Here is a 57,671-nt window from a genome sequence, read left to right as displayed (position 1 = left end):
CAACCAGGCTCTTCAACGGCAGGCCGGCGGCGCGTGCGGCCTCGGGAAACTCGCCGACGGCATAAAGCCTGAGGCCAAGCGGGGTGAATTGCACGATCGCCGTCGCGACGATGGTAAAGCCGATCAGCACATAGGCGAGGATCGGAATGCCAAACCCGTCCGACGATGAAAGTGCGGTGAGAAGGTCTGTCGAGGCCGGAAGCACGGTATTCTGGGTCAGGACCAGCTCCAGCCCGGCGACCACATTCATCACGGCAAGCGTCGCGAGCAACGGCACAATGCCCGCAAAAACGATCGCCAGCGCGTTGACGATGCCGATCGCCAGCCCGGTGGCCAGTGCAGCCGCCCCGGCGACCACATCGCTGAAACCGAGCTGGATGAGGGTTGCGTAAACTGCGGCGCTGAGCCCCATATTGGCGGCAAGCGAGAGATCGATGCCGCCGGTGACGACATTGGAGCCGCCGGCGATCAGGACGATCGTGAGGCCGATGGCGAGAACACCCGAAATGGCCGATTGTCCGAGCACGTTGCCGATATTGCCGACCGTCAGAAAATAGGGCGCCGTCGCAGCGAAAATCACCAGAATGGCTGCGAAGGCAAGCAATGAACCGAACCGCAAGGCGGCGGCAGCGGCAAGCTTGCCGCTGGCCGACGACGCCTTTGTCGTCGAAGTTTCGGGTAGGGAGGCAAATTGAACGTCAGCCGACATGGCGCAATCCTTCCAAGGCACCGGTCGATGCCGACAGAACTTCGTCCGTTGTCGTCTCGGAGGAGATGAGTTCGCGCGTTACGCGACCGCGAAACAGCACAAGGATCCTGTCGGTGATGCCGACAAGCTCCTGGAGATCCGAAGACAGCACGATTACGCCGGCACCGCGGGCGGCAAGCTCACCGATCAATGTGTAGATTTCGACCTTCGAGCCGATATCGACGCCAACGGTCGGCTCGTCGAGCAGGTAGATTTCCGAATGGCGGCTCAGCCATTTGGCAATCGCCACCTTCTGCTGGTTGCCGCCTGAGAGTGTCCGCACCAGTACCTCGCGCCCAGCCGTCTTGATTTGCAGCCGCTTGATCAGCTCGTCGGCGTCGGCGCTTTCTCGCTTGCGGTTGAGAAAGCCGAAACGGGTATAGCGGCTCAGGCTCGACAGTGTGATGTTTTCACGGACGCTGAGCTCCAGGCCTACGCCGTGGCCGCGCCTATCCTCCGGCACCAAGGCGATCTGATGATCGACGGCTTCGACCGGGGTGCGCAGCTTCAGGCCACGCGCATCGACATCGATCGTCCCACCTGTTGCCGCCTGCAACCCGAAGAGGGTGCGAACCAGATCCTTTGCCCCCGAGCCGAGCAAGCCCGTAATGCCGAGGATCTCGCCGCGACGCAGTGAGAGGCTGACATCGTGAAAGCGGTCTGTTGCCGAGAGATTCCTGACTCTGAGTATCTCATTCCCTAGTTCGACTTGCCGCTTGGGAAACATGTCGGCGATATCGCGTTCGACCATCAGGTTGGCAATCTTGCCTGCCGAGATTTCGCTTGCCCTCAGAGACGCGACATCGACACCATTGCGCAGAACCGTAACATCGTCGCACAAGGCCTCGATTTCATTGAGATAATGCGAGACGTAGATAATGGTCACGCCTTCGCTGCGCAGGCGGCGGATGAGGCGGAACAGGATCTCAGCTTCCTGGCGCACCAGCGCTGCGGTCGGCTCATCGAAAACGAGAATCTTCGGCTTGTGCAGCAGCGCGCGGGTGATCTGGACGATCTGCCGTTCCGCTGTCGACAGTTCGCTGATCAGCGCGTTCTTTGGCAAATCGACGCCGAAATAATTGGCAAGGAGTTCTGCGGCCCGCCGTTGCATGGCGCTGCGGTCGAGGAACGGTGTCTTGCCGAAGCGGGTCTCTCGCCCGAGAAAAAGCGATTCTCCGACAGTGAAGGTTGGGACCAGCAGCCGATCCTGATGGATAAAATGAATGCCGAGCTCTTCGCACAGATGCGGCGCCAGGCGCTCATAGACCTGCCCCTCGATCTCGATCCGTCCCTCATCCGGGATGTGCAGACCTGCCAGCAGCTTGATCAAGGTGGATTTGCCCGCTCCGTTCTGGCCGACAAGCCCATGGACGGTGCCGCGCCTGATGGCAAGCGACGCTCCGGCCAGCGCCTGCGCGCCGCCGAAACGTTTAACGATGTCGTCGAAGCGCAGGATGTGCGACGTGTTGTCTGCTTTGGTCACATGCTCGGCTGCGGTCATGAAAGAGGCCCTTCGCCTTTCGAGAGGCGATGCGGGAAAATCCGCATCGCCGGTTTGCACGTCAGCCGATGCCGAGCGTCTTGATCACGTCGGCGACATTGCTTTTGTTTGCCAAGAGGGCAGGAACATAGGTTTCGCGTGGCAGCGTTTGCCCCGAAAGCAGCTTGGCGACGTTGCGGATGGCCGTGCGACCGATTTCCGCTGGCTGCTGGGCTGCATCGGCCCCGGCTGGCGAATTGGGATCCGCAACGAGCTGCAGCACTTCCGGGCTGCCGTCGACGCCGTAGGTGCGGATCTCGGTACGACCAGCGGCCGCGAGCGCCTGTGTGGCGCCGAGCTGGGGAATGTCCCAGGCCGACCAGATCGCCTTGATTGAGCCCTTCTCCGGATATTTGTTCAGGATGGCGGTGATCTGCGTGAAGGCGTCCTGAACCGTATTCGGAATGACATCCCGAAGTTCTGGTTGAATGATCTTCACCTTCGGGAAGTATTTGACCACATTGACGAGCTGGTCGTAGCGGATTGCGCAGGGCGTTACGCCATAAAAGCCGTTGAAGATGATGACATTGCCTTCGCCGCCGATGTCGGAGACGAGCTGCAACGCCAGGTCTTTGCCGATACCCCAATTGTCCGACGTGGTGTTGTTTATCGAATTGGTCGAGCCGACATCGACGGTCAAAACGGGAATGCCGGCGTCGCGGGCCTTCTTCAGCCAGGGGTCGATGACGCTCAGCGTGCCGAGGATCTGGACTATGGCGTCCGGCTTCTGCGCAATCAGCGTCTGCAGCTGCGAGACAAGCTTGCCGTCGTTGCGGCCGGCATCGACGGCAATCGGCGTGCCGCCCAGCCGTTTCACCTCGTCAATCTGCGCATTGTAGGCCTGCAGGTCGAAATAGTGGTCGGTTCCCGTCGCGCTGATAGCGATCCGCTTGCCTTTCAACGACAACGCGTCGTCGGCAGCAGCGGCCGTCTTCGACAGAATGCCCGATGCCGCGAGCGCCGTTCCGGCAACCGCTGTCAGTTTAAGAATATCCCGGCGTCCTAGGCCGGTCGTCTGTCCCTTGGTCATGAAAGCATCCTCTCCAGCAATTCATAAATGCCAATAGAATATAAAATAGGTAGATTTAAGTGATTTAAGGGAGGAACATTTTTCCAAAACTGGAGCGGCAGGGGAAATTTCCGTCATCTGCCTTTCTAATGTACAGTTCGGGTTTCCACAGCCCGCGTAATGATCGTTAGCTTTATGGTCACTTTTTCGGATGCCGGTCTATCGCCCCTCAGCCATAGACCGGCGTGGACTGCCCGCGAGATTGCGCGATCTTTTAGGCAAGCCCTTGCCGCCAAGCCTTCCCATCGCGAACAAAGAATCTCCGAAGGCGGGTAAAATCAGATGATTTAATCTACTAAAAACATAGAGTTTATATCTAAATAATTGCATGCGTCGCAGGGTCATCATTCCGTCAGACGACGCTTCCGATTGATCGTGAGGATCGCGACAATGAAATTTCTCACACGGCTTGCCCTAACGGCCGTTGCTCCTCTTCTTCTTACGCAGGCTGCGCTGGCTGGCGGTGTGAGTGGCGCTCCCGCCCCCTTTGATAAGGGCGGCGTGAAGATCGCCTTGATCAGCTACATATCGGCCGGCGACTTCTTCCAGGCTTATCAGGCCGGCGCGGAAGCTCAGGCAAAGGCGCTCGACATCGATCTGCGCGTCTTCCCCGGCCGCCAGGATGCGGCTGCGCAGCGCGAACAGATCCTCCAGGCGATCAATCTTGGTGTCTCCGCCATCGTTATCGATCACGGCCTGCCGGAATCTCTCGGCGATGTCGTTCAGCAGGCGCTCGACAAGGGCATCAAGGTCGTTGCCTTCGATGTCAACCTCAACAATCCCAAGATCCCCCAGGTCGAGCAGAGCGATCATGAGCTTGCCGATCTTGCCCTGAAGCAGGCCGTCAAGGACAACGGCAGCAGCTTCAAGGCAGGTTATGTCTATGTAGCGGGTTTTGCGCCGCTCGATCGCCGCAACGAGGTTTGGGACGCTTTCAAGAAGCAGAATGCAGGGGTTGTTGAAAAGGCTCGCTTTGGCAATGTCAGCGATACGACGGCGACCTCGACTGCGGACCAGGCAAAGGCGGCACTGACGGCCAATCCCGACATATCAGTCGTTTTCGCACCCTATGACGAGTTCGCGCGCGGCGTGAAGCTCGCCGCGACGGATCTCGGCATCACGGGCAGGCTGAAGATCTATTCCGCTGACGTATCGACGGCCGATATTCAGGAAATAACCGAACCGGGTAGCCCGTGGGTTGCGACGGTGGCGACCAATCCAGTCGTCGTCGGTGCGGTTTCCATCCGAGCCGCCGCTTTGCAGGTGGCGGGCCAAGAGGTTCCGCATCAGATCACCGTCAAGCCGACGCTGCTGACGCAGGAGGGACTTCGCGCCGCCAATGTCCGGACGATCGAGGAACTAGCCAAGAAAGTTCCTGCTTTCAACACGAGCGACGCGGTAACCGCCAGCTGGATACCGGAGAAGCTTTTCTAAGCAGCTGTCCACGATCCAGGCGAGAATTTCTTAATCTCGCCGGACTACGTCCATGAACCGGAGTTCATATAATGAGTCAGTCCAACGTCGTCTTTGCGGGCAGTCGAAACGCCACGCGGGAAGACCTTTTTGCCCGAGCGGAAGAGATTGCCGCCGATCTTTCCAAGCGCGCTCCAGAACTTGATCGCGAAGGTCGTCCACCGCTCGGCGAAATCGTCAAGCTGAAGAATGCGGGCTTGCTGAACGCCTTGCATGCTGCGCAGGTTGGCGGCGGCGGCCTCGATTGGGTGGATGGCTTGCGGTTGGTGCGCATCCTTGCGCGCGGCGAAAGCTCCATTGGCCAGCTTCTCGGCTATCACTACGTCAACAGCCAATATGTCTATTGGGCCTTCGAGGAGGCGCGTGCGCAGGAGCTCGGCAACAAGACGGTGGCAAACAGCCTCTACTGGGGTGCTGCCGTCAATCCGCGCGATCCGGGCCTCGTATTGACGCGCCGCGGCAATGGCTATGTCCTGAACGGCCGCAAATCCTTCTCCACCGCCGCCCACGTGTCGGATTACATCAACGCCAATGCCGCTCTTGATGATGGGATCGTCGGTTTTGCCGTTCCGACCAATCGGGCGGGTTACAAGGCTAATGACGATTGGGACAATTTCGGCCAGAGACTGTCGGACAGCGGCAGCGTCGAATTCCACGATTTTCCCGTCTACGAAGAGGATCTGGATAGGGCGGCAACCGTCGGCGGCGAAGCGCCGGTGCTCGCAACCTTCAACACACCCCTCATTCAGCTCGTTTTCGTGAACTTCTATCTCGGCACGGCTGAAGGCGCTTTGCGAGAGGCGGTCGACTATGTCCGCAGCACGACTCGACCGTGGGTCACATCCGGCGTCGAACGTGCATCGGACGATCCCTATATTCTCGAGCGTGTCGGCGAGTTCACTGCGGCCTTGAAGGCTTCCGCTGCGCTGGCCGACAGCGCTGCGGCAACGGTGCAGGAGGCGCTTGCGGGAGGAAGCAGGGCAACGGCACGCGAGCGCGGCGAGGCAGCAGCCGAAGCCTATGCGGCGAAGGTGCATGCGACCCATGTTTCACTCGATATCACCTCGCGCGTCTTCGAACTCACCGGAGCGCGCTCGACCGCGGAGAAATATCGTTTCGACCGCTTCTGGCGCAATGTACGGACGCACACGCTGCACGATCCGGTCTTCTACAAGGCCAAGGAAGTTGGCGAATTCGTTTTGAACGACCGGATTCCTGAAGTCAGTCTCTACAGCTGACACGAGGGCGAGGACGTGGCGCAGTCTAAAAAGGGCATAGGCTCATAATCTGCGCTGCGCGGGTGCTGACTCCACCTGTACTCAAGATCGGTTAGCGTCATTTATATCTGGTGTGGTGTGGGCCAGGGTTGGAGCACACCACAGCTTCAAGCAGGCTTGCCGATTGTGGCCTTCACGCAGCTGGATGATTGATGTTTCAATATCCGGCTTACAAATCCTGTGCTCAACTCATTATTCTGTGGAGGGTTGCCGGCGCATGCCGCAATCCGCACACGTTCCTCATTAGGATCTCTTCGCTCACGAATCGTTTTCAACCTCCAGAAGGGCAGGCGATCTCGATTGAGAATGAAATCGATCCAATGGAGTCCTTCATGGCTGACACGCGCGCACCACTTTCCGGGGTGATACCGAAGATTTCTGTCGTCGGTGTCGGCGGTGGCGGCGGCAACGCGATCAACAATATGATCGCGCAACAACTTCAGGGCGTTGAATTCATCGCGGCAAACACGGATGCGCAGGCGCTTGCGACGTCCAAAGCGACCAGGCGCATTCAACTTGGCGCACAGGTGACGGAGGGCCTCGGTGCAGGCTCCCTGCCGGAAATCGGACGAGCCGCCGCCGAGGAATCCATCGATGAGATCATGGATCATCTCCAGGGCACGCATATGTGCTTCGTGACGGCCGGAATGGGCGGCGGCACCGGTACGGGCGCCGCGCCGATCATCGCTCAGGTCGCGCGGCAGGCGGGCATCCTCACGGTCGGTGTCGTCACCAAGCCCTTCACGTTCGAGGGCAACCGGCGCATGCGCACGGCTGACGAGGGCATCGAGCGACTGCGCGAAAGTGCGGACACCGTTATCGTCATTCCCAATCAGAACCTGTTTCGCATTGCGGACGCCACGACCACCTTCGCAAACGCCTTTGTGACTGCGGACCGCGTCCTTTATGCGGGCGTCAGCTGCATCACGGACCTGATCATCAAGGAAGGTCTCATCAATCTCGACTTCGCCGATGTCAAATCCGTGATGCGGGGAATGGGACGTGCGATGATGGGAACGGGCGAAGCTTCAGGACCGGGCCGCGCATTGAAAGCGGCAGATGCCGCAGTCTCCAATCCGCTTCTGGACGACATGAGCATGAAGGGCGCGCGCGGCGTGCTGATCTCCATTTCCGGCGGAACGGACATGACGCTGTTCGAGGTCGATGAGGCCGCCAGCCGCATCCGCGACGAAGTCTTTGCGGATGCCGATATCGTCGTCGGTGCCATCTTCGACAAGACTCTCGACGGGGTATTCAGGGTATCGGTCGTTGCAACCGGTCTGGAAAGTCTCGCGATGTCAGCCGGTCAGCCCATGGAAACCAATATGGATCGGCACTAATTGGCTTCAGCGTGGCGCTGTGGATCTGTGCTTTTGATTATGTGAAAGCCTCGTCGCCGGCGACGGGGCTTTCGTCTATCCGTTAAAGCGCGCCGTTTTTCGGCGGGATGACGTCGTTGAGGTGATAATTGCCGACGACGTGATATTTCCAGCGAACCGGATCGTGGAGCGTATGCGTGCGGGCATTGCGCCAGTGGCGATCGAGATTGAGATCGAGCTTGACCGAGGCCGTGCCGGCGAGCTCAAACAAGGTGTTGCTCGCTTCGATGGCAATTTCCGTTGTCAGCACCTTTGCGGCCGCCACCGCGAGCGTCGCCTCGACCACCCTCTTTTCTGTTGTCTCGACCTGGGCGGCATCGACCTTGCGGCCGGCGCGCTCGACGGTCGCGGTAGCAGCTTCCAGCCGGACGGCGATCTGCCCGACCTTGGCGATTGTCAGCGGATCGTCGCTCGCCCGCTCTACACCGCTATCCATCCAGGGGCGCGATCGGGTCTTCACGAAATCAAGCGTTTCGGCAAAGGCTGCCCGAGCGATGCCGAGATCGACGCCGGCATGAATGATCTGGCCGACGGAGCCAATCGTCGTCGGCCGTTCGAAGCCTTTGTGGTGAAGAACGACATGGTCGGCATTCACATAGACATTGTTGAGGACCGTGGTGCCGCTGCCGGTCGTGCGCTGCCCGAAGCCATCCCAATCGTCAATGATTTCGATGCCTTCCGTTCCCTTCGGGACGAAGGCCATGACCAGCTTGTCGGCTTCGTCGAGCGCAAAGACAGTGACCCAATCGGCGAAGAGGACGCCCGTCGAATAGAACTTGCGGCCATTGATGCGATAGCCCGGACCATCGCGGGTGATACGCGTATCATAGTGCCCGACTGTCTTCGTGCCGCGCTCGGAAAGAGCGTTGCCGAAGCGATCGCCGGCCAATGCGCGCCCGAAGAAATAGCGCTTCTGATCTTCCGAACCATCGACGCGCAAGGCTTCAAGAATGTAGAAGTGGTTCTGCGGAATCTGTCCGATCGAACCGTCGGCCTGGGCGAGTGTCGCCGTGATCTCCGCCAAGGTGGCATTGGAGACATCCAGGCCGCCATACTCCTCGGGAACCGTAATTGCCAAGAGCCCGGATTGTGCCAGCGCATCCATCTCGGCAAAGGGAAGCAGCCTCTCGCTATCGCGCTCCGAGGCGGTGGCGGCAAAACGCTGGGCCAGCTCCTGCGCGACGGCCAGCGCCTGCTGTTCGGTCTCCAGCAAGGTGGCCTCAGGATGCGTGGCGTTGATATGGTGCAGTTGCGCGTTCATGGGCGGGCTCCGATTTCATTTGGCGCCACGATGCCGCATTAAAAGCTGGTCTTCGAGAAAAGGCATTTCATTTTTGAAGAGGTCGTCGCTTCTTCATTCCTTTCTCTATAGAATTGATAGTCAATTGCTGCCTGAAGATATATCCACATTGGTAAGCATCGACAGTCTCGCCAATCTTACCCAGCTGTCACGCCCGGTTCGCCGGTCTTCAAAGCATTCGGCGGACGCCAACCACTCGTCGCGTCGGAACAAAACCGGTCGCGGACGAGATGGGGCTGCGTCCTGCCTGCCGGCGTTGCCGATTGGATCGGTACTCGAAGCTGTGTGGGGTTTTGTGTTCTGCCGACGAGGCAGATAAAGGACGTACCGGCCATCATGGCCGGTACGCAGTTCATTTTAGGAAGCCATACGACGCAGAGGCCGTGCAGAAATAGGCTTGGCGGGAACTCTTAAAGGGAGCTTCGTGGCGACGGGGGGCTTCCGTGCCGTGCTGGTTTTCGGCGCCCCAAGCCAGCGAAGAATCGCATCGAAGCCGGGCTGGGCGGCCCGTTTGAACTCGGGGCTCATTTCCTCGTCCATGCCGCAGAGAGAGGCTATTTCCTGGAAATCCACACGTCCTGCCCGGAGAGGAGGGCGCGATTGGAAAACGATAAGGCCGATCATGAAGCCTTTGATATTCTCGAAGCTACGCGGCTGAAGCAGCGGCTTGAGCCGCAGATCGCAAAAATCTGAAATCTTGCGCTGGAAAACGTCAGAGGCGGAGCTTTTTTTTATGGGCATTATTCATTCCTTGCAGGCGACATCATCCAATGGTCGGGGTGTGGCCCGCTAAAGCACGGAAGTTAAGGAAGCGCAAACAACCGACCGATTGGCCGCTTTCAATTCTACGATGAGCCGGGATTTGGCAAGTGGCAGATTGATCACGCTTCGGTAAACTCCGCTTCGGGTGGAACGCGATACCGGCAAGATCAGAGCTTCTTCGGTCGCGCCGCTAAGATCATGAAAAAACTGTAACTTGCCTCCCGCGCCATTGAGAGCGACATTTTCCTTGCGCCGGATATATGAGGTGAAAGACATGTCAGTCTTAGAAATATTGGTCAGACGCCGGATGCAGGAAGAATATGCAAAGGGTACACCACCAGAGCGCATTACCCGCCTTCTGCAGGAATTCTTCAACGGAACGGAAGCCTCCCAAGCTGATGTTGCCGCGCGACGGTCTTCCGGCAATCGATAAATGACGGTGGCCGGCCTCGATATTTCGCAAGGCCGGCCGTTTGTTGAAGCAATTAAATCCTCATAGCAGCTCTTTACTGGACCGCATTGGATCCCTGCATGTCCTCGACGGCTGTCAGGATTTTGTAGGCTGCCGCGACGCGCGCGGGGATCGGAAAATTCCTGTTTGCAAGCAAAGCGATGCCGACCTGTCTGGCCGGTATGAAGGCCGCGTATGCGCCAAAACCGTTCGTTGAGCCCGTCTTGTTGAGCAGGATATCCTTGCGCGGCTGCTGAGGCGGGTCGAGCCGGCTGATTTTATGGGGCTCAAATGCCATGTCTGACGAATTGCCGGCAAGCAGCCGGGCAAGCGTCGTTGGATAGGCATAGATCTCCCAACCGAGCGCCTGCGTCGTGTTGTCGACACGGTAATAGCCGACATGCGTCGCGTCGATTGCCTGCTGAAGCTTATCGTCGAGCTTTGCTTCGCCCATATTCGCTTCAAGAAAGGCAAGCATATCGGAGCTGGTAGTCTTGATGCCATAGGCCTGCGTATCGAAAACGCCGCCGTTGACGCGGATCGGCTTGCCCTGCTTGGAATAGCCATAGGCATAATTGGCCATCTCAGCCGGTGGAACGCGGACATAGGTGTGACGGAGGCCAAGACCAGGAAGAATTTTTTCCTGCATCAGCGTATCGAACGGCTCTCCGACGGCCTGCGCTGCCAGGTAACCGAATAGGCCGATGCTGGGATTGGAATATTGCCGATACGTACCGGGCGCAAAGGTGGGATGCCATTTGCGATAATAGGCAACCATCTTGTCCTGATCCGTCACGTCGCTGGGAAACTGCAGTGGCAGACCGCCTGCCGAGTATGTGGCGAGATCGAGCAGGCTGATCCTGTCGAAGCTGCTGCCCGCAAGTTCCGGCATATATTTCGTCGCCTTGTCGGAAAAGGACAGTTTTCCACGGACTTGAGCGTAGGAGCCGAGCGCTGCCGTAAAGGTCTTGCTGATAGAGCCGAGCTCGAAGATCGTGTCGCTCGTCACCTTCTGGCCGCTCTCCTTCGAGGCGACGCCATAGTTGAAGACATAACGCTTGCCTTTGACGGTCAGCGCGATCGCCATGCCCGGCACATCGTTTTCCTTCATCAGCGGGCGGACGATCTCGTTGACGGCCCGCTCCAGCCGATCTTGGTCATTGCCGTCGGCAGCCTGTGCGCCGACGCCATAGAAAAGGCAGCTGGCGACGAAGCCGATCTTCTGCAAAGAATTGGTACGTATATTCAAAATGATATCCTCATTGTGATGATCGACCGTGCAGGATCGTACGGTCGAAAAAGAGGTGATGATTGGTGGCGGTTGTTATCCGGGGCGTATGTTCTCAGATCGCCGCGGCAATGCGGCCGATTTCGGCAATGATGGCGTTGCGTTCGTCAGCTGCGATGGCGGGGATCTCGCAATAGGCCGTCACGATGATGGGCGCGCGCTTCGTTGGCCATAGCACCGCGATGTCGTTGGCATTGCCGTGTTTGTTGCCATTTGTTCCGGTCTTGTCGCCCACCAGCCAATCCTTCGGAAGCCCGGCGCGCAGGCGGGCGTCGCCCGTCTTGTTGGTGATCAGCCAGGCCGCGAGCTGCGATCGCGAGGCGGGCGTCAGCACATCGGTGAACAGAAGCCGCTGCAGGTTTTCCAGCATCGCCGAAGCTGTCGTCGTGTCGCGCTCATCGTTCGGTGTGTCGTGATAGTTCAGCGTGGGCTCGGTGCGGTCGAGGCGGGTGATCTCGTCGCCTATGCTGCGGCAGAAGGTCGTAATTGCCTCCGGGCCGCCAAAGCTCGCGAGCAGCAGATTGGCCGCGGTATTGTCGCTGAGCGTCACGGCCGCTGCGCAAAGTTCGCCAACGGTCATGCCATTTTCTCCGGCATTGGGTTTGGTGGTCGGAGAATAGTCGATGAGATCGCTCTTCTTGTAATGAATGCGTCGGTCGAGCTTCTCTTCTCCCTTGTCGACGCGAGCAAGCACGAGAGCTGCCGCCAGCGCCTTGAACGTGCTGCACATGAGAATGCGCTCGCCGGCGCGGTGCTCGATGCGCCTGCCGCTTGCCATGTCCAGAATGCTGACACAGATGCGGCCTGGATGCTTGCTTTCGAGCGCGGCAAGCTGCGCCTCGCCTGTATTATCGTCTGCAGTACGTCCAACCGAGCTCAGCCCTGCCAGTACAGGCAGCGCAAGCAAGCTGCCGGCAAGGCTTTGCCGGCGCGACAATAAGATCGTCATCTTGTTTCCACTTCGATTTTGCGTTGGGCAACGGAGCGCCTATCAGCCCGTGGACGTCATTGGGGTCTGGCAAATCACCGTGCGAGGCAGACTATGGCTCTGGTTTCTGCCCTAGACAAACGATCAATTCTGGGCTTAGACATGAGAAAAACTTGGCCTTAGGACACAAATGGACATTTCCCAACTGCCGCTGAACGCGCTGCGGGTTTTCGAGGCCTCGGCGCGGCATGGCAGTTTTACGCGGGCTGGCCTGGAGCTTCGGGTCACGCAGACGGCGATCAGCCATCAGGTCAAGGCGTTGGAAGACGTGCTGGGCGTGACCCTCTTCAAGCGCCTGCCACGCGGCCTCGCGCTGACCGACGAGGGGCATGCGTTGCTTCCGGTGCTGACGGACGCCTTCCGCCGCATGAGCGCCACGCTCAGCCAGTTGGAGGAGGGGAATTTCGCCGAGATCCTGACGGTCGGCGTCGTCGGGACTTTCGCGATCGGCTGGCTCCTGCCGCGCCTCGGCAGTTTCAAGGCGCAGCATCCCCATGTCGATCTGCGCCTGAAGACCAACAACAACCGAGCCGACATGGTGCTCGACGGACTGGATTTCTTCCTGCGCTTCGGTGACGGTGCATGGCATGGAACCGAGGCGATCCATCTTATGGATGCGCCACTCTCCCCAGTTTGCACGCCGGATATCGGCGCGCGATTGCGTACGCCTGCCGATCTCGTCGATGTCGAACTGTTGCGATCCTATCGGGTCGATGAATGGTCGCTCTGGTTCAGGGCGGCGGGCCTGCCGCCACCGCATCTTCGTGGCTGGATGTTCGATTCGTCGCTGACGCTGGTGGAGGCTGCAGCACGCGGCGTCGGTGTCGCGTTGGTGCCGGTCGCCATGTTTTCCCATGATATCGAAGCCGGCAGGATCATGCAGCCGTTCCGGATTACCGCGATGACCGGCAGCTACTGGCTGACGCGCTTGAAATCGCGAGCGGAGACGGCGTCCATGAAGGTGTTTCGCCAATGGCTGTTGGCTGAAATCGAGGAGATGCCGTGAGGCTGTATAGTTGAAGACAGCCCCGGGTTCATATCCGGAGCCGTTTGGAATAAGTGGCAATTGGAATGCGGATGATTGCGGTGTGCGGCAACTGTTTCAGCTTGCGAGTTTCAGCCTGACGGCCCCGGTCCGCGTTCCCGAACGCACGGTCTTGAATCGTCCGACCAGACCGGCGAGCTCGTTGCTGATATCGGCGAGGTGTCGCGTCGAGGCATTCGTCTCTTCCATTAGCGCAACATTCTGCTGGGTCATCTGATCCATGTTGCGAACGGCGGAATTGATCTCGCTGATGCCGACGGCCTGTTCCTGCGCCGAACGGGCGATTGCACCGACATTCCGGTCGATGGAAGCGACCTGATTACCGATGAGCGCCAGCGCCTCTCCGGTCCGGTTGACGAGCTCCACGCCGCGACGCACATCGTTGGATGATCTGTCGATGAGATCCTTGATTTCCTTTGCGGCGGTCGCCGAACGCTGCGCCAATTCGCGGACTTCCTGGGCGACGACGGCGAAGCCCTTGCCCTGTTCGCCCGCTCTCGCCGCCTCGACGCCGGCGTTCAAAGCCAGAAGGTTGGTCTGGAAGGCGATGTCATCGATGACGGAGATAATATCTGTCATCTTGCGCGACGAGGTTTCGATATCGCCCATGGCGGAGACGGCCTGCTGCACGACCTCGCGCGAGCGTTCCGCCTCCGAGGCGGATTCCTTGACGATTGCCTGAACCTCGCGCGTCCGCTCAGCGGTCTGTTCGGAAATCGTGGTGATCTGGTCGATCGCAGCGGCACTTTCTTCAAGGGCAGAGGCTTGCTGTTCCGTGCGCCTTGCCATGTTGTCAGCGGCGGACGAGATCGAACCGGCTTCGTCGCGAACGCGTGTCACTGAATCTTCGATGCGCTGCATTGCAGTGCCGAGGGATGCGAGCGACTCGTTATAGTTGCTCTTCAAGACCTCGAATTCGGCCGAAAGGGCTTCTGTGATATCAGCCGTGAGGTCGCCGTTTGCAAGACCGTTCAGCGCTATGCCGAGTGCGTTAAGCGCGCGTTCCTGCTCGCGCTGGGCAGCAGCCCGCTCGGATTCCGCGCGGTCGCGCTCATCGGCGAGCACCTGCAGGTAAACCGAAATGCCGTAATCCATGTCGACGAGGGCGGCCTTGACGATCGCCGACAGCCGCCGTGAGAGGACTTGTTCATGCTTGCGCTGCATGAAACCATTGAGCTGCTGTGCGACGATCGATCGCACCATCCCTTCGAGGATCAAGGCGTAGCCGCCAATATACCAGCGCGGCTCGAGGCCGAGGCGGGCATGGGTCCTGCCCACCGCCGAGACCGCTTCGACATAATCAGGTCCGTATTTGCCTGACGCGATCGTCTTCCAATGGTCCTGCTGCTTGGATTTGGCGTGGTGTACATGCTGTTGCGACGAAAAGAATTTCGACATCGCCGGATGTTTGGTGATCTTCTCGTAAAAGGTGTCGAGAGAGCCTTTGACGGCGGATTCGATAGTCGGCTGCAGCTCTGCCAGAGCCTGCCTGGCATCCTGTCCCAGTCCAACAAAGTCGAGCCTATCGTTCAACTCGTCCATTTTCGATGCGCGCACCATAATCTGCTCCAGGAAAGAAATTACAAGTAGTTAGGGCACGATCATGGTTAAAAAATCATTAGATTTTCACCTCATTTTCGATGCGCGGCCGACAGCATTGAATGTGGTGGCTGCGACCATGCCCGTCGCAACATATTGCTCGGTTCGATGTCATCTGCTAAACGCTGTGGCCATCACGTATCTCGCCACGAGGCCATCGGCATGGGGAATTCCAAGTCAGCAGATAAATAAGCCGCAACAGCTTTTTCTTGTTGCGGCGTGCTGTCGAACTCATTCCCGTTGATACCAGTGGCAGGCGCCGCCCGAACTCTCTTTCGAGCGGAATTTCTCATGTCTGATATACGCCCGTCATGGGCCTACTCGCTGCCGGCGGCACTGCTGCTGATGGCGCCTTTTGATATCCTCGCCTCGCTGGCCATGGATATCTACCTCCCTGTCGTGCCGTCGATGCCCGGCATTCTCGACACCACGCCTGCTATGATCCAGCTGACACTGAGCCTCTATATGATCATGCTGGGTCTCGGGCAGCTGGTGTTCGGCCCGCTTTCGGATCGTATCGGCCGCCGCCCAGTCCTGCTTTCCGGCGCGCTTCTGTTCGCCGTCGCCTCTCTCGGAGCGGCCCTGTCATGGAGCGCTCCCATCTTCGTTCTATGCCGCCTGCTGCAGGCCATGGGCGCGTCGGCAGCCTTGGTCGCGACCTTCGCGACCGTGCGGGATGTCTACGGCAATCGTCCGGAGCAGGCCATTATCTATGCCACATTCGGATCGATACTCTCCTTCGTGCCCGCACTCGGCCCCATAGCCGGCGCCATGATTGCCGATCAGTTCGGCTGGCGTGCTATTTTCATATTGCTTGCGCTTTTGGCGCTGGCTGCGACTTTTCAAGCCATGGCGAAGTGGCATGAAACGAGGCCTCAAGGCTCTATCGGCCCGCGCCGTTCCATATGGCCGATCTTCAAAAGCCGGTCGTTCTGGACTTATACTCTCGCCTTCAGCGCGGGCATGGGCACATTCTTCGTGTTCTTCTCGACCGCACCGCGCGTGCTGATCGGCAGGGCCGGCTACTCCCAGCTCGGTTTCAGCATTGCCTTTGCAACGGTTGCCGTCGTGATGATTGCGGCGGCACGCTTCGCCGGATGGTTTGTCGAAAGATGGGGTGTCGCAGGCTGTGTTGCGCGGGGCATGGGACTGCTTCTTATCGGTGCGGCAGCTCTTGCGCTTGGCCAACTCTACGGAGTGCCGTCCTTCGCAAGCTTCGTGCTGCCGATGTGGATCATGGCGGTCGGCATCGTCTTTGCGGGATCGGTTACGGCGAACGGCGCTCTGGCGGAGTTCGGCGATATCGCCGGATCGGCGGTGGCGTTCTATTTCTGTATTCAGAGCCTGATTGTGAGTCTCGTCGGGACGCTGGCGATCACCGCACTGGATGGCGATAGCGCATGGCCGCTTGTGGCTTTCTCCGCTGTCATGGCGCTGCTGGTATTGGCAGCACTTCATAGGCTGCGGCGTCACTACGCTTTGGCTTGATCCGCCAAGCATGCGCCCTTCACGTGGTAAAATCTGAAACGACCGCCCGCGAAGGTGAGCTTCGCGGGCGGTCAGTTTTGTCTCGTCCTGTTTCAGAACCCTCCTAGCGCCACCCCAATGCCGGTGCGACATGCGTCAGGATGCTCTCGATGACATGGGCGTTGTAGTCGACCCCAAGCTGGTTCGGCACCGTCAACAGCAGGGTGTCGGCCGCGGCGATGGCTTCGTCCTTTGCCAACTCCTCGATCAGCACATCCGGTTCTGCGGCATAGCTGCGGCCGAAAATGGCCCGTGTCTTTTCATCGATGAAGCCGATCTTGTCAGCATCCTTGCCGCTCTGGCCGAAATAGGCGCGGTCGAGATCGTTCACCAGCGCGAAGATGCTGCGGCTAACCGAAACTCGCGGCTCGCGTTTGTGCCCGGCTTCTTTCCAGGCCTCGCGATAGAGCCTGATCTGATCGGCCTGCTGGACGTGGAAGGGTAGGCCGCTTTCATCATCCTTCAGCGTCGAGCTCTGCAGGTTCATGCCGAGCTTCGCGGCCCATACGGCCGTGGCATTGGAGCCGGCACCCCACCAGATCCGCTCGCGCAGGCCCTCGGAATAGGGTTCCAAGCGCAACAGGCCTGGCGGGTTGGGGAACATTGGCCGAGGGTTGGGCTGTGCGAAGCCTTCGCCGCGCAGCAGATCGAGCAGCACTTCCGTATGCCTGCGGCCCATATCGGCATCGCTTTCGCCTTCCATTGGGGCATAGCCGAAATGGCGCCACCCGTCGATTACCTGTTCGGGCGAGCCGCGGCTAATGCCGAGTTGCAGCCGGCCGCCGGCGATAAGATCGGCAGCGCCGGCATCCTCGGCCATGTAGAAAGGATTTTCATAGCGCATGTCGATGACGGCAGTGCCGGTTTCGATGCGGCTGGTCTTGGCGCCGACAGCTGCCAGCAGTGGGAAGGGTGAGGCAAGCTGACGTGCGAAATGATGCACTCGGAAATAGGCGCCGTCCGCACCCAGCTGTTCGGCCGCCACGGCGAGGTCGATCGATTGCAGCAGCGTATCGGCAGCTGAACGGGTTTGCGACTGGGGCGAGGGCGTCCAGTGGCCGAATGAAAGGAAACCGATCTTCTTCATGGTGCAGTCCTATTACTATATCCGGTTAGCACGGCCTGATTTTGCATCACGCATGTCCATGCAGAAACCGGCACGTCAAAGCTGCCGCTCGCTTGCGTCTTCATGGCATGGCTTGCAAAAGCCGTAGGTTCAGGCGGCTATATGTGCATGGATGCAGCGGATGGAACAGCGCAATCTGTGAACTGATCGTCAATGCCGACGGGGTTGTGTTCTTCCCGTATATGGTTTCCTGCGCGTTTCCTAACATGAACAAATTTTAACGAAGACATTAACAATCAGATAACGCACCGCACCGAAACTGCCGTGCGTGTGAGTGCATCTCTCGCTTTCAATGTCCTTGAAACAAGAAATGGCAGGAAACCATGTTTGCAAGAAATTTCGCCCCCGCTCTGGTCTTCGTCGCATTCAGCGCCGGTATCGCGCATGCGGAAGTGCCCGTCCGTATCGATCAATTCGATCATTGGGGCGCATATTCTTATAAGTCCGGCGACAATGTGAATTGCTATGTTCTATCGAGGCCGGTTGCGCAGCAGCCCGCCAGTGTCGACCATGGCGACAATTTCTTCATCGTCTCGCGTCTGTCTCCCGGCGATAAATTGGTTCCGGAGGCCGCGATGGGCTATGACCTGAAAGACGGTGCTCAGATGACGGCGACGGTCGGCGACAAGACATTCCCGATGTTTACGAAAGACCGGCACGGCTGGGTAAAAAACGAATCGCAGGAGCCGACCATGGTCAACGCCATGAAAGGCGGTGCTCAGTTGCAACTGCAGGCAACCTCTAAGCGAGGCACCGAGACGAGTTATTCCTACTCGCTGTCAGGCATTACCGCTGCCTTGAAGCGGATAGAGACATGCCGGTAAAACTGGAGGCTGAGCGGCGATCTAGGATTCCGTCCCGCCAAGTTGTATAGCCCGCGAGCTGGCTGGCGTCTTCTCATTGCGTGGAGAAGGCGCTAGGCCGGAGCATCTCGAGTAATATCTCTTGTGAAATCAAAAATCCTGATATAAATGAAATCTATTGATGGGGAATTCAGGATTTTATGCAGCGCGGCTTTCTGACAATTTATGCGGGTGAGAACGCTGCGGTTTTCCGGGCGTTATCGGCGCCGGCACGTGTCGATATGTTGAAGCTGCTCTGCGCAAGGGGCTCGCTGAATGTCAACGAGATCGCCCGGGAGCTTGATCTGCCGCAATCGACCGTCGCGACTGGTATCATGATCCTGGAGGAGGCCGGTCTTGTCGAGACCAAGGCTGCAAAGGCGCGCAAGGGTTACCAGAAGATCTGTACCGCGCTTTACGATGAGATCCTGCTGAGCTTCGAGGATCAGGCCTTCAAGCATGATGAGGACGTGATCGAAGTCGCCATGCCGATCGGTCTCTACACGAGCTGCGAGACGCATGCGCCTTGTGGCCTGTGCTCGACCGAGGGCGTCATTGGCCTGCTTGATGTTCCCGACTATTTCCTTGATCCGCAGCGCATGCAGGCAGGTCTTCTCTGGTTCGGGCGTGGCCATGTCGAGTATAAATTCCCGAACAATGCCAAGATCTTGAACAGGAACGTCAATGCCATCGAATTCTCGATGGAGCTCTCGTCCGAAGTGCCTGGCACCAATCCGGACTGGCCGTCCGACATCACTGTGTGGATCAACGGCGTCGCCGTTGGCACATGGACGTCTCCGGGCGATTATGGCGATAAGCGCGGGGCTTTTACGCCAAGCTGGTGGAAGCTCGAAGGCTCTCAATACGGCAAGCTCAAGACCTGGCGAATCTCCAAGAAGGGCACCTTCATCGACGGCGTTGCCTCTTCCGATGTGACGATCGATGATCTTGCCATCAGTCAGCATTCGTCGATCCGCCTGCGGATCGGGATTGCCGACGATGCGCGCAACACCGGTGGCATCAATATTTTCGGCCGCGGTTTCGGCAACTATGGCCGCGATATCCTTATGCGCATCGATTTGGCTCAATAGTATCGTAATTTATGATACATAATATCGTATCGGAGCCAAATGCCGACAAGTCATATTTTTCATAAGTCACTGAATTTAAAACTTATTTTGTTATCTCGTGAGTGTCGCTACCATAGCTTTAGCGATATTTTCCGTCTTGAATGCGTTGACGACCTTCCAAAAGTGTATCAAGATCAAGGTATAAGAACGAAATATCTGATATATATGGGAGGAAGGCCGTGAAGGCGCATGTGATCGTCCACCGTGATTTCCGAATTGCCGACATCGATGATCGGCTTTACAGCTCTTTTCTGGAGCATCTGGGGCGGGCGATTTATGGCGGCATCTACGAGCCGGGCCATCCAGCCGCCGATGAGAACGGATTTCGCAAGGATGTGATTGAGCTTGTGCGCGAGCTCAACTCGCCCTACTGCCGCTATCCCGGTGGCAATTTCGTTTCAGCCTATAATTGGGAAGATGGCGTCGGGCCGCGGTCCGAGCGGCCGGTGCGTCTCGATCTTGCCTGGCGGACGCGGGAGAGCAACCAGATCGGCGTCAATGAATTCGTCGATTGGTGCAAGAAGGCCAATACCAAACCGATGCTTGCCGTCAACCTCGGCTCGCGCGGGCTGGATGCGGCGAGAAACTTCCTTGAATATTGCAATCATCCAGGCGGCACATACTGGTCGGATCTGCGGCGCAAGCACGGCTGGGCCGATCCGCATGGGGTGAAGCTCTGGTGCCTGGGCAATGAAATGGACGGTCCCTGGCAGGTGGGTCACAAGTCCGCCTATGAATATGGACGCCTGGCCGATGAGACTGCCAAGGCCATGCGCGGCTTTGATAAATCGCTCGAACTCGTCGTCTGCGGCTCGTCCAATTCCGATATGAAGACCTATCCCGATTGGGAAGCGCAGGTTCTGGATCAGTGCTACGACAGCGCCGACCATATCTCGCTACATATGTATTTCGCCAACCGCGAGAAGAACACGCTGAACTATCTCGCAAAGGCCGAGAAGCTGGATCGCTATATCGTCACCATCGGCGGTGTCATTGACTATATCAAGGCGAAGAAGCGCTCGAAGAAGACGATCGGCATTTCCTTCGACGAGTGGAACGTCTGGTATCACTCAAACCAGCAGGATAAGGAGATTCTCGCCCGTGACGAATGGCCGGATGCGCCGCATCTGCTGGAGGATGTCTATAATTTCGAGGACGTGCTGCAGGTCGGCGGCATTCTCAACACCTTCATTCGCCGCTCCGATCGCGTTCGCATTGCCTGCATCGCCCAGCTTGTCAATGTGATCGCACCGATCATGACGGAGGATGGCGGCCCGGCATGGCGGCAGACGATCTACTACCCGCTCTATTTCGCCTCGAAATATGGCCGCGGTTATGCGTTGCGCCTCGTCACGGATGGTCCGACCTATGACAGCGACGAGGCCGATGACGTGCCTTATCTCGATGTGTCGGCCGTTCACGACGAAATGGGAAAGATGGTTACGCTGTTTGTCGTCAACCGTCATCCCGACAGCGCGCTCGATCTAGATACACGTCTCGAAGGCTTTGCCGGAGCCCGTGTCGTCGAACAGCATGAAATCGTCAACAACGATTTGCAGGCAACCAACACTGCAGCGCATCCGAACGCGGTCGTCCCGACCAATACGGGCGATGCCAAGATCGAGGATGGCCGGCTTCGTGCCACGCTGAAGCCGCTGTCCTACACGGTGATCCGGCTGGCGGTCTGACGCCGTGTCGCCGGGGGGCGATACGCCCGGCACTAAAAGCGGTCGAACAGTCGCGAGGAGGCGGCTGACGACCCGTTGCAGGCCCGGACCGCCGCGCGCTGTTTTGAGCGGCCGGCCGGGAAAAAGGGGTGAAAATCGCGGCCTGCTCATCATCACTTGAGTGTACCGCGCAGTCGATAAAAATGGGAGGAGATCATGAAGCAGTGGAAGAAGCTTGCCTTCGGCGTCGCGCTGGCCACGTTCGGCCTCATCGCGGCGGCCCAGGCTCAGGACTATACCTCTTTGCCCCGCAAGGAGACCTTGATCGTCGAAAACCCTGAGGGAACGATCAAGAATCCGGGCTGGTTCAACATCTGGGTCAATGGTGGCGGCGGCGTTTCGACCGGCCTCCAGCAGCTGACCATGGACACGCTCTGGTACATCGATCCGGAGAAAGGTCTGGGCGGCTCGGCCTGGGACAACTCACTTGCTTCCGACAAGCCGCAATATAACGACGATTTCACCCAGATGACGGTGAAACTGCGCAAGGGCCTTTATTGGAGTGACGGCGTCGAATTCACGGCCGATGACGTCGTCTACACCGTCAAGACCCAGATGGATCATCCGGGTATGAACTGGAGCGCGGCCTTCTCGGTTCAGGTCGCAAGCGTCGAGGCGCCGGATCCCTATACGGTCGTCTTCAAGTTGAAGAAGCCGAACTCGCGTTTCCACGCCATCTTCACCGTTCGCTGGAACGGCGCCTGGATCATGCCCAAGCATGTCTTCGAAAAGGTCGCTGATCCCGTACGCTATGACAATGCCAATCCCGTTTCGCTCGGCGCCTATAAGCTGAAGGCGTTCGATCCGCAGGGCAAATGGTACACCTGGGAGAAGCGTGACGACTGGCAGCGCACCTCGCTTGGCCGTTTCGGAGAACCGGCCCCGAAATATGTCACCTATGTCGATCCCGGTCCGCCGGATAAGCGCACCATCGCGCAGCTCGAGCACAATCTCGATATCATTCACGACAACACGCCGGAAGGCATGTTCACGCTGAAGGAAAAGTCGAAGACCGTCGACAGCTGGTTCCCCGGCTTCCCGTTCGCCCATCCGGATCCGACGCTGCCGGCTGTGATCTTCAACAATCAGGATCCGCTGTTCCAGAATGCCGATGTGCGCTGGGCCTTGGCACTGCTCATTGATATCAAAGCTGTCGATATGGCGAGCTATCGTGGCGCGGCCACGCTTTCCGCGCTCGGCGTTCCGCCGACGGCAATCGCCATGACGGATTATCAGGCGCCGATGCAGGATTGGCTGAAGAATTTCGAAGTTGACACCGGCAAGCGCAAGATAAAGCCCTACGATCCCACGATCGGCCAGCAAATCGCCGATATCCTGCGCAAGCAGCCGAAATACAAGGATCAGATCCCGACCGATCCGGCCGCCATCAGTGCTGCCTTCGGTTACGGCTGGTGGAAGCCCGATCCACAGGCCGCCGCTGAGCTGCTGGAAAAGGCCGGCTTCAAGAAGGTGGGCGGCAAATGGATGACGCCTGACGGGCAGCCGTTCAAGATCCGTTTGACGGTCGAAGGCGATACTCGCTCCGTCTTTACCCGTGCGGGCACTCTGATCGCCCAGCAATGGGCAGCCTTCGGGATCGATTCCAAAGCTGCTCCATCCACCAGCGTCTGGCAGGCGGGATTGCAGCCCGGCAACTACCAGGTTGCGATTGCATGGAGCGTCGAGACCTGGGGCGGCGATCCCGATCTGTCCTTCTTCCTTGACAGCTGGCATTCGGAGTTCGTCGCCAAGAAGGGTGAGAACCAGGCACCGCGCAACTGGCAGCGTTGGTCCAATCCGGATCTCGACAAGATCATCGAAAATATTCGCCGCGTCAGCGCCGATGATCCGAAGGGCATCGAACTTGGCAAGGACTATCTGAAGCTGGTCGCGCAGCAGATGCCGACCATTCCGCTGATGTCCTATAACGTCTTCACCTCGATGGATACGACCTACTGGAAAGGCTATCCGACCATTGCCGACCCCTATACGGACCCCGTTCCCAATTGGGCGAACTCCCGATTGATGATGGTCAAGCTGAAGCCGGCACAGCCCTGATTTCTCCCGACCCTGATGCGGCAACCGCCGCGTCAGGCACCTTTCGCCGGACACTAGGCAGGTCCGGCGAATCTTTTGAATTGATGATGAAGCGCAAGCAGCGAGGAAGACGGCGGCATGACGTCCTATCCAGTTTTCGTATTGAGACGATTTGGCCAATTCCTGCTCGTTGTCTTCCTCGGCATTTCCGCAACATTCTTCATCACTCACATGACGCCGATCGATCCCGTCGAGGAAAGCATCGGGACCATCCAGCAGATGGGCCAATCCGATCCCCGCGCCGTCGACCTGATGCGTCAGTCGTTGCGTGAGCTTTATGGTCTCGAGGGCTCCATCTGGCAGCAATACCTGCATTTCTGGGGGCGCCTTGCGACCGGCGATCTCGGGCCGTCGCTTTCGGCCTTTCCCACGCCTGTTTCCGCCATCATCGCGAGGGCGCTGCCTTGGACGATCGGTCTGATGACTGTTTCTGTCATCCTGACCTTCATTCTCGGCAACATGATCGGCGCGCTCGCCGGCTATTATCGCAAGAGCGCGGTGCTGAAGGCCGTCAGCCTGGTTTTCATCGCCATGCAGCCGATCCCCTATTACATCCTCGCCTTCTTCTCATTATTCTCTTCGGCTATGTCTGGCCGATCCTGCCGATCAATGGCGGCTATGAGATGAACACTAACCTCAATCTCTCGGTTACGCTGGTGCTCGATATTCTCCGCCACTCCATCCTGCCGGCGCTGTCGCTGATCCTTGTTGGGACGGGCGGCTGGCTCATCGGCATGCGGGCGCTCGTCTCCAATATCATAACCGAGGATTATGTTGTTTTCGCCGAGCTCGGCGGCGTGCCGAAGCGCAAGATCCTGCGCTCCTACATTGCCCGCAATGCCATGGTGCCGCAGTTTACCGGCCTTGCCATGTCGCTTGGCGCGGTCTTCAACGGCACGGTCATTACCGAAATCGTCTTCGGCTATCCCGGTATCGGCAATCTTCTGATTTCGGCTGTGCATGCCGGCGACTACAGCCTCGTCCTGGGGCTCAGCGCGCTATCGATCGTCGGTGTCGCGGCGGCCGTATTCATCATCGACATATTGGGTCCGCTGATCGACCCGCGCATCAAGGTGGAGTAGGCCATGCTGACGATCGTTCGCGACCTTGCTCGCCAGAATATGGAATTCCTTTTCGGTCTTCTGTTGCTCGCCATCATCGTCGGGCTGGTGATCCTGTCTTATTTCTCGCCCTATGGCCCGGCCGATCTTTATCTGCTGCCGCCCGACATGCCGCCGGATGGGCAATACTGGCTGGGCACGACGTCGCGCGGCCAGGATGTTTTCTGGCAGCTCACGACAGCGCTCCGCAACACGCTCTATTTCGGCATCGGCGTTGCCATTCTCTCGCGCATTATCTCGCTGGTCGTGGGGCTGGTGGCTGGCTATGCCGGCGGTGCTGTCGATCGCGTACTGATGGCGATCAACGACAGTATCATGGTCATTCCGCAGTTTCCGTTGCTGATCCTGTTCTACTTCGTGCTCAAGGATGAAATGACCTGGACGGTGCTCATCATCGTTATGGCCTCGCTCGGCTGGTCCTACGACGCGCGCCTGATCCGCTCGGTGGCGATCAGCCTGAAGACGCGGCCTTTCACCACGCAGAGCGTCTATTCCGGCATGAGCATGCGCAAGATCCTCGTCGAGGAACATCTGCCCTATGTGCTGCCGATCGTCTTCGCCACGACGATGAACAACATGATCTGGTCGATCGGTATGGAGATCACGCTCGCGGTGCTCGGTTTCACCGATATCGAAACGCCGACCATGGGCATGATGATCTATTGGGCCAATGCGCATTCGGCGCTTATCGCCGGTACATGGTGGTGGGTTGCAGCGCCGGTCGCTGCCATCGTGGTGCTGTTCATGGCGCTCTTCCTGCTGTCGATGTCGATGAATGAATATAACGACCCCCGCAGTCGTTTGAACCGGATGGGAGGCTGAGGCATGGAGGCTGTCGTCGAGGTCAACAACCTCAAGGCTTATTACCGGGCCTTCCTTTATGGCGTCGATCGCGAGGTGCGGGCGGTTGACGATATCAGCCTGTCGATCGCCCGTGGCGAGATCTATGGCGTTGCCGGTGAATCGAGCAGCGGCAAGACGACGCTGATCAAGACGATCGCCGGCGCCATCCGCCCGCCGCTGCGCGTCGTCTCCGGCGCCGTCAAATTCCATTTCAACAATGGAACTCAGGATATTTACGCCATGACGGCGGAGCAGCGGTCATCGCTTCGCTGGCGGCATCTTTCCTATATCATGCAGGGATCGATGAATGTGCTCAATCCCGTCCGCCGTATCCGGCACTCGTTCACCGATTTCGCCTTCCGCCACATGAAGGCCGATCGCGCCACCTTCTTCGATCGCGTTGGCACCCATCTCCAGCGGCTGAAATTGGATGCGAATCTTCTCGATGCCTATCCGCATGAATTGTCCGGCGGCATGCGGCAGCGCATGACGATCGCGCTCGCCACCATCCTGACGCCCGAATTCATCATCGCCGATGAGCCGACGACGGCGCTCGATGTCATCGTCCAGCGCGACGTGCTGCAAATGATCCGCGAGATACAGCGCGATATGGGGTCGTCCTTCCTATTCGTGACCCACGACATGGGCGTGCACGCCGCCGTTTCCGATCGCATCGGCATCGTCTATGCCGGGCGACTGGTCGAGGAGGCGCCGACGCGCAAACTCTTTCACATGCCGCTCCATCCCTATACGCAGCATCTGGTTGCAAGCCTGCCGCGGATCGGGGATGCCTCCACGCGCCCCTCGCTTGAGGGCAGGCCGCCCAATCTCGCCACGCCGCCGGAAGGATGCCGCTTTCATCCGCGCTGTCCGAAGCGCATGGATATTTGCAGCCGCGAAGTGCCGCCTATGGTGACCATCGAGCCGGACCGGCGTGTCGCCTGCTTCGCAGTGACGGGAGGAGCGCGATGAGCGATCTTCTTTCACTCTCGCATGTTAGCAAGATCTATCGCCAAGGGGGCATGCTCAGCCGCCGTCATATCACGGCGGTTCGCGATGTCAGTCTGAGCCTGGGAGAGGAGCCGGAAATCCTCTCCATCGTCGGTGAGTCGGGCTCAGGCAAATCGACCATTGCGGCGATGATCCTCGGCCAGACGGCGCCGACATCGGGCAGCCTGAATTTTCGCGGCAGACCAGTGGCCATTCATGGCCGATCCGAGCGGCGCGCCTTCATGCGGGAGGTCCAGCCGGTTCTTCAGAATCCGTTCGAAGCGTTCAACCCCCTCAAGAGGGTTGATCGATATCTTTTTGAAACGGCAAGGAATTTCGCGCCGATGGGTCCAAGGCCAAGCCGAGCCGATGTCGAGCGTATTGCAGACGAGGCGCTTGCCCATATCGGCTTAACCCTTGCCGAGGTGAAGGGGCGGTTTCCGCATGAGCTTTCGGGCGGTCAGCTGCAGCGCACCGCCATTGCCCGCGCGCTGATACCGCAGCCCCGTTTGCTGGTAGCCGACGAGCCGGTTTCGATGGTCGATGCTTCGCTTAGAATGGCGATCGTCAATCTCTTCGGTCAGCTGAAGAAAGAGCTCGGGCTGTCGATCATCTACATCACGCATGATCTGGCAACCGCTTATTATATCAGCGATCGCATCATCATCATGAAGAAAGGTGAGATCGTCGAGCAAGGCGGCGCGCGAGCCGTCCTCGACAATCCGCAGCATCCCTATTCGGGGGCTTTGAAGGAGGCTGTCCTCTCCACCACGCCCGAGATGGAAACGGCAACGACCCTATGATCGTCTATTTTCAACGCGAGATTCGGGTCGAAAGGATGATGGATGACAGGGTGCGCTCGACGCCGTCGATCGTGCCGATACCATCGATCAGCTGATCCAGCTCGGAGATCGAGGGTGCTGCGATGATGGCGATCAGATCGAAGGTGCCGCTGACGGAATGAAGCGTCGTTACCTCGGGGATAGCATTCAGCGATGCCGTCACGGCTGACAGCGCCTTCGGCGCGATCGTAATCAGCACATGCGCCCGAATGAGACCAGAAAGATAGGTCTCGGACAGCCGCACGCCATAGCCTGAGATCACACCTTCCCGCTCCAGCCGTTCAAGCCTCGCCTGGACGGTGGTGCGCGACAGCGACAGCTTTTTAGCGAGAGTCGCGACAGGCATGCGGGCATTCTGGCCGAGCAAGGCGATCAGTTCGCGGTCCTTATCGGTGACCTGCATGGCGACTCCTGCATTGTGCAAATTCTATTCGTCAGTTTGTATAGTTTTGTACAACGAAATGCGTTTTTTGTCGCTATGAATCGTTCAACTCCTACCTACACTTATAAAAATCTTATCAATGAAATGCAGGGGAGTCATATGAAAGACATAGTGGTCATCGGCGCGGGCAAGATCGGTGGGGCGATCGCTCTAATGCTGGCCGAAACAGGCGACTACACGGTCGTCGTCGTCGACCGCAGCCAGGAACAGCTGGACAAGATCGACCGTCACCCTGCAATTTCCACCGCCGCTGTCGACATCGCCGATCGCGCCGGGCTCGTTGGCGTTCTGAAGGGCAAGTTTGCCGTCTTGTCGGCCGCACCGTTCCATCTTACAGGCTTCGTCGCGGAAGCGGCACTTGAAGCCAACGTCCATTATCTCGACCTCACCGAGGATGTGGCCACGACCAAGAAGGTTGAGGAACTGGCTCAGGGCGCCAACACCGCCTTCATCCCGCAATGCGGCTTGGCGCCGGGCTTCATCTCGATCGTCGCCAATGATCTCGCCAAACGTTTCGACAGTCTCGACAGCGTGCGCATGCGCGTCGGCGCGCTGCCGCAATATCCCTCCAACGCTCTGAACTACAATTTGACCTGGAGCACGGACGGCCTCATCAACGAATATATCGAGCCCTGCGAAGCGATCGTCGAAGGCAAGCTCGTGACTGTGCCGGCCATGGAAGAGCGCGAAGAATTCTCGCTCGACGGCGTCACCTACGAGGCCTTCAACACGTCCGGTGGCCTCGGCACGCTCGCCAAGACACTGGCTGGCCGTGTCCGCACGATGAACTACCGCACCATCCGCTATCCCGGCCATCAGGCCATCATCAAGGCGCTGCTCAACGACCTCAACCTCAAGAACCGCCGTGATGTGCTGAAAGATCTCTTCGAGAACGCGCTGCCGGCCACCATGCAGGACGTGGTCGTCGTTTTCGTCACCGTCTGCGGTTGGCGCGAGGGCCGTTACATGCAGGAAACCTATGCCAACAAGGTCTATGCAGGCATCGTCGCGGGCAAGAAGATGAGCGCCATCCAGATCACCACGGCTGCCGGCATTACCACGGTGCTCGATCTGCTGGCTCAAGGCAAGCTGCCCGCCAAGGGCTTTGTTTGCCAAGAAGAAATCGATCTTGGCGATTTCTTGGCCAATCGCTTCGGACGGGTGTACAGCCTTGAGAAGATCAAGATGAAAGAAGCGGTTTAAGCGGCCAATTTACTTGATGTTTTTCATGTGGCGCCTTCGGGCGCCACATGTGTTTTAGCCTTTAAAGATTACTTTATGGAGGCTACCTTGTCAGACGCTCGAGGATCTCAACGGGATGCAGGATGGCCTGGTTATCGATCTTGGCAACTTGCGAACGACAGGAAAAGCCGGTCGCCATAACCATCGTCTGATTGCCGTTTTCGGCGATCTTGTCCTGCCAGCTCATCGCGTAGAGCTTTTCCGAAATGGCGCGATTGCGCACCTCGTGGCCGAAGGTGCCGGCCATGCCGCAGCAGCCGACATCGGCTATATCGAGCTTGATACCCAATTTTCCGAAAAGCACGGACCATTGCTTGATAGCAGCCGGCGCATTCGTTCTCTCCGTGCAGTGGGCAAGCAGCGTGAAGCGTTCGTGCGGCACAGCCTCTGATGCTCGTATTCGGTCGAGATCGGCGGCGAGCCATTCCTGAAGCAGCAGCACCGGCGCGCGCAGCTTGGCGGAGGGCAGGGCGGCATATTCGCTGCGATAGGTCAGCGTCATTGACGGATCGATGCCGACAAGCGGAATGCCCATTTGCGAGATACGATCGAGATAATCACGCGATTTCGCCGCCGTCTTCTCGAAGCGGCCGAGATAGCCATGCACATGCAGGGCCTTGCCGTTGTTCTGCGACATAGCGAGCAACGGTTGGAAGCCTATCTTCAGGGCGAGCTTGAGCGCGGCGATGACGACGGCTGGATCGAAATAGGTGGAGAAGACATCGGCTACAATGACGACCGCTTGGGCTCGCTCCTCTGTGGTGAGCTTTCTCAACCGTTCAGGAGTAGCAACCTGCACGCCGAGACGAGCGGCTTCCCTTTCCAGCGATACTGCAGGCATGACGGGAAGGGCGGTGAGGCCGGCAAGCCGCATCAAGCCCTGGCCGGCGGTCGATCCGGTCAGCAGATTGTAGCCTAGTTTGAAACGCGCCATTAGCGGCAGGGTCGTCTCGATGGCAGCAACGATTGGGTCCTTGAAGGGCCCGAGGTATCGGCCGTAATAGAGCTCCAGGAATTTCGAGCGGAAGGCCGGGACGCTGACCTTAACCGGACATTGGCCGGCACAAGCCTTGCAGGCGAGGCAGGTATCCATCGCCGCCCGCACCTCATGAGAGAAATCGTTCCGATTGGCCGGATTAAGCGAGTTGACCGTCCGCCGCAGGAGGTTCCCGATAGGGTTGGCTCGGCGCAGCATGTCCGCCTCCCGCCGCGGATCGACCTTACGCTCGGCAAGCAGGCGCAGCCATTCGCGCATCATTGCCGCGCGACCCTTCGGCGAATAGCGCCGATCGCCCGTCGCCTTGAAGGAGGGGCACATTGGGCTCGTGGTATCGAAATCGAAACAGGCCCCGTTGCCGTTACAATAGGCGGCATTATCGAAGGCGGCGCGGATATCGTTGCCGATAATGCGATCAAAGTCACCGCGCAGTGATACTTCGTCGATCTTCAGCAACGGGCGGGTGGAGCCGGATGCGATCTTGCCGGGATTGAGGCGATCGCCGGGGTCGAATGCGCGCTTGATGTCCTGCAGGCTGGGATAAAGCTCGCCAAAATACTCAGGGACATATTCCGAGCGAACGCCCTTGCCATGTTCGCCCCAGAGCACACCGCCATATTTGCGGGTGAGGCTAACGACGCCGTCGCTGATCTTGCGGACAAGCGGCTGGTGGTCGGCGCGGGTAAGATCAAGCGCCGGGCGAACATGCAGCACCCCGGCATCGACATGGCCGAACATGCCGTAATCCAGCCCTTCGGCATCAAGAAGGGCGCGGAATTCCCTTATATAGGCAGCCAGATGCTCGGGCGGAACGGCAGTGTCCTCCACGAAGGGCACCGGGCGCACCGGTCCTTCGACATTGCCGAGCAGGCCGACCGCGCGCTTGCGCATCGACCAGATTGCTTCGATCTCGGCCTTTTCGCGTGCGATTGTATAACCCTTGTGGCGTGCTGAAGAGCGGTCATCAAGCGCGGTGGTGACATCTGCGAGCTTGCGCCCCAGCTCATCGCGATCGTCGGCCAGCACCTCGACGATATTGATGCCGTTGGCCGAGCCGGACGCATCCTCCGGAAAGAAGTGGGCGATGCCGCTCCAGACGATGTCACCCTTCGCCAAGCCGAGCACTTTCTCATCGACCGTTTCGACCGAGGCGACCTTCAGCGCCACCAGCCGCCTGGCATCCTCGAGCGCCGTGTTGAAATCATCATAGCGGATGTTGATGAGGGCCGATTGCGCCGGTATCGGCAGCACGTTGAGTTCGGCCTCGGCAATTAAAGCAAGCGTGCCTTCCGAGCCGCACAGTAGCGCATTGAGATCGAAGCGGCCGTCCTCTCGCCGGATATGGGCGAGATCATAGCCGGTCATGTAGCGGTTGAGTTTCGGGAAGGTCGCTTCGATCAGCTCGCTTTTATCTGTGGCTATCGCATCGACCACCCGGTGAATTTCGCCGATCCGATCATCACGCGCCTTGATCTCGTTCAGCTCGGTCTCGGCGAGCGGGCGCGACCACCAATCGCTGCCATCTGAGAGCACCACATGCAGGCCGAGAACATGGTTGCTGGTCTTGCCGTAGAGACACGAGCCCTGGCCGCAGGCATCGGTGGAAATCATGCCGCCGATCGTGGCGCGGTTGGAGGTTGAAAGTTCGGGTGCGAAGAACAGACCGTATGGTTTCAGCGCCTTGTTCAGCTGATCCTTGACGACGCCGGCCTCGACACGGGCGATCTTTCGGACCGGATCGATCTCCAGGATGCGGTTCATATGCCTGGAGCAATCGACGATAATGCCGGAGGTCAACGATTGTCCGTTCGTTCCGGTGCCGCCGCCGCGCGGTGCGATGACGAGATCGGAAAAGGCGGGCTCGGATATGGCCTTGGCGACGAGTTTCAGATCTTCGACGCCGCGTGGATAGAGGATTGACGTCGGCGTGACCTGATAGATGGAATTGTCGGTCGAGGCGACCGTCCGCGCGCCGTCATCCGTCTCAACATCGCCTTGAAAGCCTAGTGCGCCCAGTCGGCGCTCGAAGGCGCCGATCTGATGTTGCGAACTGTCTTTCGCCGAAACGAGGCGTGGTATCATGATATGAAGACTTCCGGCGTTTTACGCGTTGATTGAAGCATTCCCGCTTTTAAACGGAATCACGGAAATGCTCTATCTCTTTGTTTTCACGCAATTCCGGATGGGCAGCCGTCTTGCGCGTCTGCCGCCACTGTTCTAGCGTCGGAGCGCGGCGCAGGCGCGCTCGATGCGATCAAGGGCTTCGATGAGATCGGCTTCCGACGTTGCGTAGGAAATACGGAAATAGGGCGACAATCCGAATGCCGAGCCGGGCACGACGGCGACATGGGCCTCATCGAGCAGATAGGCGCAGAAATCCGCATCCGTCTCGATAGACTTTCCGGATGGCGTTTTCGTTCCGAGTACCCCAGCGCAGCCAGAGAATGTGTAAAAGGCGCCTTCCGGCACAAGGCAATCCAGCCCTTCAATGGCATTCAGCCTGTTGACCACCAGATCGCGCCGACGTTGGAAGCTTGTCTTGCGACCCTCAAGAAAATCCTGCGGGCCATTCAGTGCGGCAGCGGCGGCCGCCTGGCTGACGGAGGAGGGGCAGGATGTCGCCTGGCTTTGGATGACTGCCATCGCTTTGATGAGAGCCTTGGGACCGCCGGCATAGCCGATGCGCCAGCCGGTCATGGCATAGGCTTTGGAAACGCCGTTGACCGTCAGCGTCCGGCTCTTGAGAAGTGGTTCGATGGCGACGGGCGTGGTGAACTCAAAGCCCTCATAGACGATGTGCTCATACATGTCGTCGACCATCAGCCAGACATGCGGATGGCGCAACAGCGCCTCGATCAGCGGCAGATAATCGGCCTTGGAATAGGCGGCACCCGATGGGTTCGATGGCGAATTGAGCAACAGCCAGCGCGTCTTCGGGGTAATGGCCTTCTCGAGCTGATCCGCCTTCAGGCGAAAACCGGCCTTGGCATCGCAGGGGATCAGAACAGGCACGCCGCCGCAGATTTCGACGATATCGGAATAGGAGGTCCAATAGGGCGTCGGGATGATGACTTCGTCGCCCGGATTGATCGAGGCCATGAAGGCGTTGAACAGGATCTGCTTGGCACCCGTCGCCACGGTGATTTCGTCGAGCGCGTAGTCGATGCCGTTCTCGCGCTGGAACTTTCCGGCGATCGCCTTCTTCAGTTCCGGCGTGCCGTCGAGTGCGGTGTATTTCGTTTCGCCGCGATCGATGGCGGCCTTGGCCGCTTCCTTCACGTTGTCGGGCGTATCGAAATCCGGTTCGCCGGCGCCGAGAATGATGACGGGCAGGCCTTCCCGCTTCATCGCACTGGCGCGCGCGCCGATTTGAAGAATGGTGGAAACGCCGATGGATGCGATGCGTGAAGCGGGCTTGAAGCCCGCCTCCTCGATTTTCGTGGCGATCGTCATGGAGCTTACTCGATGTCGAAGGAGACACCCTGCGCAAGCGGCAGGGCCTTGGAGTAATTCACCGTGTTCGTCGCCCGGCGCATATAAGCCTTCCAGGCATCCGAGCCGGATTCGCGGCCGCCGCCCGTTTCCTTCTCGCCACCGAATGCGCCGCCGATTTCAGCGCCCGAGGTGCCGATATTGACGTTGGCGATGCCGCAATCCGAGCCATCGGCTGCGAGGAAACGCTCGGATTCCTGCATGTCGCGCGTGAAGATCGAGGACGACAGACCGGCGGCAACTGCATTGTGCTGATCAATAACCGTATCGAAATCGTCATAGGGCATGACATAGAGGATCGGCGCGAAGGTTTCTTCCATAACCGGGCCAGCCTGCTTCGGCATTTCCACAAGCGCCGGCTTCGCGTAATAGCTGTCGGCATGGCCGACATCGATGCGCTCGCCGCCGGTGACGGAGCCGCCATGGGCCTTGGCCTCGGCAATCGCCTTCTGCATGTTGTCGAACGCGGCCTTGTCGATCAACGGGCCTACGAGCGCGGAGGAATGCAGGGGATCGCCGACCGAGACACTCTGATAGGCCTTCTTCAGCCGCGGCACGAGCTGATCGTAGACGCTTTTGTGGACGAAGAGACGGCGTAGCGTCGTGCAGCGCTGGCCGGCCGTGCCCATGGCGCCGAAGGCGATGGCACGCAATGCCATGTCGAGATCGGCTGAGGGGCAGACGATGCCGGCATTGTTGCCGCCGAGTTCGAGAATGGCGCGGGCAAAACGCTTGGCAAGCCGCGGTCCAACCTCACGGCCCATGCGCGTCGAGCCGGTTGCGGATACGAGCGGCACCTTCGGATGGTCGACGAGGATTTCGCCGATAGCGCGATCGCCGATCAGTACCTGCGAAAGACCTTCCGGCGCATCGCCGAAACGGGCAAGCGCACGATCAAGGATAGCCTGCGAGGCAAGCGCGGTCAGCGGCGTCTTTTCCGAGGGCTTCCAGACGACGGCGTCTCCGCAGATCAGCGCCAGCGCCGCGTTCCACGACCAGACCGCGACCGGGAAGTTGAAGGCGGAGATGATGCCGACGACACCGAGCGGATGCCAGGTTTCCATCATGCGATGGCCCGGGCGTTCGGTGGCGATCGTCAGGCCGTAGAGCTGACGGGAAAGACCGACGGCGAAATCGCAGATGTCGATCATTTCCTGCACTTCGCCGAGTCCTTCGGAGCGGATCTTGCCGGCTTCGATGGAAACCAGGCGGCCGAGATCGTCCTTGGCGGCGCGCAGCTCTTCGCCGAGCAGGCGCACCAGTTCGCCGCGCTTCGGGGCCGGCACGAGGCGCCAGGCGCGGAATGCTGCATGCGCCTTCTCGATTTTCTTTGCCGCTTCATCGGCCGAAACGGTCTTGAGGCTGCCGATCCGCTCGCCGGTGACCGGGGAGTAGGAGGGCATGTCGCCTTGTGTGTAGAGCGCTTTGTCGACGCCGAACTTTTCGAGAATGGCGACAGCTTCGGCTGCAATGGAAGGGGTCTTGGCTGCAATGTTCATCGTTTGAAACTCCACTTGTCTTGATCCGGATGGCGCGCGGCTTTTATTGCCGCATCACCTCACTCGGCGGCGTCTTGTTTGGATAATGCCCGCAGGCACGCGTCGATCGATGCCTGTTCGATGCCGGCGTAATGGTCGAATTCGTTCAGCACCTTCATGCCGAGATCGGCTTCGAAGCGCTGCTGGTTCGGACTGGCGACGAAGTCCTGCTGCGCACCATCGCCGAGATTGGACTGGAAAATGCCGGCGGCGCTGACAGGGAGAAAGTCCTCGTAGACGATCGGATCGAACTGGACGACGCCCTGGTCGATCAGCGCGTCGATATCCCCATGGCTCGCTTCGGCAGTCTTGCCCTTGGCCGTCAGCGAATAGGTGAAATAGCCGAGCCCTTCGGCGCGGATTGCCGCCCAGTCATCCGGGAATTCTGCGAAGCTCTGGGCAAGTGCCGCCTCATAGTCGCGCGCGTTCGATCCATCCGCAGCCGGGCGCACGATCTTGCGCGACTGACCGAGCAGCTTGTCATAAAGCGCGCGACCCTTCGGCGTCAGCGCAATGCCGCGCTGTTCGATCTCGCCGAAGCGCGCGGTGTGCGAGCCGGCTTCCCAGATGCCATCGGCATTGCGGAAGGAAACGGGTTCTTCGAGCGCTTTGAACGAGGTCTGGCGTAGCAGGATCGGGCAGTTGCGCGTGGGTGGCCCCTCGACCACGGCTTTTGGCGCGATGTCGTACTCCGGCATCAGCGCCTGGACGCGATCGATATCGAGCGTGCGCGGCGTCAGATGGTTGATGTGCGGCCCCTTGAAGGACACGACATCGGCAATCAGGCGATGGGCATCATGGAGGCGATGGTACATGCCGGCATCGACATTGGCCTCGTCATGCCAGCGGAAGGTTTCCAAAACCTCGCCGACGAAGCGCTGGGCATCGTCCTTGTTCAGGCCACCTTCGCGCTCGGCCTTTTCGGTGAGTGCAACGGCGCCATCGGTGAAAATCCGGCGCTTCGCGAGAATGTCTGCGGCGGCCTTGCGAAGGTCTTCGTCGGCGATGAGATCGAGCCGCAGCAGCGAGGTGAAAACGCGGAAGGGATTGCGCTTCAGCTCCTCATCGCCGATCGGCCGGAATGCGGTCGAATGAACCGGTACGCCGGCGGTCGAGAGGTCGTAATAGCCGACCGGGTACATGCCCATGACGGCGAAGACGCGGGCCATCATCGCAAGTTCCGCCGCCGTGCCGAGCCGGATGGCGCCATGCCGCTCCTCGGAGATACGATCGAGATAATCGGTCGCTTCCAGCCGCTCTCTCAGCTTGGGCTGTGCTGTCAGCGTTTCGTCGTTGACGCGGGCGACCAGTTCCATGAGCGTGCCATAGGCGGGCACTTCTTCGCGATACATCGCCGACATGGCGGCGGAAAAAGCGCTGCGAATATCGCTGGTCGAGACGTGATCAGGCTTCATGTGCGATCTCTTCCTGAAAGACTATGTCATTCCTATCTGGCAGAATATCTCTTGTTCGACTACCGGTCTTGTGAGAGAAAATTCTAACTTGATGCGAAAATGGAATGACCATGCGCCGCCGCCTCATCCCTGACATCGTTAACCTGCAGGCATTCGAATGCGCCGCGCGCCACCAGAATTTCTCGCGTGCGGCCGAAGAGCTCAATCTCACGCAAAGCGCCGTCAGCCGCCAGATCAGCGATCTCGAGCAGCAGACGGGCCTGAAATTGTTCGAGCGTGTTCGGCAGCGCGTCGTGCTGTCCGAGGCCGGACTTCGGCTGTTGCCGGAGGTGAAGGACCTGCTGCTGCGCTCCGAGCGGCTGATGATAGGCGCTGTTGCTGCCGGCCAGATGAAATTATCGCTGAAGGTCGCGACCTTGCCGACTTTCGGTACGCGTTGGCTGGTGCCGCGCCTCGGCCGGTTTCTCGACGAACATCGCGATGTCGCCATCACGGTGGAATCGCGATCCAAGCCTTTCAATTTTGAGGAGGATAATTTCGATCTCGCCATTCACTACGGTCTGCCGGCATGGGCGGGAGCCGTCGCGACCTTCCTTTGTAACGAAACCGTGCTGCCTGTTGCCAGCCGGGAACTCGCCGGACGGCTGGGTCTGATCTCGCCGGAAGAATTATCGGGAGCCCCACTGTTGCATCTGACAACGCGGCCGAAGCTCTGGGCGCAATGGTTCGATCTTCAGGAGCTGCCGACCGAGAACGCATATCCCGGGGCGCGCTTCGACCAGTTTTCCATGATCATCGCAGCGGCCATTGCCGGGCTCGGTGTGGCGCTTCTGCCCACCTATCTGATCGAGGATGAGCTCAAGGCCGGCACGCTTCTGCCGCTCTTTAATCTGCCGATGCCGACCGAGAACAGCTATTACGTCGTCATGCCGGAAAAGAAGCAGACGAATGAGACGGCGATATTGTTTCAGGATTGGTTGCTGAGCGAGGTCGCGCCGCAGTCGTAGGTGACGACGCCAGAGGGTTGTATCGAGTAAAAAGGTAAGGTCACTAGATGTAGCCCCGCCTTTTCCAAGGTGGTCAAATCGTGTCGAATATGGCCGATGCTACGATGACTTCGGTACCTGCGAGGCCGACCGAACAGAAGAGCGTCGTGTCGAGGGGCGATGTTCGACCGACCGTATGGCCGGCGACTATTGTCGCAAGATCGAGCATTCGCTCCTCGTGCATGGTTCCGGAAAGGAAAAATGGAGACGCATAGGCGCGCGTTTGCTCAGGGGAATCCGTGGCGATGATGCTGGCTATGTTCGGGACATCCAGGCCGAGTTCATGCCCGTCGAGCGTCTTCGGACCGATTGTATTGATATGGGCGCCGGCTTTTAAATCCGAAGCATCGATCACCGATATATCGCTGCTTGTTGCGCATAAAACAATATCGGCATCGGCCACGGCTTTTGCGGCACTTGTGACCGGTTCCACCGCAATGCCGAGTTCCAATTGCATTTCCTCAGCGAATGCGGCGCAGTTTCTTGGGTTTCGGCTGAAGACACGGACAGAGTTTATGTCGCGAACGGCGGCCGCGGCGACCAGCTGGGTTCGCGCCTGCGCACCACTGCCTATGATGCCGAGCGTTCTGGCGGTTGGAGCGCTGAGGTAACGGATGGCCACGCCGCCGATTGCCCCGGTCCTGATCTGGCCAAGCCGCTCGCCCAGGATGACGCCCTGCAGTTCAGCAGTGTCGGCACGCCAGACAGCGACGACTTGTGAATGCTGCCCGCCATCAAAGGTCTCATAGGCACGAAAGCCGGCAAGCGGCCGCTCACCATCGATGCCGCCGACCGTAAACACGATATCTCCACGCTTTGGAAAGGAGACATGATGCCGGGGTGGGGACACGAGCTTGCCAGCCGCCTTTGCCCGAAAGGCGATTTCCAAGGCATCGATCGCCCCACGCATGACTGCGGCAGGGCATAAATCCTCGTCTTTCAGTATCTTCATTGCGGATCGGCCTCGTTATGCCAGCCACTCTCCAACCTCAAGTGCAGTTAAGGTCAATAGCAGATGTGGCTATTCTAGCGTTTCGCGTTGCCCAGCTTTTCAGGCGCAAGCCATTGAGCTTGATGAAGCCCTCGGCATCGTGGTGGTCGTATGCTCCGAAACTGTCCTCGAAGGTGACGAGGTCGGTCGAGTAGAGCGATGCGGGCGAGGTGCGGGCGATCACACTGGCTGAGCCCTTGTAGAGCCTGAGCGTCACTTCGCCGCTGACATGGATTTGGCTCCGGTCTATCAATGCCTGCAGCATTTCCCGCTCGGGCGAATACCAAAATCCGTTGTAGATCAGCGCAGCATAGCGAGGCATGATCTCGTCCTTCAAATGTGCAGCGGCGCGGTCGAGCGTGATCGATTCGATCCCGCGATGGGCGGCGAGGAGGATCGTGCCGCCCGGGGTTTCGTAGACACCGCGCGATTTCATCTCGACGAAACGGTTCTCGACGAGATCGATCCTGCCGATCCCATGCCTGCCGCCCAATTCATTGAGCTTCGTCAGCAGCGCCGCTGGTGCCATTGCTTCGCCATTCAGGGAAACCGCATCGCCCTTTTCAAAGCCGATGACGACGATTTCCGGCTCGTCTGGTGCCTCCAGAGGATCGACCGTGCGCTGATAGATATAGGATGGCGCGATTTCGGCCGGGTCTTCCAGGACCTTGCCCTCGGTGGACGTGTGCAGGAGATTTGCGTCGATCGAAAATGGAGCCTCGCCACGCTTGTCCTTCGGCACTGGAATTTGGTGCGCTTCGGCGTATTCGATCAGCTGGGTGCGCGATTGGATGGCCCACTCGCGCCATGGCGCAATGATCTTGATCGATGGATCGAGCGCATTGGCCGCCAGTTCGAAACGCACCTGGTCATTGCCCTTGCCTGTGGAGCCGTGGGCAATGGCATCGGCACCCAGCTCGCGTGCGATATTGATGAGATGCTTGGCGATCAGCGGGCGGGCGATGGAGGAGCCGAGGAGATATTGCCCCTCATAGAGCGCGTTTGCCCGGAACATCGGGAAGACGAAATCCCGAACGAATTCCTCGCGGACATCCTCGATCCTGATATCTGTCACGCCCAATTGTTCGGCCTTTCGGCGAGCAGGCCCAAGCTCTTCGCCCTGGCCAAGGTCGGCGGTAAAGGTCACGACTTCGCAGTCGTAGGTTTGCTGCAGCCATTTCAGGATGATGGATGTGTCCAGTCCTCCGGAATAGGCGAGCACGACTTTCTTGAGCTTTTTCGACATCAGCTTTCGTCTCCATGTTAATGCATGAAACGATAGGCCAGTCTATGCGCAATGAGCTTGCAAAGAGTTCAAGAATACGAGAGAATTTGGCATATTATTCCACTTTTTTGTTCATAGGAGCTATATTGTGTCATCGACACTGGATGAGATAGACCGGCGTATTCTCAAGGTGTTGCAACGGGATGGACGCATTTCCAATGTCGATCTCGCGAAGGAAGTGGGGCTGTCGCCGTCACCCTGTCTTCGCCGCGTGCGATTGCTGGAGGATGCCGGCATCATCGATCGCTATGTTGCCGTGCTGGACCCGGCAAAGGTGGGTGCGGGCCTCACCGTGTTCGCCCGCGTCTGGTTCAAGACGCAGGATGCGCAGGTCACCCTGCAATTTGCGGAGGCTGTCAGGGGGTTTCCCGAAGTGATGGAATGTTATCTGACTACCGGCGAGTGCGATGCCATCTTGCGCATCGTCACGACTGATCTGCACAGCTATTGGCGGTTTCAGGCCGACCACTTGACTCGCATCCCGAGCGTATTGAACGTCAAGACCGATGTGCCGATGGAAACGCTGAAGCGAAGCTTCGAGTTGCCCTTGGCCTCGTAGCATTGCGGCCAGCTGTCGGCCAATTATGGCGGCGGCGAAGTGCCGTTCAGCTCACGGAGCCGATGCCTGCCTGCTCGGACCCTGGCGGGCATATCGGACCTGCAATAGAATTGATGTTTGGAGAGCGAAATGAGCATATTCGAAACGGCGATGCAGGCGACACGCCCGGTTCTCGCAAGCCGTTTTCCAGGCTATTCCTTTGCCTTTGCCTCAGGGTCAATCATACGAGGCGAGGGAAGAAAGGGCTCTGACATCGATCTGGTTGTGGTCTTCGATCGGCTCGAAACCGCCTGGCGCGAAACCTTTATCGAGGGCGAGCTTCCATTCGAAGTGTTTGTTCACGACCCGGAGACGCTCAGCTGGTTCTTTGAGAGCGATGTTGCGCGCGGCTATCCCGTTATCATTCATATGGTTGCGACAGGCCAGATCCTCGGGCCAAATCCTGACAAGGGGCAGATCTGGAGGGACTATGCTGCCAGCATTCTCCACGCCAGCCCACCCGAGCTGGAAGGTGAGAAGCTGAATGCTCTGAAATATCAGATCACCGATCTTCTCGATGACCTTCGTGGTGAGCCGACGGCTCCGGAGATACAAGCGATTGCCGCGCAACTCTACCAGCCTTTGGCTGACCTTATGCTGCTGGGACGAGGAAGATGGTCGGGCAGGGGCAAATGGATTCCCCGCCTGCTTCATGAGGTGGATCGGGACTTGGCGGATGGCTTCGACGATGCTTTCGGTCGGGCCTCAGCGGGAGATGTTGAGGCACTGTGCGACCTGACGCTCAGCGAATTGGGCCGGCATGGTGGGCCGTTTTTCGCCGGTGACAAGCGTATGGCGTCGCAACAGGCAAGACGAAAGAGCCTTGTTTCACTGAGCTGATCGTTATCCGCTGATCGTAAAATTTTAAGCTTGAAATTCATCATGGCAACGCTAACACATTCCTATCGGGTCGCTGCGGATCTTGCAGGATAGACGCCAGGTGAACTCGGGAGGAGGAAGCCGCCATGAAGATGCATCCGCTGAAGGGGCCGAACCGGCTGAAGCTCGGTGTTTTCTCGCCCAATGCAGATGGCGGCCTTGCCATTACCGATGTACCGGAGCGCTGGACGGCAGGCTGGCAGGATAATCTGACTGCAGCACAAATCGCCGACCGGGCGGGGCTCGAATTCTTTCTGCCGATTGCCCGCTGGCGCGGCTTCGGTGGCAAGAACCGGGTGCGGGAATGGTCGTTCGAAACCTTCACCTGGGCTGCTGCGCTCTCGGCCGCGACCGAGCAGATCGGCCTCTTCATGACGGTACATGTGCCGCTCGTCCATCCCCTTTATGCCGCCAAGTCGCTTGCGACGGTCGATCATATCAGTCGGGGGCGGGCAGGGCTGAACATCGTCTGTGGCTGGAATCCGAAGGAATTCGGCATGTTCGGCGTGCCGCTGGTCGAAAACGGCTACGACCAGGCCGCCGAATGGCTCGAAATCGTCGAGAGGCTCTACGCCTCCGATGAGCCGATCGACTATGTGGGCAGCTACTATAATCTGAAAGAGGCCGTCAGCCGTCCCGCAAGCCTGCAAGCGCCGCGGCCCTTGACGATGAATGCGGCTTTCGGCGGCCCCGGCCGAGACTTTGCAGCCGCCCATTGCGACTATCTCTTCACCACCTTTACCGAGATCGATGACGCCGGAAAGCATGTGGCTGACATAGCAGCGCGGGCGGAAGGCAAAGGCCGGCAAGTCGGTGTTTATACGGTTTGTCACGTCGTCTGCCGCGAGACACAAACGGAGGCGGAGGACTACTATACGCGTTATGCCGTGACCATGGCCGATCACGCCGCCGTCGACCAACACATGGCCGGCAAGAAGGAGTTCTCACAGTCCCATGATCGCGAGGCCTATAATCGCTATCGCCAGCGCTTTGCCGGTGGAGCGGGCAGCTATCCGCTGATCGGCACGCCGCAGCGCATTGCCGAAGAGATGATTGCCATCGCCGAGCAAGGCTATGCCGGCATCGCCTTGTCCTTCGTCAATTATACGCAGGAACTGCCCTATTTCTGCGATCGAGTGCTTCCGATTCTGAAGAAGGCTGGCCTCCGGGCGGAGTGAGCCACCGCTTCGATGCTTTGCACCTCGCGGCTCGCGCGAATGTGATCATCCCTTTGATGGCGACATATTTGTCCCTGCAAGACTGGTTTTTCAGGCCACTCACGGCACTGTCGCTTTCATGGGATGGTGTCGCAGCTGCGACATGTGTGCAACGCAGCAAAAAACTTGAGAACAAGGGGTTTACAAGCGTGGCCCCGGATGGGATTCTTTTAAGCGAAGGGTGCTGCTTGATTGGAAGCAGCGTTGTTCCCATCAACCGGATGCCGTCATCCTTGGCTCCGATGTGCCGCAATTTTGCCGGCGCTTAACCGAAAAAATCAATCTGAAGCCGGAATGCGGTTGTTCCGCATCTGGCTGTTGCCTTGGTACGCCTGAACATCGTCAGGTCGGGGCATAGAGAATGCGGGCTTTAACATGGGCTTTAAGTCAAAACGCGTCCTCCGCGGCGTTCTTGGTCTTCTTGCGAGTGTCAGCTTGCCGCAGGTCACCAAAGCCAGCGATCTGATGATCTGGTCGCCGGTCAAGGTCGCTCCCAGAACATACAAGACCACTCTCGGTTTCCGGCTGCCGATGGCCTGGGATGTCAGCGCCGGCATGGATCTCGGACTTGGTAGCGCCGCTACCGGCGCGATCTTGCGAAGCAGCAGCTTGGCGACCCTCTGGGGCACGGCAATCGACGATCACAAGCGCTTTTCCACCGTATGGCGCCGCGAGGTGTCATTGAGGGTCGATGCGCTCAACAGCACGGGAGCGCTTTGCCTTGAACGCTCACGGAGCTGGACGGTGTCGGAAAACCTGGACATGAGCACTTCGAGGTCGCTGAACGTCAATTACGCGGGCACGCGGAGCGCGGCAAACTCCATTGTCGCGACGCAGGCCGTTACCGTTGCCGTTCCCTGGACAGGAACTTCGATCTCCGCGATCGGCAACCTGAAGGACGTCGGCAGTGCCTTTTCCAGCACGGTCTCATTTCGGCAGCCCTTGGCGCCGAACCTGAATTTCTCAGCGTCTTTTGCTGATCCGCAGACTTTGACGCCAGCTGGCAATGTCCGTCTGGACTACCGCATCAAATGGTAGGGTAATCGCAGAGTTCGGATGATGCGGAACAAATGCCGCTAGCGGAAGTTTAGACCTCGCAAGAAATCGATCTTGCTTGAGGTGTCGTGCCTCGCAAAGCCTGCCGCTTGCTCAGCTCCCTGCCGGCGGCAGGCTTGGCTTTCGTCGAGATCATTCGTCGGATCCACCCACGCCTGCGGTCGTTTTGATTGTGATGTCCGGTTCGGCAAGTCGAGCCTTCAGCTTGGACACCACGTCATGCCGGACATCCGACCAGGACGATGTGACTGTCCAATATTCTATGTCGAGCACGGCTTGATCGGCCGACAGATCATCGAGGTAGACCTTCGGTGCAGGCGCGGCCTTGATGCGCTGATCCGCTTTCAGGATGTCGAGGATTGTCCTGCGGGCAAGATCGATGTCGATTTTCTCGCCCATTGCAACGGACAATTGCTGGCGGCGGTCCGGCTCGCGGCTGTGGTTGAGGATGGGCGTGTTCCAGAGCGTCGAGTTCGGCGCCATGAGGTAGAGACCGTCGGCCGTCCTCATCTCCGTCGCGAAGAGCCCGATCTCCTTGATATAGCCTTTGACGTTCGTCGTCTCGATATATTCGCCAACCCGGAACGGCCGCAGGATCAGCAGCATGATGCCGGCGGCGATGTTTTGAAGCGTGCCCTGCAGCGCGAGGCCGATCGCGAGACCCGCGGCGCCGAGAGCGGCGATGATGGAGGCGGTCTGCACGCCGAACTGGCCAAGTACGGTGATGAAGACAAGGATGAGCAAGCTATAGTGCAGCACATTCTGAAAGAAGCTCGCCAGCGTTTCGTCTATGCCGCGAATGCGTGAGATGACGCGATAGGCCGAGCGGCTGATAACACCCGCAAGAAGCCAGCCACCGATCAGAAGAATGATCGCGCCAAGAAGCGAGAAACCGTATTGGACCGCGAGTGCTGAGGCCTGGTCGAGCGCGGTCCGGGTTGCGACGACGATGTTGGCGGCTTGATCGTCCATGTCAAAACTCCATCTTTCCCCGCGAGCCAAATGAGAAGTCGCAATCTTTGTTCCCGGTGATCGGCCCTGTGAAAACGGATTGTTTTAATAGACTATAAGGGCTCTAGCCGAGTGCCGGGCCTCAGGCGCCGTTCTTTGTTCGATGTGGGCGTTTGGTAGCCGCTGCGGCGTAATGAGCCTTCTTCTGCTCGTACATGCCGAGATCCGCACGCTTGATCATGGCTTCCATGGTCTCGCCGGGCTGGCTCGTTGCGACGCCGACGGAGACGTTGAGAGGCGCGCTTGAATAGAACTGGTTGTTGATCTTCAGCAGCTCGTTGATCGTCTCGACCATTGCGGCGGCAGTGATTTCATCGGCGCCCGGCAGGAGAACGGCAAATTCGTCGCCGCCAATGCGCGCCGCGTGATTTGGCAGCGAGACGACGCTGTTGAGCACCTCGCCCATGCGGCGCAACAGCGCGTCGCCGGCATCGTGGCCGCTCTCGTCATTGGCTTCTTTCAGCCCGTCGAGATCGATGATAATCGCAGAGACAGGCCGAAGCGATTTGCGCTCCAGCCGGTTGAGCTCCTCCATATAGAAGGCGCGGTTGAAAAGCCGGGTGAGAACATCGTGCTTGCCGAGATATTCGAGATAGGCTTCCGCTTTCTTGCGTGCGGTAATATCCGTCAGTGCCACCTGCACGAGCGACCAGTCGTTCTCGTAACCGGGAAATACGGAAAATTGCAGGAGGACATGGCGCTCCGATCCGTCGAGAGCGTAGTTCAGCACCTCGCGCTGATGGAAGAGGCGTCCGTTCCACAACTCCATCAATTGCCCGCGAAAATGCTTTTCCATATCGCCGCGGAACACTTCACCGATCCGGTGGAGCAAGGTCTGGCGATCCGGCGCACAGAAGAGATCGAGCGTTGCCTGATTGACGTCAAGGACGCTGATTTCGCTCATGCATTGCTGGACGAATTCCGGATGCACATCGAGAAAGACCTGAAAGTCGACGATGCCGCGGTCGCGGATTTTATCGAGCAGGATTTTTACGCGGCTGAAATCCTCGACCCAGAGGGAAACGGGCGAATGTTCGAACATGCCTTCCGCGTAGCGGCGCTGCCGCTCTTCCTGCCGTCTTGCCTCCTCACGAGCGGTCACGTCTTCCGTGGTCAGCAACAATCGGCTCCAGGAGCTCTCGTGACCCGGCAGGATGATGCCGCGCAGCTGGATGTCGAGCCTTTTGCCGCCGAGCGAGTAGTTGACCGCCGTGCCGGAAAATTCGGTCTTGCCCTCCCAGAGCGCCACAAGTTCGTTTACATGGCTTTGCAGCATCTCGTCCCGGAACACTTGCGAGAGATTTCCGACAAGCGTTTCGAAGGACGGCGCCTCGAAAAGCTCAAGCGTCCTGGCGTTGACGGCAAGAAGCCTGATCTTCTGCGAGCAGGTCGCAACACGCTGCAAATCGGCAAGCAGATAGGAACGCAGGTCCGTCACGCCTTCAGCGCGCCAGAATTCGAACTGCTCCTTGACGCCGCTGAAGTCCTCCAGCCACATGGCGACGGGGGCAAGATCAAAAATGGTGCTGCTGAAGTCCTGGGCGTTCATCATGATTCCCTGCGCCGGCAATAAAAGTCAGTATTCGTAATACAAAGGCCGACAGTTCGCTAAGTTCTGGTTAGCAAGCATTCGTAAAGCTTGCATTGACATCAAGTAGCGGGTCAAGCCGGACGCTGTGCATCGATTTCTTTTCAACTCATTCTTGTTGAAAATATGCCCAGAAGAGGCTCTGGCTTGATTGCAATCGGTTTTCGTCAGCTGCAAGCAGTCACGTCTTCAGGAAGCGTTCGAAGGCTTCGAGTGTCCTTTGGCTGACGTGATGTTCAATTCCTTCGGCGTCATTTCTTGCCGTATCGGGATCGACGCCGAGACGGCAGAGGACCGCTTCCACGATCTCGTGACGTCGTCGGGTTGCCGCGGCCAGGCGCTGGCCTTCTTCGGTCAGAAAGACGCCGCGATAGGGGCGCTGCGTGATGAGATTTTCCTCGGCTAGCCGCTTGAGCATCTTGGCAACTGTCGGCTGCGTTACTCCCAGCCTCTGTGCAATGTCGGTCTGGCGTGCCTCGCCGGCATGTTCTATCAGATCGGCGATGAGCTCGACATAGTCTTCCATCAATTCCGTGCGTCGATCTTCGCGGCTTTTCTGAAAGGCCTCGGCGTGCGTCTCGATCTCGGTCGACGACAGACGGCTTTCCGCGGCGGCAGGCAATTTCGTCAAGGCGGCTCATCTCCCCATGATTAAGAACCGTGTAATGATGTTTAGCCTCGACTATAAATAATTCAGCGACGTTATGAAACCCCGACGGCCGATTTCCACCGCCTGTGAAATCGAAATAGTCCTGCCTAAGCTGATATCGCGTCTGAGAGACTTCAGCCGCGTAAAAGCGGCAGCAGCTGCTCGCCCTGCCGTTTGATCTCCGGCAGATAGGGCGTGTCCGAGAGGACGAAGTGCGTGATGCCGAGATCGCGGTATTTGCGCAGGGAGCGGGCGACATCCTCTGCCGAGCCGACCAGCCATGTGGTCCCGGCGCCGCCACCGCCGAACTTGCCGGGCGCGGTATAGAGATTGTCATCAAGCACGTCGCCACGCGCGGCGAGATCGAATAGCCGTTTCTGGCCCACCGCGATCGATTGCCGGTGATCGTTCCAGCCGACGCCCTTATTCTCAGCCATCTCGGCGACTTTCGCCTCGGCATCGATCCAGGCCTGCTCCGTCGTGTCGCGCACCAGCGTCGTTATGCGCAGCCCGAATTCCAGCGGCGGCAGATCGCGATCAAGATCTCGGCTGAGTGTCCTGAGCCGGCTGATCCGCTCAGCGATATCGGCGAGCGGCTCGCCCCAGAAAAGCTGCACATCGGCCTCCGTTGCTGAGACACGCTCTGCCGCATCCGAAGCGCCGCCGAAATAGAGTTTGGGATGCAGGCGTTTGCCGCGAGGCTCGATGCGGGGCGCAGCCGTGGATTCGCTGACGCGAAAATGTTCTCCTTCATAGGTGACGTTCTCTTCGGTCCAGAGCCTGCGGGTGAGCCGCATGAATTCCTTGGTGCGGCCATAGCGGTGGGCTTGATCGCCCTCGCCGTCGCCAGAGGCGGCAAGATTGTCCTTGCCGGAAACGATGTTGACGCGCACCCGGCCGCCGCTCAGCTGATCCAACGTGGCGGCGGCGGAGGCGAAGTGCGCCGGCCGCCAGTAGCCGGGGCGGATTGCGATGAGCGGCTCGAAGCTAGTGGTGCGTGCGGTAAGTGCGGCCGCGACGGTGAAGGTGTCGGGTCGGCCCCAGCCGGTGCCGATCAATGCGCCCTTCCAGCCGTGATCTTCCAAGGCTTTGGCATGGCTGGTCAGGGTCTCCAGGCTGTTATGATTTTCGACAGCGGAATCGCCGCGGTGGCCCGGTTTGACATCATTGGGGATGTACCAAAGAAATTCGCAATTGCTGCTCATGCTGTGCCTGTCAGTCTTCTGAATCCAACGAGGGACTTGATGGTGAGGAAAGCCGTAAGCGATCTCGGCTTCCGGCCGTTGCGACTAAAGCTTGCCCTTCCACGGAACGAGGACCGCCTCGAGGATGCGAATGGCGGCGGAAAATGCGAAGGCGCAGACCGCAATGATGCCGATGCCGACGAAGACAACGTCGGTGGCAAGGAACTGCGATGCCGACATGATCATGAAGCCGATGCCGCGTGTCGAAGCGATGAGTTCCGCCGCTACCAGCGTTCCCCAGCCGATGCCGAAGGCGATCCGGATGCCGGTCAGGATTTCCGGCAGGGCCGAAGGCAGGACGACATTCAGGAAGAGCTGCAGCCGGTTCGCTCCCAGCGAACGCGCAGCATTGACCCGCTCCAGCGGCAGCGAACGGACGCCGGCCTGAGCGGACAGGCAGATCGGCGCGAACATAGCGAGCACGAGAAGGGTGATCTTCGAGGTTTCGCCGATTCCAAGCCATATGATCATCAGCGGCAGATAGGAAAGGGGAGGCAGCGGCCAATAGAATTCGATGGGCGTATCCAGAATTCCCTTTGCCCAGCGGTTGAGACCCATCAGCAGACCAACGGGAATGCCTATCCCGATCGCGATGGCCGCAGCAACGACGATACGAAACAAGCTCGCCAATATGTGTTCGGAAAGCGAGGCGCCGGCATAGCCATCGCGATAGACGACGCCGATCTGCGTCAGCACCTCGTCAGGCCGGGGCAGGAAGAGATGCGACACCAGTCCGAGCTTGGCGACGAACCACCACAGCGCCAGGCAGGCGACTGCCGTGGCGATGCTGATGGCGATGGTGGGTTTTTCACCAACGCCGAAGCCGGGAATGCGAACCAGCTTCGGGCGCGTTTCCTTTTCAGGTCCGGCGACTGGGCGCGTTTCGATAATATCGCTCATGCCGCACTCCTGACGTGATCGGCGCTGTGAAGGATCGCGCGAATCTCGTCCCGAAGGTTGCCGAATTCGGGAGATGACAGGATCGCTCTCGTATCGCCGCTGGCGGCAAAGCGATGTACGAAATCGAGTTCGAAGCGCGCAACGACACGCCCCGGTCTCGGAGACATGACCAGAACCTCCGTTCCGAGGAAAAGCGCCTCCTCTATCGAGTGGGTAATGAAGAAAATGCGTTTGTCGGTTCTGGCCCAGACGGAGACCAGCAGTTCCTGCATCTGCTCGCGCGTCAGGCTGTCGAGCGCGCCGAAGGGTTCGTCCATCAGCAATATGTCGGGATCAGTGGCGAGTGCCCGGGCAATGCCGACGCGCTGGCGCATGCCGCCCGATAATTCATAGGGCAGAGCGCTGGCAAAGTCGGTGAGGCCCACCAGCCGCAAAAGCTCGGAAGCGCGATCACGGCGTTCCCGCTTGCCCAATCCGGCAAATTGGAGGCCGAGAGCCACGTTGTCGATGACGGACTTCCATGGCAGCAGCGAATCCTTCTGGAAGACGACGCCTCGATCGGCACCTGGTCCTGAAACAGGCCTGCCGTCGAGCGTGATCTTCCCCTCGGACAACGGCAGGAAGCCGGCGATCGCATTGAGCAGGGTGGATTTGCCGCAGCCGGACGCGCCGAGCGCTACGACGATACCGCGCTCCGGAATGGTGAAGGAAACACGATCGAGCGCGTGAACGGTTCTGCCGTCACGCGCTGCAAAGAAGACGCTAGCATGGTCGACTTGAAGCATGGACTCTCTCGATATTGCGACGCCGGCGCGACAAGCGCGCCGACGCCAGGGAGGATCAGTTGCTTGCGCTGACAAGCGCGTCGGCGGTGACGAACGCGCCGTAGTTCGGCAGGACTTCGGAGACTTTTCCTTGGCTCTTCAGGAAGGCTGCCGTGTCCTTGAGGATCTTGGCCGCACCGGACTGATCGCCGCCACCGAGCCAGGCGGCCGATGCCTGCACGTCGGGCGTCAACAGTGTGAGGTTCTTGAGCGCGGCTGCCTGCTGGTCTGCCGTGCCGCCCAGAAGCTTGGCGAGCGCCTTGGCATTGTCGCTGTCCGGCCCCCAGGCGGCCTTATCGGCTGCAAACGAGGCGTAGTATTTGTTGATCACCGAGGCATAGGCCTTCAGGAATTTTGGATTGTCCGCGGCAAATTTCGAGGTTGCGACCCAGGCGGAAAACGTCGGGGCACCCTTGTCGGCCACGTCCTTGGATGTCACCAGCACCTTGCCGTTCTTCTTCAGCTCGGTGAGTGCCGGGTCCCAGACGAAACCGCCGTCGATATCGCCGCGATTGTAGCTTGCGACGATTTCCGGCTGCGGAACGGCGAAGACCTGTACGTCCTTTTCGCTCAGACCAAGGGACTTGATGAGAGCGAGCAGCTGATAGTGGTCGGTGGAAACGGGGGCTGCCGCGAGCTTCTTCCCCTTCAGATCGGCAAGTGTGTTGATGCCGGAGCCATTGCGCACCACGAGCGCTTCATCGACGCCGGAGATGGACGAGAGGTAGAATGCCTTCACCTCCAGCCCGCGCGAGGCGGCAGCGGCAAACGGGCTTGAGCCGACATAGCCGATCTGGACGTCGCCGGATGCGATGGCGGCAAAGATCTCCGCTCCGGAGTTGAACTTGCGGAAGTCGATCTCATAGCCGGTCTCTTTGGCGAACTCGCCGTTGGCGATCGCGACGGAGGAGGGCAGGGCATCGGTCTGATAGGCGACGACGACCTTCTTGTCGGCAGCGGCCGCGCCGACCGCCATCGAAATGCTGGCGAAACCCATCACGGCCGCAGTGATCAGTGTGTTGAACTTCATAACTAGTCCCCTTGGCCGGATCAGATCTGCCGGCGGTTCCGTGAATGCAATGCGCAGAACCTAGCGAAATCGGGGACTGGATCGATAGAAATAGCAAACTATTTTTATAGACTATAATAGGAATTGTTTGTCTGAATTCGTACAGACTGCGACCGTGGCATCTTTCCAGCAAGAGAAACAACCGGCTGCCATCAACATATGAACTGTAGCGCCTGCCCTCGTGAGGATAACCTACCCACGCCTCAATAGCGAAAGAGCCGAAATTTAAGGTCGCTTGCGACGTGGCCCGGATGGGGCCATCAGGTCATCCGCCGGAGCAATGCAATCAAAGCATCTGCGTTGTCATTGGTTTCAAGCGAGAGCAAGTGCTTGTCCGCAAGCTCACCAATCGCGAGAACGACCTCACGTTCAGACCATCCCGCCATGATCGCAGCGCTCACCAATTCTCGATAAGCGGCTTGAAGCGCGTCCTGGCAGCGAATGTCCCGATCAGGGTCATCATCGGTCACGAATGGTCGTGCGATATCTGGCATGGTCGAAAGGTGAACTGATTTGCGGGTTTTGGCAATCTATTGCATGCAATCGCCGTCGATTGTGCCTTTTCCCTTTGCCGAATGCGCTTGGAATCGTGAATTCACTGCCAGCTCGCACGACACTGCCGTTTTTTTCCGCATCCGGCGGAAGAAAAAGAAAGCTGTTTCTTAAATAACTTAAAATCTATGTTTTTTATAGACTATAGAGCTCCATGGTCGACATCGAGCGAAAACATGGATGAAACGGCATGTCTTATCTCCTTAGTCTTCTCGACAAAAGTCCGATTGAACAGGGGCTCAGTGCCACCGATGCGCTTGGCGCAACGACGAGGCTGGCCGTTAGGGCCGAAGAACTTGGCTATCATCGCTTTTGGGTCGCCGAGCATCATAATATGGCGAACCTCGCAAGCTCGGCGCCGGAAGTCCTGATCGCTCATCTTCTTGCGCGCACTTCGAGGATCCGCGTCGGCTCCGGCGGCGTCATGCTGCAGCATTATAGCGCCTACAAGGTTGCCGAGACTTTCAATCTCCTGGCTTCGTTGGCGCCGGGACGCGTGGATCTCGGTGTCGGCAAGGCGCCGGGTGGCTTTCCGCTCTCGACGCGGGCATTGCAGCGGGCCTTCGATCCCGAGAAGAAGCCTGACTTCGCCGAGCAGCTTTCCGATATCAACACCTATCTTGCGGCCGACCCGCATTCGGATGGCGCATTGGCGACGCCGTTTCCGCCACGCGCGCCGGAGCGCTTCCTTCTTGGCGCCAGCGTCGAGAGTGCGAAACTCGCCGCGGAGAAGGGCTGGAGGCTGGTGTTTGCCAGCCATCTGAACGGCGATCCGGAAAATTTGCGCAATACCTTCGAAGCCTACGGGAATGCGACGGTTGGCAAGGTGCCGATCCTGGCGCTCGCAGCCTTTGCTGCCGAAAGCGAAACCCATGCCCGTGAGCGCGTCGGCCAGCTGCGCATCGTCAAGCTCTTCCTGCCCAACGGCCAAAGCGTCAATGTCGGCACCCAGGAGCAAGCGGCGGAATTCGCGCGGCAGGCCGGCTTCTCGGACTTCCGAACCGAGGAGAAGGCACCGAGCGTGCTGCACGGTACGGCGGCGCAGATCCGTGACGAGCTCGACGCACTCCATCGACGCTACGGCGTCGAAGAATTCGTGCTCGACACGCCGGCGCTAACCGCGGCCGAACGGCTCAATTCCATAGAGCTGCTCGCCAAAGAACGCCTTTCCCTCGTTGCCTGAGCGGCCTGTCCCAGGAGGATCATCATGGCTCAAAAACACGTCACTTTCGGTATCATGCTACAGGGTCCCGGCGGCCACATGAATGCCTGGAAGCATCCGAGCGTTCCAGCCGATGCCAGCACCAATCTGAACTTCTTCGTCAAGACGGCCCGCAAGGCCGAAGAGGCTGGTATCGCCTTCGCTTTCGTCGCGGACGGGCTCTATATCAATGAGCAATCGATCCCGCACTTCCTCAATCGCTTCGAGCCGCTGACGATCCTTTCGGCGCTTGCTGCCTTCACCACGAAGCTCGGCCTTGTGGGTACGGTATCAACCTCTTATAGCGATCCCTTTACCATCGCCCGGCAGTTTGCCTCGCTCGATCTCATCAGCGGCGGCCGCGCGGGCTGGAATGCAGTGACCTCGCCGCTCGAAGGCTCCGGCCGCAACTACAGCCGCGAACATCCCGAGCACGAGCTGCGATACGAGATCGCCGATGAATATCTCGACGCGATCAAGGGGCTCTGGGATTCCTGGGACGACGATGCCTTCGTGCGCGACCGTGAGAGCGGCGTCTACGCCGACAAATCCAAGCTGCATCGCCTGAACCACAAAGGCCGGTTCTTCCGCATCGAAGGCCCCCTCAATATCGGTCGCTCCAAGCAGGGCCAGCCGGTGGTCTTCCAGGCTGGTGCATCCGATTCCGGCATCCGGCTGGCCGGCAAACATGCCGATGCCGTCTTCACCAATGGCGGGCCGCTGGAAGACGCGAAGATCTTCTACAAGCAGGTCAAACAATCCGCGATCGCGCATGGCCGCAGCGCCGCCGATATCGGCATCTTCCCCGGCATCGGCCCGATCGTCGGCGCTACGCAGGAGGAGGCGGAAGCCAAATACCAGGCGATCCGCAATCTCGTCACCATCGAGGAAGCGCTCGCCTATCTCGGCCGCTTCTTCGATCATCACGATTTCAGCGCCTACCCGTTGGACGAGCCGTTTCCCGACCTTGGCGATATCGGCCGCAACAATTTCCGCGCGACGACAGACCGGATCAAAAAGACGGCGCGCGAGAAAGGTCTCACCCTGCGCGAAGTGGCGCTCGACGCAGCAACGCCGCGAACCTCCTTCATCGGCACGGCCGAGCACATTGCCAATGAAATCATCCGCTGGGTGGACGAAGAGGGCGCCGACGGCTTCATCCTCGGCTTCCCCGTCATCGGTGAAGGCTTCGACGATTTCTCCAGGCATGTCCTGCCGATCCTGACCGAGCGGGGCTATTTCGATCCCGCTTTGAAAGGCGAGACGCTCCGCGATCATCTGGGACTGCCGTATCGCGAAAGCCGTTATGCGGCAGAGGCTGCCGACATCGAACCCGCAAAGGCCGTAGGCGCTTGAGCCAGGACGATCACCATGAACGCCATCATCAAGACCGTTTCGATTACCGATCCAATCGCGACAGGGATCGCCGCCTATCTCGATGAAATCATCGCGCTTAGGCACGATCTGCATCAATATCCCGAACTCGCCTTTCAGGAGCATCGTACCGCCAAGAAGGTGGCCTCGCTGCTTGCCGAGTGGGGCTACGACGTCGCAACAGGCATAGCCGGTACCGGCGTGATCGCGACGCTGAGGCGGGGCAATGGCAACCGCTGTATCGGCATCCGCGCCGACATGGATGCCTTGCCGATCGAAGAGGCGACGGGGCTTGATTATGCGAGTTCCAATCCCGGCGTCATGCATGCATGCGGTCACGACGGGCATACGTCGATCCTGCTGGCTGCAGCCCGCTATCTTGCCGAAAGCGGCAATTTCAGCGGCACGCTGCGGCTGATATTCCAGCCGGCTGAGGAAATCGGCGCCGGTGCGCGCAAGATGTTATCGGAAGGACTTTTCGATCGTTTCCCCGTCGATGCGGTCTTCGGGCTGCACAATTGGCCCGGCGTTGGGGCGGGGCAGTTTGGTTTCGTTGCCGGCCCGGCGATGGCCTCAGTCGACAAGGCGGTCATCACGATCGTTGGAAAAGGCGGGCATGGTGCCGAGCCGCATCGTGCGGTCGACCCGGTGCTGGCTTCGGCCTCGTTCATCACCGCCCTGCAAAGCGTCGTCTCGCGCAATATCGATCCTCAGGAGATGGCTGTCGCAACGGTCGGTTCCATTCACGCCGGTTCGGCTTCGAACGTCATCCCGGAAAGCGTGGAGATGAAGCTGACCGTGCGCGCCTACAATGAGACTGTTCGGGCGAGATTGCAGGAACGAATTTCCGCCTTGGCGCGCGCGCAGGCGGAAAGCTTTGGCGCCGAGGCGAAAGTCGATTACCGCCTAGGTTTTCCCGCGCTCGTCAATCATGCCGAAGAGACGGAATTCGCCCGCAATGTCGCCTTGCAGGCGCTTGGAGGCGCTGCCGTCGAGGCGGATTTCCGGCCGAGGACGGCGAGCGAAGACTTTGCCTTCCTGCTGCAGGCAAAGCCAGGGAGCTACCTCTTCGTCGGCAATGGCGACAGCGCGCCGCTGCACAGCGCCCGCTACGATTTCAACGACGCCATCATCGCACCGGCAGCCCGCTACTGGGTGCGGCTCGCCGAAGCTTTCCTCGCGAATGACAACGGGTGACGAACGATATGAGCGACACGTTTCTTTATACGACCACGCTGGACCCCCGCGCCAAGCCGCTGATTGACGAGCTGATCCATGAATATGACAGCCGCTACGGCAACTATTTCAATGCCGAAGGGGCGGCTGCCGAACTCAATCGCTATCCGCCGGAAGCCTTTGCGCCGCCGCATGGCAATTTTCTGCTCCTGCTCCGAAATGGTGAGACGATCGGCGGCGGCGCTTTCAAGCACTATGACGACCAAACCGCCGAATTCAAACGGATTTGGACGCGGCACGATTTCCGTCGTCAGGGATTGGCGCGTAGGCTGCTGGTCGAACTGGAGGCCCAGGCGGCGCGGCAGGGCTATCGCCGCATCTACCTGACGACAGGCTTTCGCCAGCCCGAGGCCGTCGGTCTTTACCTCAATAATGGCTACACGGCCCTGTTCGATACCTCCGTCGATCCGGAAATCTACAAGAGCCTGCCTTTCGAGAAGGATATCAGCCATTTGGCTCTGGCCTATATCGCCGAAACCTCGGGCTCGCAGCAGCGCTTGGCTGCCGCCGGCCGGTAATGCGTAGCGGATCAACGACAATCAAAAGGGGTAAGGATCATGGCGCTGACGACGGATTTTGCGGGTGTCGATCGAGGCACTGGAGCCGCCGAGACGAAGACAGATTATTCGCGTTATCGCATCGTGCCGGCGAGGCACCCTGGACGAACCGCCGGCACGATCTTTGCCGCAGTCGTCATGGCGGTCGTCCTCTACTCCACCTTCACCAATCCGCGCTGGGGCTGGGGTGTCTTCGCCGAGTGGTTCTTTGCGGAGCCGGTGCTGGTTGGCCTTGGCAGGACGCTGCTTCTGACAGCGCTTGCGGCGGTGTCAGGCTCTATGCTCGGAACGGCATTGGCTCTGGCGCGCGTATCGAAGTCGCCGCTACTTGCGAGCCTCTCCTGGGGCTATATTTGGCTGCTGCGGTCGATCCCGATGATCGTGCTGCTGCTGGTTCTCAACAATCTCGGCTATCTCTATGAAACCATTAGCATTGGAGTCCCGTTCAGCGACAAGGTTCTGTTCGATTATCCGACCACGCAGCTCCTGACGCCGTTTGCTGCGGCCTTTCTCGGGCTGACGCTGAACCAGTCGGCCTTCTTTGCCGAAATCGTGCGCGGCGGCATTCTGTCAGTCGACCAGGGTCAGCTGGAAGCGGCCGCGTCCCTCGGCCTGTCGCGCCGCCGTCAGGCGTTCCGCATCATTCTGCCACAGGCGATGCGCTCCATCCTGCCCACGGGCTTCAACGAGATCATTGGCCTCGCCAAAAGCACCTCCATGGTCTACGTGCTGGCCCTGCCGGAACTCTTCTACACGGTGCAGGTCATCTACCGCCGCAATCTGGAAGTCATTCCACTGCTGATGGTGGCAACCGTCTGGTATCTCGTCATCATGACGGTGCTATCGATTGCCCAGCACTATATCGAGCGCTATTTCTCCAAGGGTGCGGTGCGCAATCCGACACCTTTGCCGTTTCAGGCATTCTTCCGACGCTTCCAGCGGCCGCTGCCCGCTACTGTAGACGGTAGTTCGGACACCAGGGCATTCGCCGCTTTTCGGAGCGTGACAGATCTTCGTGCCAGGGGCGGTGCCGTGCGCATCCATGGTATTTCGAAGAGCTTCGGCACGCTGAAAGTTCTCGACGATGTCGAGCTTAACCTGCCGGCCGGCAGCGTCACGGCCATATCGGTCCGTCGGGCTCGGGAAAATCGACGCTGTTGCGTTCGATCAATCATCTCGAGCGCGTCGACAGCGGCTTCATCTCCGTCGATGGCAAACTCGTCGGCTACACGCAGAAGGGCGAGGTGCTCTATGAGCTTAAGGAAAAGGACATTCTGAAGCGCCGGACCGACATCGGCATGGTCTTTCAGAACTTTAACTTGTTTCCGCATCTCACTGTTTTAGAAAATATTATCGAGGCACCCATCCAGGTACGTGGGGTGAGCCGCGACGAAGCGACCGCCTATGCGCAAGAGCTTCTCGCCCGCGTCGGCCTTAGCGACAAGATCGATGCCTATCCCCGCCAGCTCTCCGGCGGCCAGCAGCAGCGTGTTGCCATCGCCCGTGCCCTGGCGTTGCGGCCGAAGGTCCTTCTCTTCGACGAGCCAACCTCCGCACTCGATCCCGAGCTCGTCGGCGAAGTCCTCGATGTCATCAAGGAGCTTGCGCGCACCGGCACTACGCTCGTCATCGTCACCCACGAGATCGGCTTTGCCCGCGAGGTCGCCGATAGCATCGTCTTCATGGAGGGCGGCCACGTTATCGAAGCCGGCACGCCCACACAGATCCTCAACGATGCGAGACATCCGCGCACGCGCGCTTTCCTCGCCAAGGTTCTCTAGCAGTCGCAGGCAGGCATTCGACGCTCTGACGCAGCAGGCGTCCGGATCATTATAGCAGCATAGACAACTTATAATTGAAAAAGGAGAAGGGAAATGACATTCATTGAGAGAGCAAGATATATCGTTGCCGGCGTTCTAACGGCGGTAACGATGAGTGGGACGCCGACGATTGCGGCCGAAAAGTTCAACCTGAGCCCGGATACCTCCAATCGCATCCGTGCCGAGAAGGACGAGGCAGCGATCAAGGCGATTGCGCCGGGCTTCAAGTTCGTCAATCCCGGCAAGTTCACGGTCGCGATCAACCCTTGGGACCCGCCGATCGC

General features: G+C 59.1%; 47 protein-coding genes and 2 pseudogenes (2 of these 49 only partly in view). 25 read left to right on the top strand and 24 right to left on the bottom strand.

Annotated features, from left to right (window positions below):
• The 3 genes from ACK83U_RS24770 to ACK83U_RS24760 form a co-directional block, all read right to left on the bottom strand.
• A protein-coding gene (locus ACK83U_RS24770) for an ABC transporter permease (RefSeq protein WP_112603831.1) crosses the window boundary here: on the bottom strand, positions 1–709 show its 5' portion. 314 nt of this gene lie to the left of the window's left edge; 709 of the gene's 1,023 nt are visible here — the first part of the coding sequence; it begins with the start codon at positions 707–709; its stop codon lies beyond the left edge, outside the window.
• Positions 699–2,249, bottom strand: a complete 1,551-nt coding sequence (locus ACK83U_RS24765; RefSeq protein ID WP_112604045.1) for a sugar ABC transporter ATP-binding protein — start codon at positions 2,247–2,249, stop codon at positions 699–701. The genes ACK83U_RS24770 and ACK83U_RS24765 overlap by 11 nt, the downstream gene beginning before the upstream one ends.
• Before the next feature lie 61 nt (positions 2,250–2,310).
• Positions 2,311–3,318: a sugar ABC transporter substrate-binding protein gene (locus tag ACK83U_RS24760; protein WP_112603829.1), complete on the bottom strand. Its 1,008-nt coding sequence runs from the start codon at positions 3,316–3,318 to the stop codon at positions 2,311–2,313.
• Between the two features lie 429 nt (positions 3,319–3,747).
• Here ACK83U_RS24760 and ACK83U_RS24755 point away from each other — a divergent pair, with 429 nt between their 5' ends.
• From ACK83U_RS24755 to ftsZ, 3 genes are all read left to right on the top strand, one after another.
• Positions 3,748–4,791 (top strand): substrate-binding domain-containing protein, encoded by a 1,044-nt coding sequence (locus ACK83U_RS24755; protein ID WP_112603827.1) that lies wholly within the window; start codon positions 3,748–3,750, stop codon positions 4,789–4,791.
• Between the two features lie 71 nt (positions 4,792–4,862).
• Positions 4,863–6,068 (top strand): acyl-CoA dehydrogenase family protein, encoded by a 1,206-nt coding sequence (locus tag ACK83U_RS24750; protein ID WP_112603825.1) that lies wholly within the window; start codon positions 4,863–4,865, stop codon positions 6,066–6,068.
• Positions 6,069–6,439: 371 nt separating this feature from the next.
• Positions 6,440–7,447, top strand: a complete 1,008-nt coding sequence (gene ftsZ / locus ACK83U_RS24745; RefSeq protein ID WP_112415136.1) for a cell division protein FtsZ — start codon at positions 6,440–6,442, stop codon at positions 7,445–7,447.
• 82 nt (positions 7,448–7,529) lie between these two features.
• Here the strand turns inward: ftsZ and ACK83U_RS24740 are convergent, their stop codons facing one another.
• The 4 genes from ACK83U_RS24740 to bla all read right to left on the bottom strand — a co-directional run bounded on the left by ACK83U_RS24740 (position 7,530) and on the right by bla (position 12,236).
• Positions 7,530–8,747, bottom strand: a complete 1,218-nt coding sequence (locus ACK83U_RS24740) for an SfnB family sulfur acquisition oxidoreductase (RefSeq protein ID WP_112603823.1) — start codon at positions 8,745–8,747, stop codon at positions 7,530–7,532.
• A 396-nt stretch (positions 8,748–9,143) separates the two neighbouring features.
• Positions 9,144–9,527, bottom strand: coding sequence for a hypothetical protein (locus ACK83U_RS24735; protein WP_112337267.1), 384 nt, complete (start codon positions 9,525–9,527; stop codon positions 9,144–9,146).
• 527 nt (positions 9,528–10,054) lie between these two features.
• Positions 10,055–11,242 (bottom strand): class C beta-lactamase, encoded by a 1,188-nt coding sequence (ampC, locus tag ACK83U_RS24730; RefSeq protein ID WP_162708001.1) that lies wholly within the window; start codon positions 11,240–11,242, stop codon positions 10,055–10,057.
• Between the two features lie 100 nt (positions 11,243–11,342).
• A complete protein-coding gene (gene bla / locus ACK83U_RS24725) occupies positions 11,343–12,236 on the bottom strand; it encodes a class A beta-lactamase (protein WP_112603815.1) in 894 nt (297 codons plus the stop codon).
• A gap of 169 nt (positions 12,237–12,405) precedes the next feature.
• Between bla and ACK83U_RS24720 the strand changes: the two genes are divergently transcribed.
• Positions 12,406–13,281: a LysR family transcriptional regulator gene (locus ACK83U_RS24720; protein WP_112603813.1), complete on the top strand. Its 876-nt coding sequence runs from the start codon at positions 12,406–12,408 to the stop codon at positions 13,279–13,281.
• 96 nt (positions 13,282–13,377) lie between these two features.
• Here ACK83U_RS24720 and ACK83U_RS24715 read toward each other — a convergent pair whose 3' ends face one another.
• A complete protein-coding gene (locus ACK83U_RS24715; protein ID WP_112603811.1) occupies positions 13,378–14,880 on the bottom strand; it encodes a globin-coupled sensor protein in 1,503 nt (500 codons plus the stop codon).
• A gap of 330 nt (positions 14,881–15,210) precedes the next feature.
• Here ACK83U_RS24715 and cml point away from each other — a divergent pair, with 330 nt between their 5' ends.
• Positions 15,211–16,407 (top strand): CmlA/FloR family chloramphenicol efflux MFS transporter, encoded by a 1,197-nt coding sequence (gene cml / locus ACK83U_RS24710; protein ID WP_112603809.1) that lies wholly within the window; start codon positions 15,211–15,213, stop codon positions 16,405–16,407.
• Between the two features lie 103 nt (positions 16,408–16,510).
• On the opposite strand, the gene ACK83U_RS24705 is transcribed toward cml, so the two are convergent.
• A complete protein-coding gene (locus ACK83U_RS24705) occupies positions 16,511–17,533 on the bottom strand; it encodes an LLM class flavin-dependent oxidoreductase (RefSeq protein WP_112411300.1) in 1,023 nt (340 codons plus the stop codon).
• 362 nt (positions 17,534–17,895) lie between these two features.
• On the opposite strand from ACK83U_RS24705, the gene ACK83U_RS24700 reads away from it, so the two are divergent.
• The 8 genes and pseudogenes from ACK83U_RS24700 (at position 17,896) to ACK83U_RS24665 (ending at position 27,125) form a co-directional block, all read left to right on the top strand.
• Complete coding sequence (locus ACK83U_RS24700; protein WP_112603807.1) at positions 17,896–18,396, top strand: invasion associated locus B family protein; 501 nt, start codon at positions 17,896–17,898, stop codon at positions 18,394–18,396.
• 179 nt (positions 18,397–18,575) lie between these two features.
• Complete coding sequence (locus ACK83U_RS24695) at positions 18,576–19,505, top strand: ArsR/SmtB family transcription factor (protein WP_095436627.1); 930 nt, start codon at positions 18,576–18,578, stop codon at positions 19,503–19,505.
• Positions 19,506–19,723: 218 nt separating this feature from the next.
• Complete coding sequence (locus ACK83U_RS24690; RefSeq protein WP_112603805.1) at positions 19,724–21,232, top strand: alpha-L-arabinofuranosidase C-terminal domain-containing protein; 1,509 nt, start codon at positions 19,724–19,726, stop codon at positions 21,230–21,232.
• A 195-nt stretch (positions 21,233–21,427) separates the two neighbouring features.
• A complete protein-coding gene (locus tag ACK83U_RS24685) occupies positions 21,428–23,329 on the top strand; it encodes an ABC transporter substrate-binding protein (protein ID WP_112603803.1) in 1,902 nt (633 codons plus the stop codon).
• Positions 23,330–23,446: 117 nt separating this feature from the next.
• A pseudogene (locus tag ACK83U_RS24680) lies at positions 23,447–24,450 on the top strand (ABC transporter permease).
• Positions 24,451–24,453: 3 nt separating this feature from the next.
• Positions 24,454–25,311 carry an ABC transporter permease gene (locus ACK83U_RS24675; RefSeq protein ID WP_015342901.1) on the top strand — a complete coding sequence of 286 codons (858 nt, stop codon included), beginning with the start codon at positions 24,454–24,456 and terminating at the stop codon, positions 25,309–25,311.
• A gap of 3 nt (positions 25,312–25,314) precedes the next feature.
• Complete coding sequence (locus ACK83U_RS24670; protein ID WP_112603799.1) at positions 25,315–26,304, top strand: ABC transporter ATP-binding protein; 990 nt, start codon at positions 25,315–25,317, stop codon at positions 26,302–26,304.
• A complete protein-coding gene (locus ACK83U_RS24665) occupies positions 26,301–27,125 on the top strand; it encodes an ABC transporter ATP-binding protein (RefSeq protein WP_112603797.1) in 825 nt (274 codons plus the stop codon). The genes ACK83U_RS24670 and ACK83U_RS24665 overlap by 4 nt, the downstream gene beginning before the upstream one ends.
• Before the next feature lie 10 nt (positions 27,126–27,135).
• Here the strand turns inward: ACK83U_RS24665 and ACK83U_RS24660 are convergent, their stop codons facing one another.
• The gene (locus ACK83U_RS24660; RefSeq protein WP_112337254.1) at positions 27,136–27,567 is read right to left on the bottom strand and encodes an Lrp/AsnC family transcriptional regulator; all 432 of its coding nucleotides are present in this window, start codon (positions 27,565–27,567) and stop codon (positions 27,136–27,138) included.
• Positions 27,568–27,705: 138 nt separating this feature from the next.
• On the opposite strand from ACK83U_RS24660, the gene ACK83U_RS24655 reads away from it, so the two are divergent.
• Entirely contained in the window at positions 27,706–28,809 is a 1,104-nt protein-coding gene (locus tag ACK83U_RS24655) for a saccharopine dehydrogenase family protein (RefSeq protein ID WP_112603795.1), read from the top strand.
• Positions 28,810–28,891: 82 nt separating this feature from the next.
• On the opposite strand, the gene ACK83U_RS24650 is transcribed toward ACK83U_RS24655, so the two are convergent.
• The 4 genes from ACK83U_RS24650 to ACK83U_RS24635 all read right to left on the bottom strand — a co-directional run bounded on the left by ACK83U_RS24650 (position 28,892) and on the right by ACK83U_RS24635 (position 36,290).
• On the bottom strand, positions 28,892–31,927 hold the full coding sequence (locus ACK83U_RS24650) for an FAD-binding and (Fe-S)-binding domain-containing protein (RefSeq protein WP_112603793.1): 3,036 nt from the start codon (positions 31,925–31,927) through the stop codon (positions 28,892–28,894).
• A gap of 135 nt (positions 31,928–32,062) precedes the next feature.
• Entirely contained in the window at positions 32,063–33,298 is a 1,236-nt protein-coding gene (locus ACK83U_RS24645) for a pyridoxal phosphate-dependent aminotransferase (RefSeq protein WP_112603791.1), read from the bottom strand.
• Positions 33,299–33,303: 5 nt separating this feature from the next.
• Positions 33,304–34,836: an aldehyde dehydrogenase family protein gene (locus tag ACK83U_RS24640; RefSeq protein WP_112603789.1), complete on the bottom strand. Its 1,533-nt coding sequence runs from the start codon at positions 34,834–34,836 to the stop codon at positions 33,304–33,306.
• 59 nt (positions 34,837–34,895) lie between these two features.
• Complete coding sequence (locus ACK83U_RS24635; protein ID WP_112603787.1) at positions 34,896–36,290, bottom strand: VOC family protein; 1,395 nt, start codon at positions 36,288–36,290, stop codon at positions 34,896–34,898.
• A gap of 104 nt (positions 36,291–36,394) precedes the next feature.
• On the opposite strand from ACK83U_RS24635, the gene ACK83U_RS24630 reads away from it, so the two are divergent.
• Positions 36,395–37,297 carry a LysR family transcriptional regulator gene (locus tag ACK83U_RS24630; protein ID WP_112603785.1) on the top strand — a complete coding sequence of 301 codons (903 nt, stop codon included), beginning with the start codon at positions 36,395–36,397 and terminating at the stop codon, positions 37,295–37,297.
• Positions 37,298–37,370: 73 nt separating this feature from the next.
• Here ACK83U_RS24630 and ACK83U_RS24625 read toward each other — a convergent pair whose 3' ends face one another.
• Together ACK83U_RS24625 and ACK83U_RS24620 are read right to left on the bottom strand one after the other, a co-directional pair.
• Positions 37,371–38,288, bottom strand: a complete 918-nt coding sequence (locus ACK83U_RS24625) for an ornithine cyclodeaminase family protein (RefSeq protein ID WP_112603783.1) — start codon at positions 38,286–38,288, stop codon at positions 37,371–37,373.
• Between the two features lie 37 nt (positions 38,289–38,325).
• Positions 38,326–39,573 carry an argininosuccinate synthase gene (locus ACK83U_RS24620; protein WP_412474903.1) on the bottom strand — a complete coding sequence of 416 codons (1,248 nt, stop codon included), beginning with the start codon at positions 39,571–39,573 and terminating at the stop codon, positions 38,326–38,328.
• A 127-nt stretch (positions 39,574–39,700) separates the two neighbouring features.
• Here ACK83U_RS24620 and ACK83U_RS24615 point away from each other — a divergent pair, with 127 nt between their 5' ends.
• From ACK83U_RS24615 to ACK83U_RS24600, 4 genes are all read left to right on the top strand, one after another.
• The gene (locus tag ACK83U_RS24615) at positions 39,701–40,171 is read left to right on the top strand and encodes a winged helix-turn-helix transcriptional regulator (RefSeq protein ID WP_112603779.1); all 471 of its coding nucleotides are present in this window, start codon (positions 39,701–39,703) and stop codon (positions 40,169–40,171) included.
• Between the two features lie 129 nt (positions 40,172–40,300).
• Positions 40,301–41,050: a nucleotidyltransferase domain-containing protein gene (locus ACK83U_RS24610; RefSeq protein WP_412474902.1), complete on the top strand. Its 750-nt coding sequence runs from the start codon at positions 40,301–40,303 to the stop codon at positions 41,048–41,050.
• Positions 41,051–41,175: 125 nt separating this feature from the next.
• Positions 41,176–42,267 (top strand): LLM class flavin-dependent oxidoreductase, encoded by a 1,092-nt coding sequence (locus ACK83U_RS24605; RefSeq protein WP_112603777.1) that lies wholly within the window; start codon positions 41,176–41,178, stop codon positions 42,265–42,267.
• A 474-nt stretch (positions 42,268–42,741) separates the two neighbouring features.
• Positions 42,742–43,344, top strand: a complete 603-nt coding sequence (locus ACK83U_RS24600; RefSeq protein ID WP_246712162.1) for a hypothetical protein — start codon at positions 42,742–42,744, stop codon at positions 43,342–43,344.
• A gap of 150 nt (positions 43,345–43,494) precedes the next feature.
• Here the strand turns inward: ACK83U_RS24600 and ACK83U_RS24595 are convergent, their stop codons facing one another.
• From ACK83U_RS24595 to ACK83U_RS24560, 8 genes are all read right to left on the bottom strand, one after another.
• A complete protein-coding gene (locus ACK83U_RS24595; protein ID WP_112603773.1) occupies positions 43,495–44,334 on the bottom strand; it encodes a mechanosensitive ion channel family protein in 840 nt (279 codons plus the stop codon).
• A 121-nt stretch (positions 44,335–44,455) separates the two neighbouring features.
• Positions 44,456–45,925, bottom strand: a complete 1,470-nt coding sequence (locus ACK83U_RS24590; protein WP_246712163.1) for a sensor domain-containing diguanylate cyclase — start codon at positions 45,923–45,925, stop codon at positions 44,456–44,458.
• A 217-nt stretch (positions 45,926–46,142) separates the two neighbouring features.
• On the bottom strand, positions 46,143–46,592 hold the full coding sequence (gene mntR / locus ACK83U_RS24585; RefSeq protein ID WP_112603769.1) for a manganese-binding transcriptional regulator MntR: 450 nt from the start codon (positions 46,590–46,592) through the stop codon (positions 46,143–46,145).
• A 152-nt stretch (positions 46,593–46,744) separates the two neighbouring features.
• Positions 46,745–47,815: an LLM class flavin-dependent oxidoreductase gene (locus ACK83U_RS24580; protein ID WP_112603767.1), complete on the bottom strand. Its 1,071-nt coding sequence runs from the start codon at positions 47,813–47,815 to the stop codon at positions 46,745–46,747.
• Positions 47,816–47,899: 84 nt separating this feature from the next.
• The gene (locus ACK83U_RS24575; RefSeq protein WP_112603765.1) at positions 47,900–48,754 is read right to left on the bottom strand and encodes an ABC transporter permease subunit; all 855 of its coding nucleotides are present in this window, start codon (positions 48,752–48,754) and stop codon (positions 47,900–47,902) included.
• Complete coding sequence (locus tag ACK83U_RS24570) at positions 48,751–49,539, bottom strand: taurine ABC transporter ATP-binding protein (RefSeq protein WP_112603763.1); 789 nt, start codon at positions 49,537–49,539, stop codon at positions 48,751–48,753. Before ACK83U_RS24570 ends, ACK83U_RS24575 begins: the two co-directional genes overlap by 4 nt.
• Before the next feature lie 55 nt (positions 49,540–49,594).
• On the bottom strand, positions 49,595–50,575 hold the full coding sequence (gene tauA, locus ACK83U_RS24565; protein ID WP_405048036.1) for a taurine ABC transporter substrate-binding protein: 981 nt from the start codon (positions 50,573–50,575) through the stop codon (positions 49,595–49,597).
• 332 nt (positions 50,576–50,907) lie between these two features.
• On the bottom strand, positions 50,908–51,117 hold the full coding sequence (locus tag ACK83U_RS24560) for a hypothetical protein (RefSeq protein ID WP_310234476.1): 210 nt from the start codon (positions 51,115–51,117) through the stop codon (positions 50,908–50,910).
• A 272-nt stretch (positions 51,118–51,389) separates the two neighbouring features.
• Between ACK83U_RS24560 and ACK83U_RS24555 the strand changes: the two genes are divergently transcribed.
• From ACK83U_RS24555 to ACK83U_RS24530, 6 genes and pseudogenes are all read left to right on the top strand, one after another.
• Entirely contained in the window at positions 51,390–52,382 is a 993-nt protein-coding gene (locus tag ACK83U_RS24555) for an LLM class flavin-dependent oxidoreductase (protein WP_112603761.1), read from the top strand.
• A 24-nt stretch (positions 52,383–52,406) separates the two neighbouring features.
• Positions 52,407–53,756, top strand: a complete 1,350-nt coding sequence (locus tag ACK83U_RS24550; protein ID WP_112603759.1) for an LLM class flavin-dependent oxidoreductase — start codon at positions 52,407–52,409, stop codon at positions 53,754–53,756.
• 15 nt (positions 53,757–53,771) lie between these two features.
• Entirely contained in the window at positions 53,772–54,971 is a 1,200-nt protein-coding gene (locus tag ACK83U_RS24545; RefSeq protein ID WP_112603757.1) for a M20 aminoacylase family protein, read from the top strand.
• 8 nt (positions 54,972–54,979) lie between these two features.
• Positions 54,980–55,528, top strand: a complete 549-nt coding sequence (locus ACK83U_RS24540; RefSeq protein WP_112604040.1) for a GNAT family N-acetyltransferase — start codon at positions 54,980–54,982, stop codon at positions 55,526–55,528.
• Positions 55,529–55,567: 39 nt separating this feature from the next.
• A pseudogene (locus ACK83U_RS24535) lies at positions 55,568–57,348 on the top strand (amino acid ABC transporter permease/ATP-binding protein).
• 93 nt (positions 57,349–57,441) lie between these two features.
• Positions 57,442–57,671, top strand: partial view of an ABC transporter substrate-binding protein gene (locus tag ACK83U_RS24530; RefSeq protein ID WP_112603754.1) — the 5' end (the start) only. Its footprint extends 715 nt past the window's final position; the window shows 230 of its 945 coding nt (coding positions 1–230); the start codon lies at positions 57,442–57,444; the stop codon falls past the right edge of the window.

Source organism: Rhizobium sp. WW22, assembly GCF_047041135.1.
Lineage (GTDB): Bacteria > Pseudomonadota > Alphaproteobacteria > Rhizobiales > Rhizobiaceae > Rhizobium.
The sequence above is the reverse complement of the archived record's forward strand: the minus strand, read 5'-3'. Positions and strand labels throughout refer to the sequence as shown.

What these genes read in the sequence shown, in the direction of transcription:
- ACK83U_RS24765 (WP_112604045.1), bottom strand. Translation starts at nt 2,249, where the DNA reads ATGACCGCAGCCGAGCATGTGACCAAAGCAGACAACACGTCGCACATC.
- ACK83U_RS24760 (WP_112603829.1), bottom strand. Translation starts at nt 3,318, where the DNA reads ATGACCAAGGGACAGACGACCGGCCTAGGACGCCGGGATATTCTTAAA.
- ACK83U_RS24755 (WP_112603827.1), top strand. Translation starts at nt 3,748, where the DNA reads ATGAAATTTCTCACACGGCTTGCCCTAACGGCCGTTGCTCCTCTTCTT.
- ACK83U_RS24750 (WP_112603825.1), top strand. Translation starts at nt 4,863, where the DNA reads ATGAGTCAGTCCAACGTCGTCTTTGCGGGCAGTCGAAACGCCACGCGG.
- ftsZ (WP_112415136.1), top strand. Translation starts at nt 6,440, where the DNA reads ATGGCTGACACGCGCGCACCACTTTCCGGGGTGATACCGAAGATTTCT.
- ACK83U_RS24740 (WP_112603823.1), bottom strand. Translation starts at nt 8,747, where the DNA reads ATGAACGCGCAACTGCACCATATCAACGCCACGCATCCTGAGGCCACC.
- ACK83U_RS24735 (WP_112337267.1), bottom strand. Translation starts at nt 9,527, where the DNA reads ATGCCCATAAAAAAAAGCTCCGCCTCTGACGTTTTCCAGCGCAAGATT.
- bla (WP_112603815.1), bottom strand. Translation starts at nt 12,236, where the DNA reads ATGACGATCTTATTGTCGCGCCGGCAAAGCCTTGCCGGCAGCTTGCTT.
- ACK83U_RS24720 (WP_112603813.1), top strand. Translation starts at nt 12,406, where the DNA reads ATGGACATTTCCCAACTGCCGCTGAACGCGCTGCGGGTTTTCGAGGCC.
- ACK83U_RS24715 (WP_112603811.1), bottom strand. Translation starts at nt 14,880, where the DNA reads ATGGTGCGCGCATCGAAAATGGACGAGTTGAACGATAGGCTCGACTTT.
- cml (WP_112603809.1), top strand. Translation starts at nt 15,211, where the DNA reads ATGTCTGATATACGCCCGTCATGGGCCTACTCGCTGCCGGCGGCACTG.
- ACK83U_RS24705 (WP_112411300.1), bottom strand. Translation starts at nt 17,533, where the DNA reads ATGAAGAAGATCGGTTTCCTTTCATTCGGCCACTGGACGCCCTCGCCC.
- ACK83U_RS24700 (WP_112603807.1), top strand. Translation starts at nt 17,896, where the DNA reads ATGTTTGCAAGAAATTTCGCCCCCGCTCTGGTCTTCGTCGCATTCAGC.
- ACK83U_RS24695 (WP_095436627.1), top strand. Translation starts at nt 18,576, where the DNA reads ATGCAGCGCGGCTTTCTGACAATTTATGCGGGTGAGAACGCTGCGGTT.
- ACK83U_RS24685 (WP_112603803.1), top strand. Translation starts at nt 21,428, where the DNA reads ATGAAGCAGTGGAAGAAGCTTGCCTTCGGCGTCGCGCTGGCCACGTTC.
- ACK83U_RS24675 (WP_015342901.1), top strand. Translation starts at nt 24,454, where the DNA reads ATGCTGACGATCGTTCGCGACCTTGCTCGCCAGAATATGGAATTCCTT.
- ACK83U_RS24670 (WP_112603799.1), top strand. Translation starts at nt 25,315, where the DNA reads ATGGAGGCTGTCGTCGAGGTCAACAACCTCAAGGCTTATTACCGGGCC.
- ACK83U_RS24665 (WP_112603797.1), top strand. Translation starts at nt 26,301, where the DNA reads ATGAGCGATCTTCTTTCACTCTCGCATGTTAGCAAGATCTATCGCCAA.
- ACK83U_RS24660 (WP_112337254.1), bottom strand. Translation starts at nt 27,567, where the DNA reads ATGCAGGTCACCGATAAGGACCGCGAACTGATCGCCTTGCTCGGCCAG.
- ACK83U_RS24655 (WP_112603795.1), top strand. Translation starts at nt 27,706, where the DNA reads ATGAAAGACATAGTGGTCATCGGCGCGGGCAAGATCGGTGGGGCGATC.
- ACK83U_RS24650 (WP_112603793.1), bottom strand. Translation starts at nt 31,927, where the DNA reads ATGATACCACGCCTCGTTTCGGCGAAAGACAGTTCGCAACATCAGATC.
- ACK83U_RS24645 (WP_112603791.1), bottom strand. Translation starts at nt 33,298, where the DNA reads ATGACGATCGCCACGAAAATCGAGGAGGCGGGCTTCAAGCCCGCTTCA.
- ACK83U_RS24640 (WP_112603789.1), bottom strand. Translation starts at nt 34,836, where the DNA reads ATGAACATTGCAGCCAAGACCCCTTCCATTGCAGCCGAAGCTGTCGCC.
- ACK83U_RS24635 (WP_112603787.1), bottom strand. Translation starts at nt 36,290, where the DNA reads ATGAAGCCTGATCACGTCTCGACCAGCGATATTCGCAGCGCTTTTTCC.
- ACK83U_RS24630 (WP_112603785.1), top strand. Translation starts at nt 36,395, where the DNA reads ATGACCATGCGCCGCCGCCTCATCCCTGACATCGTTAACCTGCAGGCA.
- ACK83U_RS24625 (WP_112603783.1), bottom strand. Translation starts at nt 38,288, where the DNA reads ATGAAGATACTGAAAGACGAGGATTTATGCCCTGCCGCAGTCATGCGT.
- ACK83U_RS24620 (WP_412474903.1), bottom strand. Translation starts at nt 39,573, where the DNA reads ATGTCGAAAAAGCTCAAGAAAGTCGTGCTCGCCTATTCCGGAGGACTG.
- ACK83U_RS24610 (WP_412474902.1), top strand. Translation starts at nt 40,301, where the DNA reads ATGAGCATATTCGAAACGGCGATGCAGGCGACACGCCCGGTTCTCGCA.
- ACK83U_RS24605 (WP_112603777.1), top strand. Translation starts at nt 41,176, where the DNA reads ATGAAGATGCATCCGCTGAAGGGGCCGAACCGGCTGAAGCTCGGTGTT.
- ACK83U_RS24595 (WP_112603773.1), bottom strand. Translation starts at nt 44,334, where the DNA reads ATGGACGATCAAGCCGCCAACATCGTCGTCGCAACCCGGACCGCGCTC.
- ACK83U_RS24590 (WP_246712163.1), bottom strand. Translation starts at nt 45,925, where the DNA reads ATGATGAACGCCCAGGACTTCAGCAGCACCATTTTTGATCTTGCCCCC.
- ACK83U_RS24580 (WP_112603767.1), bottom strand. Translation starts at nt 47,815, where the DNA reads ATGAGCAGCAATTGCGAATTTCTTTGGTACATCCCCAATGATGTCAAA.
- ACK83U_RS24575 (WP_112603765.1), bottom strand. Translation starts at nt 48,754, where the DNA reads ATGAGCGATATTATCGAAACGCGCCCAGTCGCCGGACCTGAAAAGGAA.
- ACK83U_RS24570 (WP_112603763.1), bottom strand. Translation starts at nt 49,539, where the DNA reads ATGCTTCAAGTCGACCATGCTAGCGTCTTCTTTGCAGCGCGTGACGGC.
- tauA (WP_405048036.1), bottom strand. Translation starts at nt 50,575, where the DNA reads ATGGGTTTCGCCAGCATTTCGATGGCGGTCGGCGCGGCCGCTGCCGAC.
- ACK83U_RS24555 (WP_112603761.1), top strand. Translation starts at nt 51,390, where the DNA reads ATGTCTTATCTCCTTAGTCTTCTCGACAAAAGTCCGATTGAACAGGGG.
- ACK83U_RS24550 (WP_112603759.1), top strand. Translation starts at nt 52,407, where the DNA reads ATGGCTCAAAAACACGTCACTTTCGGTATCATGCTACAGGGTCCCGGC.
- ACK83U_RS24545 (WP_112603757.1), top strand. Translation starts at nt 53,772, where the DNA reads ATGAACGCCATCATCAAGACCGTTTCGATTACCGATCCAATCGCGACA.
- ACK83U_RS24540 (WP_112604040.1), top strand. Translation starts at nt 54,980, where the DNA reads ATGAGCGACACGTTTCTTTATACGACCACGCTGGACCCCCGCGCCAAG.